The 53,377-nt window shown below is 69.6% G+C and carries 55 protein-coding genes and 1 pseudogene; 28 read left to right on the plus strand and 28 right to left on the minus strand.

Translation table 11 applies throughout. The features are described 5' to 3' along the window. From EIZ45_RS32160 to EIZ45_RS32170, 3 genes and pseudogenes are all read right to left on the minus strand, one after another. Positions 1–188, minus strand: a pseudogene (locus tag EIZ45_RS32160) (DUF3558 domain-containing protein); the annotation flags it as partial. A 5-nt stretch (positions 189–193) separates the two neighbouring features. Continuing rightward, entirely contained in the window at positions 194–685 is a 492-nt protein-coding gene (locus tag EIZ45_RS32165) for a PE domain-containing protein (RefSeq protein WP_037816225.1), read from the minus strand. A gap of 112 nt (positions 686–797) precedes the next feature. After that, positions 798–1,352: a DUF3558 domain-containing protein gene (locus tag EIZ45_RS32170; RefSeq protein WP_240690857.1), complete on the minus strand. Its 555-nt coding sequence runs from the start codon at positions 1,350–1,352 to the stop codon at positions 798–800. Positions 1,353–1,421: 69 nt separating this feature from the next. Here EIZ45_RS32170 and tsaB point away from each other — a divergent pair, with 69 nt between their 5' ends. From tsaB to tsaD, 3 genes are read left to right on the plus strand one after another with little or no spacing between them, the layout of a single operon-like run. Then, complete coding sequence (tsaB, locus tag EIZ45_RS32175; protein ID WP_134667668.1) at positions 1,422–2,087, plus strand: tRNA (adenosine(37)-N6)-threonylcarbamoyltransferase complex dimerization subunit type 1 TsaB; 666 nt, start codon at positions 1,422–1,424, stop codon at positions 2,085–2,087. Then, on the plus strand, positions 2,084–2,566 hold the full coding sequence (gene rimI / locus EIZ45_RS32180) for a ribosomal protein S18-alanine N-acetyltransferase (RefSeq protein WP_037816223.1): 483 nt from the start codon (positions 2,084–2,086) through the stop codon (positions 2,564–2,566). The genes tsaB and rimI overlap by 4 nt, the downstream gene beginning before the upstream one ends. After that, positions 2,566–3,612 (plus strand): tRNA (adenosine(37)-N6)-threonylcarbamoyltransferase complex transferase subunit TsaD, encoded by a 1,047-nt coding sequence (gene tsaD / locus EIZ45_RS32185; protein WP_043835247.1) that lies wholly within the window; start codon positions 2,566–2,568, stop codon positions 3,610–3,612. Before rimI ends, tsaD begins: the two co-directional genes overlap by 1 nt. On the opposite strand, the gene wecB is transcribed toward tsaD, so the two are convergent. The 3 genes from wecB to EIZ45_RS32200 all read right to left on the minus strand — a co-directional run bounded on the left by wecB (position 3,593) and on the right by EIZ45_RS32200 (position 5,793). Continuing rightward, positions 3,593–4,756, minus strand: a complete 1,164-nt coding sequence (gene wecB / locus EIZ45_RS32190; protein ID WP_037816441.1) for a non-hydrolyzing UDP-N-acetylglucosamine 2-epimerase — start codon at positions 4,754–4,756, stop codon at positions 3,593–3,595. The genes tsaD and wecB overlap by 20 nt on opposite strands. 69 nt (positions 4,757–4,825) lie before the next feature. Next, positions 4,826–5,005 carry an LPXTG cell wall anchor domain-containing protein gene (locus EIZ45_RS32195; RefSeq protein ID WP_037816221.1) on the minus strand — a complete coding sequence of 60 codons (180 nt, stop codon included), beginning with the start codon at positions 5,003–5,005 and terminating at the stop codon, positions 4,826–4,828. Positions 5,006–5,025: 20 nt separating this feature from the next. Then, the gene (locus EIZ45_RS32200; protein WP_134667666.1) at positions 5,026–5,793 is read right to left on the minus strand and encodes a choice-of-anchor P family protein; all 768 of its coding nucleotides are present in this window, start codon (positions 5,791–5,793) and stop codon (positions 5,026–5,028) included. A gap of 376 nt (positions 5,794–6,169) precedes the next feature. On the opposite strand from EIZ45_RS32200, the gene xrtP reads away from it, so the two are divergent. Further along, entirely contained in the window at positions 6,170–6,676 is a 507-nt protein-coding gene (gene xrtP, locus EIZ45_RS32205; RefSeq protein ID WP_037816219.1) for an exosortase P, read from the plus strand. 53 nt (positions 6,677–6,729) lie between these two features. Next, complete coding sequence (locus tag EIZ45_RS32210) at positions 6,730–8,058, plus strand: glycosyltransferase (RefSeq protein ID WP_051729209.1); 1,329 nt, start codon at positions 6,730–6,732, stop codon at positions 8,056–8,058. Positions 8,059–8,103: 45 nt separating this feature from the next. Here the strand turns inward: EIZ45_RS32210 and EIZ45_RS32215 are convergent, their stop codons facing one another. Then, the gene (locus EIZ45_RS32215; protein WP_134667664.1) at positions 8,104–10,020 is read right to left on the minus strand and encodes a peptidoglycan recognition family protein; all 1,917 of its coding nucleotides are present in this window, start codon (positions 10,018–10,020) and stop codon (positions 8,104–8,106) included. 311 nt (positions 10,021–10,331) lie between these two features. On the opposite strand from EIZ45_RS32215, the gene groES reads away from it, so the two are divergent. After that, positions 10,332–10,661, plus strand: coding sequence for a co-chaperone GroES (groES, locus tag EIZ45_RS32220; RefSeq protein ID WP_020662728.1), 330 nt, complete (start codon positions 10,332–10,334; stop codon positions 10,659–10,661). A gap of 98 nt (positions 10,662–10,759) precedes the next feature. After that, complete coding sequence (gene groL / locus EIZ45_RS32225) at positions 10,760–12,373, plus strand: chaperonin GroEL (RefSeq protein ID WP_037816216.1); 1,614 nt, start codon at positions 10,760–10,762, stop codon at positions 12,371–12,373. Positions 12,374–12,510: 137 nt separating this feature from the next. Here groL and EIZ45_RS32230 read toward each other — a convergent pair whose 3' ends face one another. Beyond that, positions 12,511–13,251, minus strand: a complete 741-nt coding sequence (locus EIZ45_RS32230; RefSeq protein ID WP_134667662.1) for an SDR family NAD(P)-dependent oxidoreductase — start codon at positions 13,249–13,251, stop codon at positions 12,511–12,513. 93 nt (positions 13,252–13,344) lie between these two features. Here EIZ45_RS32230 and EIZ45_RS32235 point away from each other — a divergent pair, with 93 nt between their 5' ends. Further along, complete coding sequence (locus EIZ45_RS32235; RefSeq protein WP_134667660.1) at positions 13,345–13,986, plus strand: TetR/AcrR family transcriptional regulator; 642 nt, start codon at positions 13,345–13,347, stop codon at positions 13,984–13,986. A gap of 6 nt (positions 13,987–13,992) precedes the next feature. On the opposite strand, the gene EIZ45_RS32240 is transcribed toward EIZ45_RS32235, so the two are convergent. Then, complete coding sequence (locus EIZ45_RS32240) at positions 13,993–14,295, minus strand: WhiB family transcriptional regulator (protein WP_037816439.1); 303 nt, start codon at positions 14,293–14,295, stop codon at positions 13,993–13,995. A gap of 247 nt (positions 14,296–14,542) precedes the next feature. Between EIZ45_RS32240 and EIZ45_RS32245 the strand changes: the two genes are divergently transcribed. The 6 genes from EIZ45_RS32245 to EIZ45_RS32270 all read left to right on the plus strand — a co-directional run bounded on the left by EIZ45_RS32245 (position 14,543) and on the right by EIZ45_RS32270 (position 19,423). Continuing rightward, complete coding sequence (locus tag EIZ45_RS32245; RefSeq protein WP_200864397.1) at positions 14,543–15,448, plus strand: MerR family transcriptional regulator; 906 nt, start codon at positions 14,543–14,545, stop codon at positions 15,446–15,448. A gap of 9 nt (positions 15,449–15,457) precedes the next feature. Next, a complete protein-coding gene (locus tag EIZ45_RS32250) occupies positions 15,458–16,504 on the plus strand; it encodes a hypothetical protein (protein ID WP_370318208.1) in 1,047 nt (348 codons plus the stop codon). Positions 16,505–16,635: 131 nt separating this feature from the next. After that, complete coding sequence (locus EIZ45_RS32255; protein WP_020662719.1) at positions 16,636–17,232, plus strand: response regulator transcription factor; 597 nt, start codon at positions 16,636–16,638, stop codon at positions 17,230–17,232. Between the two features lie 323 nt (positions 17,233–17,555). After that, entirely contained in the window at positions 17,556–18,128 is a 573-nt protein-coding gene (locus EIZ45_RS32260) for a sigma-70 family RNA polymerase sigma factor (RefSeq protein ID WP_037816212.1), read from the plus strand. Next, positions 18,129–19,067: an anti-sigma-D factor RsdA gene (locus tag EIZ45_RS32265; protein WP_134667658.1), complete on the plus strand. Its 939-nt coding sequence runs from the start codon at positions 18,129–18,131 to the stop codon at positions 19,065–19,067. A 62-nt stretch (positions 19,068–19,129) separates the two neighbouring features. Continuing rightward, positions 19,130–19,423, plus strand: a complete 294-nt coding sequence (locus EIZ45_RS32270) for a hypothetical protein (protein WP_134667656.1) — start codon at positions 19,130–19,132, stop codon at positions 19,421–19,423. Positions 19,424–19,644: 221 nt separating this feature from the next. On the opposite strand, the gene EIZ45_RS32275 is transcribed toward EIZ45_RS32270, so the two are convergent. Continuing rightward, positions 19,645–20,040 (minus strand): DUF5319 domain-containing protein, encoded by a 396-nt coding sequence (locus tag EIZ45_RS32275; RefSeq protein ID WP_009072430.1) that lies wholly within the window; start codon positions 20,038–20,040, stop codon positions 19,645–19,647. Positions 20,041–20,179: 139 nt separating this feature from the next. Between EIZ45_RS32275 and guaB the strand changes: the two genes are divergently transcribed. Together guaB and EIZ45_RS32285 are read left to right on the plus strand one after the other, a co-directional pair. Beyond that, positions 20,180–21,691 (plus strand): IMP dehydrogenase, encoded by a 1,512-nt coding sequence (gene guaB, locus EIZ45_RS32280; protein ID WP_134667654.1) that lies wholly within the window; start codon positions 20,180–20,182, stop codon positions 21,689–21,691. Between the two features lie 68 nt (positions 21,692–21,759). After that, positions 21,760–22,179 (plus strand): DUF3574 domain-containing protein, encoded by a 420-nt coding sequence (locus EIZ45_RS32285; RefSeq protein ID WP_134667652.1) that lies wholly within the window; start codon positions 21,760–21,762, stop codon positions 22,177–22,179. On the opposite strand, the gene EIZ45_RS32290 is transcribed toward EIZ45_RS32285, so the two are convergent. Next, positions 22,131–23,366: an MFS transporter gene (locus EIZ45_RS32290; protein WP_134667650.1), complete on the minus strand. Its 1,236-nt coding sequence runs from the start codon at positions 23,364–23,366 to the stop codon at positions 22,131–22,133. The two genes, EIZ45_RS32285 and EIZ45_RS32290, sit on opposite strands and share 49 nt — an antisense overlap. Before the next feature lie 171 nt (positions 23,367–23,537). On the opposite strand from EIZ45_RS32290, the gene EIZ45_RS32295 reads away from it, so the two are divergent. The 4 genes from EIZ45_RS32295 (at position 23,538) to EIZ45_RS32310 (ending at position 27,454) form a co-directional block, all read left to right on the plus strand. Next, positions 23,538–24,677: a GuaB3 family IMP dehydrogenase-related protein gene (locus EIZ45_RS32295; protein ID WP_037816435.1), complete on the plus strand. Its 1,140-nt coding sequence runs from the start codon at positions 23,538–23,540 to the stop codon at positions 24,675–24,677. 123 nt (positions 24,678–24,800) lie between these two features. Then, entirely contained in the window at positions 24,801–24,983 is a 183-nt protein-coding gene (locus tag EIZ45_RS32300; RefSeq protein WP_134667649.1) for a hypothetical protein, read from the plus strand. Between the two features lie 60 nt (positions 24,984–25,043). Next, a complete protein-coding gene (locus EIZ45_RS32305; protein ID WP_134667647.1) occupies positions 25,044–26,750 on the plus strand; it encodes a GMC family oxidoreductase in 1,707 nt (568 codons plus the stop codon). A gap of 14 nt (positions 26,751–26,764) precedes the next feature. Further along, entirely contained in the window at positions 26,765–27,454 is a 690-nt protein-coding gene (locus EIZ45_RS32310) for a maleylpyruvate isomerase family mycothiol-dependent enzyme (protein WP_134667645.1), read from the plus strand. A 1-nt stretch (position 27,455) separates the two neighbouring features. Here EIZ45_RS32310 and EIZ45_RS32315 read toward each other — a convergent pair whose 3' ends face one another. After that, complete coding sequence (locus EIZ45_RS32315) at positions 27,456–27,902, minus strand: ester cyclase (RefSeq protein ID WP_134731470.1); 447 nt, start codon at positions 27,900–27,902, stop codon at positions 27,456–27,458. A 74-nt stretch (positions 27,903–27,976) separates the two neighbouring features. On the opposite strand from EIZ45_RS32315, the gene EIZ45_RS32320 reads away from it, so the two are divergent. Both EIZ45_RS32320 and EIZ45_RS32325 read left to right on the plus strand, forming a co-directional pair. After that, positions 27,977–28,621, plus strand: a complete 645-nt coding sequence (locus EIZ45_RS32320) for a TetR/AcrR family transcriptional regulator C-terminal domain-containing protein (RefSeq protein ID WP_134667642.1) — start codon at positions 27,977–27,979, stop codon at positions 28,619–28,621. Beyond that, positions 28,618–30,081 (plus strand): FAD-binding oxidoreductase, encoded by a 1,464-nt coding sequence (locus EIZ45_RS32325; protein ID WP_134667640.1) that lies wholly within the window; start codon positions 28,618–28,620, stop codon positions 30,079–30,081. The genes EIZ45_RS32320 and EIZ45_RS32325 overlap by 4 nt, the downstream gene beginning before the upstream one ends. On the opposite strand, the gene EIZ45_RS32330 is transcribed toward EIZ45_RS32325, so the two are convergent. Continuing rightward, entirely contained in the window at positions 30,069–30,521 is a 453-nt protein-coding gene (locus tag EIZ45_RS32330; protein ID WP_240690856.1) for a GNAT family N-acetyltransferase, read from the minus strand. The two genes, EIZ45_RS32325 and EIZ45_RS32330, sit on opposite strands and share 13 nt — an antisense overlap. Before the next feature lie 5 nt (positions 30,522–30,526). Continuing rightward, complete coding sequence (locus EIZ45_RS32335) at positions 30,527–31,972, minus strand: aldehyde dehydrogenase family protein (protein WP_134667636.1); 1,446 nt, start codon at positions 31,970–31,972, stop codon at positions 30,527–30,529. A gap of 129 nt (positions 31,973–32,101) precedes the next feature. Here EIZ45_RS32335 and EIZ45_RS32340 point away from each other — a divergent pair, with 129 nt between their 5' ends. Then, the gene (locus EIZ45_RS32340) at positions 32,102–32,749 is read left to right on the plus strand and encodes a rhomboid family intramembrane serine protease (RefSeq protein ID WP_134667634.1); all 648 of its coding nucleotides are present in this window, start codon (positions 32,102–32,104) and stop codon (positions 32,747–32,749) included. Here the strand turns inward: EIZ45_RS32340 and EIZ45_RS32345 are convergent. After that, a complete protein-coding gene (locus EIZ45_RS32345; protein ID WP_043835205.1) occupies positions 32,682–33,227 on the minus strand; it encodes a DinB family protein in 546 nt (181 codons plus the stop codon). The genes EIZ45_RS32340 and EIZ45_RS32345 overlap by 68 nt on opposite strands. Before the next feature lie 117 nt (positions 33,228–33,344). Between EIZ45_RS32345 and guaA the strand changes: the two genes are divergently transcribed. Next, the gene (guaA, locus tag EIZ45_RS32350; protein ID WP_134667632.1) at positions 33,345–34,901 is read left to right on the plus strand and encodes a glutamine-hydrolyzing GMP synthase; all 1,557 of its coding nucleotides are present in this window, start codon (positions 33,345–33,347) and stop codon (positions 34,899–34,901) included. 47 nt (positions 34,902–34,948) lie between these two features. On the opposite strand, the gene EIZ45_RS32355 is transcribed toward guaA, so the two are convergent. The 5 genes from EIZ45_RS32355 to EIZ45_RS32375 form a co-directional block, all read right to left on the minus strand. Next, positions 34,949–35,179, minus strand: a complete 231-nt coding sequence (locus tag EIZ45_RS32355) for a hypothetical protein (RefSeq protein ID WP_037816197.1) — start codon at positions 35,177–35,179, stop codon at positions 34,949–34,951. After that, a complete protein-coding gene (locus tag EIZ45_RS32360; RefSeq protein ID WP_134667630.1) occupies positions 35,172–36,461 on the minus strand; it encodes a PspC domain-containing protein in 1,290 nt (429 codons plus the stop codon). Before EIZ45_RS32360 ends, EIZ45_RS32355 begins: the two co-directional genes overlap by 8 nt. Positions 36,462–36,560: 99 nt before the next feature. Continuing rightward, on the minus strand, positions 36,561–37,115 hold the full coding sequence (locus tag EIZ45_RS32365; protein WP_134667628.1) for a DUF3558 domain-containing protein: 555 nt from the start codon (positions 37,113–37,115) through the stop codon (positions 36,561–36,563). Next, a complete protein-coding gene (locus EIZ45_RS32370; protein ID WP_134667626.1) occupies positions 37,112–37,612 on the minus strand; it encodes a hypothetical protein in 501 nt (166 codons plus the stop codon). The genes EIZ45_RS32365 and EIZ45_RS32370 overlap by 4 nt, the downstream gene beginning before the upstream one ends. 35 nt (positions 37,613–37,647) lie before the next feature. Then, positions 37,648–39,105, minus strand: a complete 1,458-nt coding sequence (locus EIZ45_RS32375; protein ID WP_134667624.1) for a hypothetical protein — start codon at positions 39,103–39,105, stop codon at positions 37,648–37,650. Positions 39,106–39,259: 154 nt separating this feature from the next. On the opposite strand from EIZ45_RS32375, the gene EIZ45_RS32380 reads away from it, so the two are divergent. Beyond that, complete coding sequence (locus EIZ45_RS32380) at positions 39,260–40,618, plus strand: PspC domain-containing protein (RefSeq protein WP_370318209.1); 1,359 nt, start codon at positions 39,260–39,262, stop codon at positions 40,616–40,618. After that, positions 40,615–41,331 (plus strand): response regulator transcription factor, encoded by a 717-nt coding sequence (locus EIZ45_RS32385; protein WP_107051117.1) that lies wholly within the window; start codon positions 40,615–40,617, stop codon positions 41,329–41,331. Before EIZ45_RS32380 ends, EIZ45_RS32385 begins: the two co-directional genes overlap by 4 nt. Here the strand turns inward: EIZ45_RS32385 and EIZ45_RS32390 are convergent. Next, positions 41,328–42,236 carry a DMT family transporter gene (locus EIZ45_RS32390; protein ID WP_043835197.1) on the minus strand — a complete coding sequence of 303 codons (909 nt, stop codon included), beginning with the start codon at positions 42,234–42,236 and terminating at the stop codon, positions 41,328–41,330. The genes EIZ45_RS32385 and EIZ45_RS32390 overlap by 4 nt on opposite strands. 104 nt (positions 42,237–42,340) lie before the next feature. On the opposite strand from EIZ45_RS32390, the gene EIZ45_RS32395 reads away from it, so the two are divergent. After that, positions 42,341–43,243 (plus strand): LysR family transcriptional regulator, encoded by a 903-nt coding sequence (locus EIZ45_RS32395; protein ID WP_037816192.1) that lies wholly within the window; start codon positions 42,341–42,343, stop codon positions 43,241–43,243. A 7-nt stretch (positions 43,244–43,250) separates the two neighbouring features. Here EIZ45_RS32395 and EIZ45_RS32400 read toward each other — a convergent pair whose 3' ends face one another. The 7 genes from EIZ45_RS32400 to EIZ45_RS32430 all read right to left on the minus strand — a co-directional run bounded on the left by EIZ45_RS32400 (position 43,251) and on the right by EIZ45_RS32430 (position 50,671). Further along, positions 43,251–44,384 (minus strand): serine/threonine-protein kinase, encoded by a 1,134-nt coding sequence (locus EIZ45_RS32400; RefSeq protein WP_134667623.1) that lies wholly within the window; start codon positions 44,382–44,384, stop codon positions 43,251–43,253. 16 nt (positions 44,385–44,400) lie between these two features. Continuing rightward, the gene (locus EIZ45_RS32405; protein WP_134667621.1) at positions 44,401–46,041 is read right to left on the minus strand and encodes a serine/threonine-protein kinase; all 1,641 of its coding nucleotides are present in this window, start codon (positions 46,039–46,041) and stop codon (positions 44,401–44,403) included. 212 nt (positions 46,042–46,253) lie between these two features. Further along, positions 46,254–47,153 carry a hypothetical protein gene (locus EIZ45_RS32410; protein WP_134667619.1) on the minus strand — a complete coding sequence of 300 codons (900 nt, stop codon included), beginning with the start codon at positions 47,151–47,153 and terminating at the stop codon, positions 46,254–46,256. A 252-nt stretch (positions 47,154–47,405) separates the two neighbouring features. After that, positions 47,406–49,067 carry a hypothetical protein gene (locus EIZ45_RS32415; RefSeq protein ID WP_240690855.1) on the minus strand — a complete coding sequence of 554 codons (1,662 nt, stop codon included), beginning with the start codon at positions 49,065–49,067 and terminating at the stop codon, positions 47,406–47,408. Positions 49,068–49,414: 347 nt separating this feature from the next. Further along, positions 49,415–49,720 carry a hypothetical protein gene (locus EIZ45_RS32420; protein WP_037816187.1) on the minus strand — a complete coding sequence of 102 codons (306 nt, stop codon included), beginning with the start codon at positions 49,718–49,720 and terminating at the stop codon, positions 49,415–49,417. A 57-nt stretch (positions 49,721–49,777) separates the two neighbouring features. Beyond that, positions 49,778–50,074, minus strand: coding sequence for a chorismate mutase (locus EIZ45_RS32425; RefSeq protein ID WP_009072470.1), 297 nt, complete (start codon positions 50,072–50,074; stop codon positions 49,778–49,780). A 162-nt stretch (positions 50,075–50,236) separates the two neighbouring features. After that, a complete protein-coding gene (locus tag EIZ45_RS32430; protein WP_134667616.1) occupies positions 50,237–50,671 on the minus strand; it encodes a DUF1707 domain-containing protein in 435 nt (144 codons plus the stop codon). 134 nt (positions 50,672–50,805) lie between these two features. On the opposite strand from EIZ45_RS32430, the gene pcrA reads away from it, so the two are divergent. Further along, the gene (pcrA, locus tag EIZ45_RS32435) at positions 50,806–53,220 is read left to right on the plus strand and encodes a DNA helicase PcrA (RefSeq protein ID WP_134667614.1); all 2,415 of its coding nucleotides are present in this window, start codon (positions 50,806–50,808) and stop codon (positions 53,218–53,220) included. Positions 53,221–53,377 lie beyond the last annotated feature (157 nt).

Consider the following 53,377-nt stretch of genomic DNA (forward strand, 5'->3'; position numbering starts at 1 on the left):
CAGGGGTTCTGCTCGTACTTGGTGGCGTCGAGCGGGTTGCTCACCTTGGGCACGCTGCGCGACGTGCTCGTCGGTGCCGAGGACGACGACTCAGGTGTCGCCGGAACCGGTGTGCCCGGGGTCGAGGAGCAGGCAGTGACGGCGAGCAGAACGAGGCCGCTGGTCGCGGCGAGAGCGATGCGCTTCACCCGGTTCATCCTTGCTTGCGCAGGCTGCTCGTGTTGGCGTGGTCTTGTTTCTCGTACTTGGCGATGGCGTCTTGCAGCTTGTCCGCGTACCCCTGTGCGTAGGCCTGTTGCTGCTGAAGGCTGGCCAAGTATGCGTCGGCATGGCCGTCAGCCGCCTTCTTTTGCAGCGTGCTGGCCGGGTCTTCGGCGGGCGGGGGAACGACCTTCAGCTGGTCACCGGTTCGGATCATGTCGTTGAGCTTGTCCGCGATCCCCTGCCACTTTGGCTGCAGCTTCCGCATCGCGTCGACGTCCATGTTGAACCCGCCGCCCGCCGCGGCGGCGTTTACCTTCGCGTCCTCTGCCGCGCGCTGCTGGTAGACGCGTACGCCGTTGGAGTTCATCGCTTCGCCGAACTGCTTGTCCTGGCGGTCGCGCTTGGCCTGCTCTTCCGGGTCGACGTACCCCGCGCGACCGTCCACCGGCTGGCTGTTGCTGGACGACTGCCCATTGCCCACGACGACGCTCCCCCTCGCTCCCGGCGGCACTGTCTGCGACTGCCGATGCTCTGACTGAGCTTAATCGGTCGAGGTTCCCCGTGTGGACAAAATCCCCCAAGCCGGGCAGGCGTCAGGAACCTGTTCGGAGGGTGGCGACGACCGCCGTAGCTGCTTTGAGTGCGACTGCGCAGGGGTCGGCGTAGGAGGGCGACCGCGGGAAGAGGATGACTGAGCTGGTGAACGTCTCGTCGGAGCGGACGCCGACCGCGACTTGGCAACCGCCGTCTGAACGGTTGTCCAGGACGTTGGTGTAGACAGCCGGGTAGCCGTCGATGGAGGGGGCCGGTTCGAAGTAGCCGGTGCTGCTCCGGTTCCCGTAGACGGTGGCGAGGCCGCCCTGCCCGGGGACCAGACCGACGGCCAGCGAGCTGTTCTCGCGGTCGTTCCAGCTGCAGACCGGGGCTACATTGCCGGTGATCTTGCGGTTGCGGACCGCGCCGAAGACCTCCGCTGCCTGCGGGAGCAGGGCGCACGGGTCCTGTTCGTATTTCCGCACGTTGAGCGGATGGGGCACCTGCGGCACCTCGGGTGGCGCGGACGACTCCGAGAGCGGGGCCGGAGCGGCCGAACAACCGGCCAGAACCAGCACGCCGCCGAGCAAGGCCGCGATAGACAGCTTGGTCACGGAACGTATCCTCCCGCACCCCAAACCCGCCCCCTTGTCCCCTTCGGACCAGAGCTATCCTGGGAAATCGTGCTGGTATTGGCGATCGACACGGCTACTCCGGCGGTAACGGCGGGCATCGTTGCCGTCGACGACGCTGAGCTTGTCACCCGGGCGGACCGCGTCACGGTGGATCCTCGGGCGCACGGCGAGCTGATCGCCCCGCATGCGCTGGCTGCCGCGGAGGAGGCTGGGGTCACGCTTCGCGAGTTGGACGCGATCGTGTGCGGCGTCGGGCCGGGCCCGTTCACCGGGTTGCGGGCTGGCATGGCCACGGCGGCTGCGTACGCGCACGCGCTCGGCATCCCGGCGTACCCGGTGTGCAGTCTCGACGCGATCGCGTCTGACGTCGTACGCACGGAGAAGCCGTTTCTCGTCTTCACGGACGCGCGGCGTCGCGAGGTCTACTGGGCTGCGTACGACGCTTCGGGCGCGCGCACCGACGGTCCTCACGTACAGCGGCCTGCGGACATTGAGACTGACATTCGCGTAGCGGCGGGCGACGGTGCGTTGCAGTACGCGGCATCGGTGGGCGTGGTGCCGATCGAGCCGCGGTTTCCGTCGCCGGCTGGGTTGGTGCGCGTGGCGCGTACAGCACTTCTCGAGCGCGAGGAGCCGGAGCCGTTGACGCCGCTGTACCTGCGTCGTCCGGACGCTGTCGAGCCCGCGGCGCGCAAGAGGGTGACTGCGCTGTGAAGCTCGACCAGCTGCGCCGCGCTGACGTCGGGAAGTGCGCGGAGATCGAGAAGATCCTCTTTCCTGGCGACGATCCGTGGAGTGCGCGCGCCTTCCACTCCGAGCTTGACCAGGGGCATTACTACCTCGCAGCGCGGTCGGACGACGGGGAGACGCTGCTTGGGTACGCGGGGCTCGCGGTGGTCGGGCGACGCGGTGACTACGAAGCGAGCGTCCACACAATCGGCGTGGTGCCGGAGGCGCAAGGGCAGGGCATCGGCAAGGCGCTGCTTCGCGCGTTGCTGACGCGCGCGGACGAGCTGCACGCCGCGGTCTTCCTCGAGGTGCGCACGGACAACGACCCCGCCGTGAACCTGTATGAGGCGCACGGCTTCCAAAAACTCGGCATCCGGCGGCGCTACTACCAGCCCTCTGGCGCCGACGCGTTCACCATGGCCCGCCCCGCGCAGGCCCCGGCACGAGACGAGGTGGCCGGCTGATGGCGCGCGTCATCATGGGCATCGAAAGCTCCTGCGACGAGACCGGGGTCGGCCTCGTCCGGCTGCACGACGACGGCACGGTGGAACTGCTCGCCGACGAGGTCGCGTCCAGTGTGGACCAGCACGCTCGCTTCGGCGGGGTCGTGCCGGAGGTCGCCAGTCGTGCGCATCTCGAAGCGATGGTGCCGACGGCGGAGCGTGCGTTCGCCACCGCCGGGCTGAAACTGTCCGATGTGGACGCGATCGCGGTGACGGCCGGGCCCGGTCTCGCTGGCGCGTTGCTGGTGGGCGTTTCGGCGGCCAAGGCGTATGCGACCGCGTTGGATGTGCCGCTGTACGGCGTGAATCACCTTGCCGGGCACATCGCGGTGGACACGTTGCAGCACGGCCCGTTGCCGACGCCGGTGTTGGCGTTGCTCGTTTCCGGCGGCCACACGCAACTGTTGCGAGTGGACGACATCGCGTCGAGCATCACCGAACTCGGGTCCACTGTGGACGACGCGGCGGGCGAGGCGTACGACAAGGTCGCGCGGGTGCTGGAGCTGCCGTACCCGGGCGGGCCGCCGATCGACAAGGCGGCCAAGCAGGGCAACCCGAAGGCGATCGCGTTCCCGCGCGGGATGACCGGCCCGCGCGACGCGAAGTTCGACTTTTCCTTCTCCGGCTTGAAAACGGCGGTGGCCCGCTGGGTGGAGAACGCCGAGCGCGCTGGCGATCAGGTGCCGGTGAACGACGTCGCGGCGTCCTTTCAGGAAGCGGTCGCGGACGTGCTCACCGCGAAGGCGATCCGTGCCGCGCGTGAACAAAACATCGGCACGTTGGTGATTTCCGGTGGCGTGGCAGCGAATTCGCGGCTTTCCGAACTGGCCGCGGAGCGATGCGCGGAGGCTGGCATTGAGCTGCGCGTGCCGCGGCCGCGCTTGTGCACGGACAACGGCGCGATGATCGCGGCGTTGGGTGCGCACGTGGTGGCGGCTGGTCGATCCGTGGCACCGCTGGACTTTTCGGCGAACCCGGGCCTGCCGGTCAATGTTGTGTCCCTTTAGGACTCACCAGGGCAGCGGCATCAAGCGACACCCCCAGCAGCGCCTCGATCGCCAACGCTGACCGTGCGGCCGCGGAACCGTTTCCGTACGGATTCGCTGATGCGGCAGCGCTGATCTCCCCGCGGAGAATGCGCGCGGCGGTGTCGGTGATCAGTTCGGTATCGGTGCCGACCAGCCAAGCGCAACCGGCTTCGACGGCCTCCGGGCGTTCCGTAGTGTCACGCAACACCAGCACCGGCGTACCGAACGTCGGTGCTTCTTCTTGAATACCACCGGAATCCGTCAGCACGAGCGACGCCAACCGCAGTGCGCGCACGAGATCCGGGTACTCCAACGGCTCGGTGACGGTCACCCGCGCAACCCCGCCCAGCACCTCCTCGACCTGTTCCCGCACAGCCGGATTCGGATGCACCGGGAACAGCACCTGCACGCGCGGATGGGCATCGACGATCTGGCGCACGGCAGTCAGCGTGCGCGTCAACGGTTCGCCCCACGACTCGCGGCGGTGCGACGTCACCAGCACCAACTGCTCGCCCGCTTCGGCGATTCCCATCTCCAGCAAGGCAAGCGCCGGATCGCGCGCGGGCAAATCGCGCGCCGCCACCGCGAGCACCGCGTCGACGACTGTGTTGCCCGTACGCGTGATCCGCTCCGAAGGCACGCCCTCGGCCCGCAGCGCCGCGCCCGCGGCCGCCGTCGGGACCAGGTGCAGCGCGGCGATCCGCGAGATCATCTGCCGCGTTCCCTCCTCGGGGAACGGCGACGCCAAGTCGTGCGTACGCAGCCCGGCTTCGAGGTGCACCACCGGAATGCCGAGCCAGAACGCGGCGAGCGCGCCGGCCAGTCCGGTGGTGGTGTCGCCTTGCACGACGACGGCCGACGGCTGGTACCGGCGCAGCGCGGCGTCGAGCGCGGGCAGCAGGCCGGACACCAGTTCCGCCTGCGTGCCGGACACCCGCGGCGGCACGTCGAGCCACGCGTCGATCCCGACCTCGAACGGGGCCAGCGCCTGCTCGACCATGCCCTGATGCTGACCGCTGTGCACGACCAGCGGCCGCAGCCCGGGCCGGGCGTCCAGGGCCAGCGCGAGCGGCGCGAGCTTCACCGCCTCCGGGCGCGTCCCGGCCAGCAGCATCACGTCCAACGTTTTCACCCTTTCGAGTGTCCCGGAAAACCGGGCTGCCGGCGGGATCACGCCGGCAGCCCGGATTCTTCAGCCGTCCAGGCGGGCGAACCGCCGATTCCGGCGGCGGACGGCGATCAGCGCGACGATCCCGAGGATCACCAGCGCCACCCCGACCGCGAGCCACCAGCCGACGTCGGCGCCGGTGGCGGCGAGGGTGCCCACCCCGCCACCGGCGACGCCGACCCCGGCGCCAGGCATCTTGTACATCGATCCATCACCTCACCGGGTCAGGCAGCCGAACGACGCCGGGAGAAACGCAGGCCGACCGGCACCGCGATCGCGGCGACCACGCCGAACCCGATCCACATGCCTGCGCCCGAGGCGAGCGGCATCGGCGGAGCGGCCGGGCCGCAGGTCGCCGACGACAGGATCACGTCGCCCGAGCCGAGCGCGCCCAGTGCGGCGCCGCCGAGCAGCTTCAGGTGCAGCGCGTTGACGGTGAGGCTGCCGTCGTTGTTCTTGATCTGCTCGTTCAGGATCAGCGTCGCCACGTGCAGCGGGCCGACCTGGACCTTCAGCTGGGTGTTCGCCGCCGGGGTGGCGTCGACCTTGCCGAGGGTGCCGAGGTTCGCGCCGACCAGCGTGGTGCTGCCCTTGACGCCTTCCTGCGTCGCGGTGCAGACGGCTTCGACCGCCTTCACGCCGACATCGCCGGCGGCGGCCTTGAGCAGCGGCAGCCCGACGTCGGCGACGGACGCCTTCGCCGTGACCGCGCCGGAGTTGTCGTCGCGCACGGCGGACGTCTTGATCACGCCGGTGGTCAGCACGCCGGGCACGTTCGCGGAGACCGCGGTGCTTTCCGTCGGGCCGTTGGTGTTCGCGGCCGCGAGCGGGCCGAGATGCACCGCGGGCTGGCCGAGCAGCGTCACGTCGACGTTGACGCCGTAGGCCGACCCGTCGCCGGGAGCGGCGCTGGCCGGAACAGCTCCGGCCAGGGCGATGCTCGCCACGACAGCGGCGAGCAGGCCGCCTCGTCGCACGAGGTGTCTCTTCACTGGTCCTCCGATTTTTCTCAGGGCGAGCCGCTGCGCGGACTAAACCCGCTGAGCAAGAGTCGGCACGCGGATCGGTTATCGGCTGAGGTTTCCGAAATGGCACAGTTTTTTGCCCTCAATCACCACATCGGGTGATAAGAATTCGCTTTTCCCCAGGTTGCGTGAAGCATCACTCTAACGGAGTAGCAAGAGTGCGTAAGAATATGCCGAAAGCTGCTCGGGTGTCCCCGGAATGGGGCTGCCCGGCGCAGGGCGGGAGCCGTCGCGGACACGACCGTGGCCGGGTCCGCCCGGTTCCGCTGGGTTTCTTCTCGAGAGGGTCGTCGTGACAGCAGTCAACGCGCCGGTGTCAGGCGCATCCCGGTTTCCGCTGCGTATGGCGGTGGTCGGGGTGCTCGCCGCGGGGGTGGTGCTGGTGCTCGTGGAACGCGGGTACCGGGAGCTGGAGGTGCGACTGGCCGGGGTCATCCTCCGGATTGTCACCTCATCGGGGGTCTATGTGGCCGGAAACCGGGAATCGGTCTACTTCGGGTTGTCTGGCGATACTCCATTCGGGTTGCGGATGACTCCGGAATGCTCGTCGGTATTCCTTCTGCTGCCGTTGCTATTAGTGACCGCCGCACTTCTGTGGTTCCGGCCACAGAATGCCCGCAGGCTCTTTTTCTCGCTGGGAATTTCCGCGATCACGGTGATCTTGGTTAATCAGTTACGCATTCTCACCATCGTCGGGCTGGTCAACGGGCTCGGCACCGACGAGGGCTACTACTGGGGCCACACGCTGCTCGGCTCGCTGGTCAGCGTCATCGGCGGCGCGATCTCGCTGGTGCTGTTCGTGTGGCTGGCGACGCGGAAGACGAAGGCCGAGAAACGGGCCGCGGCGTGAGCGGCTCCGGCCTGAAGATCCTGCTGTCGGTCACGCAGGCGTTCGCGCTGACCATGAGCGTCGCGTTCCTCGTGTACGTCGTGGTGATCGTCGTGCCGTACCTGCGCCGCAAGCCCGCTCCGGTCGGCGATCCGGCCGACTTCGCCTGGCACTTCTTCGTCCCCTGCCGCGACGAGGAGGTGGTGATCCGCGAGACGGTGAAGTACCTGCGCGGCACCTTCCGCCGCGCGCACGTGTGGGTCGTGGACGACGACTCCGACGACCGCACCGCCCGCGTCGTGCGCTCGGTGTGGCGGCGCAACGGCGGCTACGACCCGAATCTGCACCTCGTCGCCCGTCAGCGCCCGGAAGCGCGTACGGGCAAGGGAGACGCGCTCAACGCCGCCTATCGCGAACTGGACGACTGGCTCGGTCCCGACGCGGACCGGGACCGGGTCGTGGTCGTGGTGGTCGACGCGGACGGCCGTCCCGCGCCGAACTGTCTCGAAGTGTGCGCCGCGGACCACCTGTTCGGCGACGAAACCGTTGGCGCCGTTCAACTCGACGTCCGGATGAGCAACTTCCGCAGCCGTCCGCCCGGCCGCACGTGGTTCTCCCGCGCCTTCGGCCTCAAACTCGCCCAGTTGCAGGACCTGGAGTTCCGCACCGCGATCGCGGCGATCCAGACCTCTCGCGGCTTCACCGGCACGATCTCCATGGGCGGCAACGGGCAGTTCACCCGGCTGTCCGCATTGGACTCGATCGCGGGCGACGAGCTGGCCCCGTGGCGCGGTTCGCTGCTGGAGGACTTCGAACTCGGCGTGCACCTGCTCACCGCGGGCTGGCGCACCGGGTTCACGCCGGATTCGCATGTGGCGCAAGAAGGTCTGTACAGCCTCCGCCGGTTCCTGGTGCAGCGCACGCGCTGGGGCCAGGGAACCATGCAGTGCATGCGGTACCTGCGCCGGATCTGGGACTCGCCGCACGTGTCCACTTTGGGCGCCGCGGAGATGATGTACTACCTGGCGCAGCCGTGGATGCAGCTGCTCGGCTCGCTGCTGTACCCGGTGCCGTTCATCCTGCTTCTCGTGAGCACGGCGGGCGATCCCGGTCAGGTGTGGACGTGGTTCACCGGCGGCGCTTGGATCCTGTTCGCGATCTACGGTTCGTTCGGGCTGCTGCCGTTCGTCGTGTGGGGCCCGATCTACCAGATGAAATGCTTGCGCAGCAAGAACATCTTCCGCGGCATCGGCATGGGCCTGTTGTACGCGGCCTACATCTACACCTTCTACATCACGTCCTGGCGCGCGCTGTTCCGCTTGGTGCGCGGACGCAACGGCTGGGCCAAGACCCGGCGCAACACCGAGGCCAGCACGGGTGTGAAAGTGGCGCTGGACGCGTGAATGCCCGGACCGGAAGTTCCGGCCCGGGCATTCAGCGAGCTGCGGTCAGGACGCCGGTTCGAGGTCGACGTCGTCGCGGCTGACGTACGCCACGCGGTGGCCGAGCTGGATTTCCACGTACCTGGACTTGCCCTTCACGACCTTGTTCGTCGCGACGTCGAAGGACGCTGAGTAGTACTCCGAGCCGGTCAGCCCGCCGACTGAGTACTTCTGGCCCGCGCCGAGCTGATACGGCAGTGGCTTGAGCTCCTGCACCGGAATGTCCTTCGGATACGCACTGGCCTCCGGGTACGCGCTCCCGTATACCGGCACGGTTGTCTTGCCCGCCTTGGGAATCGCGACGAATCCGTCCGCCGGATACGCGGTCGGCGCGTCGTCCGGGTTGCGGAACCAGCCCTTCTGACCGAGGTACCAGATCGCGGTCCAGTCGCCGCGAGTGTCCGCGACGGCGTACTTCTGGCCGGTGGCCACGCGGCTGCCGATGTCCGAGACGTCCATTGTGGACGGATCGGGCCCGTGCATGCCCACATCGGACAGCAGCGGCGCGGACTCGCTCGGCTCGGTGTGCAGCACGACCGACCCGGAACTCCGCTCGGGGCACGGGTTTCCGGACCCGATCTTGTCGCAGCCGGTGAACGCCGGACGGTTGGCGGAGAACTCCGGATCGATCATGACCAGACCGGAATCCGGCTCGCCGTAGTGCTCCAGCGGAGCGCCGAGCAGATCGAAGTAGTGCGCCCAGTCCCAGTACGGACCCGGGTCCCAGTGCATGCTCTTGATCTTGTCCGCGTTCGGGCCGGGCACGTTGTCGTGGCCGAGGATGTGCGCCCGGTCCAGCGGAACGCCGAAGCGGTGCGCGAGGTAACGCACGAGCTTCGCGGACTGCCGGTACATCGCCTCGGTGAACCAGGTGCCCTGCGCGGCGAAGCCCTCGTGCTCGACGCCAAGCGATTTCTCGTTCAGGTACCAGTTCCCGGCGTGCCAGCCGACGTCCTTGGTCGGCACGTGCTGGGCGATCTGGCCGTCCGAGGAGCGGACCGTGTAGTGCCACGCGGTCTGACCGGGGGTCTGCGCCTGCTTCATCACCGAGTCCCAGGCGCCCTCGGTGTCGTGGATGACGATGTAGTCGATCTTCTGGTCGCGCGGCCGGTCGGCCTTGTCGTAGTTGCCGTAGCTGTCGCCGATCTTCTGGAACGGCGCGGGCACCGATTCGCAGGACAGCGACCTCGGGCACTCCGTGGCCGGCGGCTTTCCGGCCTGCAGGCCGAGCCGATCCGCCTGGGCACGGTCCGGGGTGACCCCGGACGCCGCGGCGAGTTTGACGGCCTGGCCGTCGTCGGTCGTACGCGCGGTGCCGCTGTTGATGGTGGCGAAGACCTCGTCGGCAAAGGTGCGCGCGCCAGTGATGTCCTCGGAGCCGCTGTATCGCGCGACGGCTCCGTACCAGTCCTTCGCGCTGTCGCTCTTGACGCCCAACTCTCGCTGGTACTCGGCCAGCAGCGCCGCGCCGCCGCGGATGTTCGCTACGGCGTCCGTACGGAGCTTCGCCGCGTCGGTGTGCAGCAGTGCAGCGGCCTGGTCGATGGTCTGGCTGCCGGGCGGGGGAGTCGGGGCTTCCAGCGGCCGCAGACGCAGGGCCGGGCGAGAGTCGTCGCCTCGGGGGTCTTCGTCGGGATTGTCGAATTCGCTGGTCCGCAGGCCGGCGGTGCGGACGTCGGTGAGATGCATCGGGCCGTACCCGGCGGCGGTGCTGGGCGCGCCGGAATGAGTGTCCCAGCGGGACTCCAGGTACGAGACGGCCAGCAGGACGTCCGCCGGGACGCCGAATTCGGAGGCTGCGTCGGCGAAGGCTCGCTGGCGGGCTTCGTTGGCGGGCTGGGCGGAGGCGGGCACGGCGACCGCGGCCACTGCCAACAGCCCGGTGGTGGCAGCGGCCAGGCGCCACGGGAGTGAGCGGGGCATAGAGGGCTCCAGGGGTGAGATGCCTGTCTGTGCGGATCCAACCAGGAGCCCGGGGATTTGGTGAGGTTTATCCGCCGGATGCGGCCGAACGGGCACGCGGCGGCGCCCGGGCCGCCCGCCGCCTGGTGGAGGGCCCTCGCGCGCGGCCCGGAGCAAACGGGCCGGTCAGCGGCCTCCGCCTGGGGTTTCACCAGGTCCGGCGGACCCTCCTTGCGAAGCTGGCACTCACATGGCTAGAGTGCTAATCGAACGGCCCGGACACGCCCCGGCACCCGCGACGGCGGGGGTGGTATGAGCCGTAACCAGTCATCATGCCGACGCTTTCGACGACCGTGGAGGTCAACCCGGTGAGCGTGAACATCAAGCCGCTCGAGGACAAGATCGTTGTCCAGACGAGCGAGGCCGAGGAGACGACCGCTTCCGGCCTCGTCATCCCCGACACCGCCAAGGAGAAGCCCCAGGAGGGCAAGGTTCTGGCCGTGGGCCCGGGCCGCATCGACGACAAGGGCAACCGCGTTCCGCTGGACGTGGCTGTCGGCGACGTCGTCATCTACTCCAAGTACGGCGGCACCGAGGTCAAGTACAACGGCGAGGACTACCTGATCCTCTCCGCCCGCGACGTGCTGGCCGTCATCAACTGACGCGTCACTCGCAGCGCAAGGACGCCCCGGGCCCCGCTCATGCCGGGGTGCGGGGCGTTTTGCGTCGCACGACAACCGAAAGGTAAGCGGAAAGAGTTATGCCCAAGCAGATCAGTTTCGACGAGGACGCTCGTCGCGCGCTCGAGCGCGGGGTGAACAAGCTCGCCGACGCGGTCAAGGTCACCCTCGGCCCGCGCGGTCGCCACGTCGTCCTCGACAAGAAGTTCGGCGGCCCGACGATCACCCTCGACGGCGTCACCGTCGCTCGCGAGATCGAGCTCGACGACCCGTTCGAGAACCTCGGCGCGCAGCTCGCCAAGAGCGTCGCCACCAAGACCAACGACGTCGCGGGCGACGGAACCACCACCGCCACGGTGCTGGCCCAGTCGCTGGTGAAGCACGGCCTGCGCAACGTCGCCGCCGGCGCCAACCCGACCGCGGTCGGCAAGGGCATCGAGGCGGCCGCGGAGAAGGTCGTCGAGGTCCTCAAGGCCAAGGCCACCCCGGTCAAGGGCCGCGACAACATCGCCCAGGTCGGCACCGTCACCTCGCGTGACGCGACGATCGGCGCGCTGCTCGGCGAGGCCGTCGAGCGCGTGGGCGAGGACGGCGTGATCACCATCGAGGAGTCGTCCACGCTGGCGACCGACCTCGTGATCACCGAGGGCGTCCAGTTCGACAAGGGCTTCCTGTCGGCGCACTTCGCGACCAACCCGGAGGACCAGAAGGCCACCCTCGAGGACGCCTACATCCTGCTGCACCGCGAGAAGATCTCGGCGCTGGCCGACCTGCTCCCGGTGCTGGAGAAGGTCGTCGAGGCGAAGAAGCCGCTGCTCATCATCGCCGAGGACGTCGACGGCGAGGCGCTGTCCACCCTCGTGGTGAACTCGCTGCGCAAGACGATCACCGCGGTCGCGGTCAAGGCCCCGTTCTTCGGCGACCGCCGCAAGGCGTTCCTGGACGACCTCGCCGTCGTGACCGGCGGCGAGGTGATCTCCGCGGAGATCGGCCGCAAGCTGTCCGAGGTCGACCTCAGCTCGCTGGGCAAGGCCCGCCGGGTCGTCGTCACCAAGGACGACACGACGATCGTCGACGGCGCGGGCACGAAGGACGACATCGCCGCCCGGACCGCGCAGATCCGCAAGGAGATCGAGACCACCGACTCCGACTGGGACCGCGAAAAGCTGCAGGAGCGGCTCGCGAAGCTCGGCGGCGGCGTGGCCGTGATCAAGGTCGGCGCGGCCACCGAGACCGAGCTGAACGAGCGCAAGCACCGCATCGAGGACGCCGTGGCTTCCACCAAGGCGGCCGTCGAGGAGGGCATCCTGCCCGGCGGCGGTTCGGCGCTGGTGCACGCGGTCAAGGAACTCGAGGGCAACCTCGGCCTGACCGGCGACGAGGCGACGGGTGTCGCCATCGTCCGCGACGCGCTCACCGCCCCGCTGTTCTGGATCGCGACGAACGCGGGCCACGAGGGCGCGGTCATCGTGAACAAGGTCCAGGAGCAGGGCTGGGGCCAGGGCTTCAACGCCGCCACCGGCGAACTGACCGACCTGATCGCGGGCGGCATCGTCGACCCGGTCAAGGTGACCCGCTCGGCCGTCGCGAACGCGGCGTCCATCGCCCGGCTGGTGCTCACCACGGAAAGCTCCGTGGTCGAGAAGCCGGTCGAGGAGGAGCCGGAGGCCGCTGGCCACGGTCACTCGCACTGACGCGGTTCAGCCTTTGCGTTAAAGCGGGGCGGCATTCCCTTCGGGGAGTGCCGCCCCGCTTTTTGTGGTGCGGGGGTTTGGGCGCAGCTGTTTCCGCATGATCGGGTGGTGCCTATTCGACCGGCGTCCAACGCCGATCAAGCAGTAAACCCGCCATCCACCGTGATCGAGGTCCCGGTCAGATACCGCCCATCCGGACCAGCCAGGTAAGCCACCGCGGCCGCGATGTCCGACGGATTTCCATAGTGCCCCAACGCAATATGCGCCAACTGGTCGCCGGAATGCGGGCCGTCCGCCGGGTTCATTTCGGTGTCGGTCGAGCCGGGGTGGACGACCATCGCCGTGATTCCGCGCGGTCCCAGGTCGCGCGCCAGGCCCTTGGTCATCCCCACCAGCGCGGATTTGCTCGCCGAGTACAGGCTCAATCCGACGAACGGCGCGCGCTCCGCCAAATCGCTGCCGATCGACACGATCCGCCCGCCCTGCTTCATGTGCCGGACCGCGGCCCGGGCCGCCACCAGCGGGGCCTTCACGTGGATCGCCAGCGTGCGGTCGATCGTCTCCGTGGTCAGGTCTTCGACCGGTGCCGCCGGGAACACGCCGGCGTTGTTCACCAGCACGTCCAGTCCGCCCAGTTCGGCCGCGGTCTGGTCGACCGCACTGGTCACCGCGTCCGCGTCCGCGGCGTCTGCCTGCAGCGCGAGGCCTCGCCTGCCGAATTTCTCGATGGACGCGACCACTTCCGCCGCCCGGTCCGCGGCGCGTTCGTAGGTGATCGCGACGTCCGCGCCGTCCTCGGCCAGCCGGAGTGCGATCGCCGCGCCGATTCCGCGGCTTCCGCCGGTGACCAGCGCGACCTTGCCGTCCAGGGTTCCCATGTCCCACCTCTTTCTGTATCGATAACTACATAAATAGCCGCGTACGATGGGTCGGGTCAAGACTTCTGTATCGCTCACTAAAGAAGGTGGTCCATGTCACCCCGCGGCCGCCCGCGCGCGTTCGACCGCGAGCACGCGCTCCACCAGGCGATGCTGGTGTTCTGGGAGCGTGGCTACGACGGTGCGTCGCTGTCCGAGCTGACCGAGGCGATGGGCATCAAGCCGCCGAGCCTGTACGCGGCCTTCGGCGACAAGGAAGCACTGTTCCGCGAAGCGATCGAGCATTACCAATCCGCGTACGGACGGCACACGATGCGCGCGCTGACCGAAGAGCCGACGGCGCGCGCGGCGGTTGAAGCGATGCTTCGCGACAACGCTTGCGCGTACGTGGAACCGGGGCATCCCAAAGGCTGCATGGTCGTTCTGGCGGCTACCAACTGCACGCCAGCCAATGCGTCCGTGTGGAAGTTTCTCGCTGCTTCGCGGGACGAAGTGCGACGGCAGCTTCACGAGCGCCTTCGTCGCGGAGTGGAAGAAGGCGACCTCGCGGCCACTGTGGACATTGACGCGCTCAGTGCGTTGTACGCGACTGTCTTTTATGGACTGACCATGCAGGCGCGCGACGGCGTCAGCCTCGACTCGCTGATGACCGTCATCGACCTCGCACTCTCGATGTGGCCCGGAAACGGCGGAGGGGCGGCGTCCACTGTGGACACCGCCCCTTCCGCGCCGTGATGAAAGTCAGATGTGCGCCATGGTCAGCGCGCGTTTGTCCTGTTTGATGATGTGGTCGCGCTCCGATTCGGACAGCCCGCCCCAGATGCCGTAGGGCTCGTGCACGGCGAGCGCGTGCTTGCGGCACATCTCCAGCACCGGGCACGACAGGCAGATCGCCTTGGCCCTGGCCTCGCGCCGCGCCCTCGCCGGTCCCCGCTCTCCGTCCGGGTGGAAGAAGGATCCGCTGTCCATTCCCCGGCACGACCCCTCCAGCTGCCAGTCCCACATGTCTGCGTTGGGGCCGGGGAGCCTGCGCGTGTCTGCCATCCTGACCGCCTCCGTCATCCGGTCGATGCCATTAGCTGCTCTGCTGTGGTGCCGATACTCCATTCGGTGCAACGGCGGTAACGTTAGAAGCGCGCCAATAGTTGTTCAATAGATCGGCGGCGATTCAGCCGTTAGGCATCCCCCAGATGTGTGAGCAGGGCTTTTGGCTCGGGTTGCCGGGACCGCGAGCGGGCTGGATATTGACCGGGTGGGATCCGGATCAGGCGATGGAGAACCCACCCTGCCGGTGGCCTCGGTCGCCCGCCGGCTCGGTGTCGCGCCGTCCACCCTGCGTACTTGGGACCGCCGCTACGGTCTCGGTCCCAGTCGCCACACCGACGGCAGACATCGCCGCTACGGCAGCTCCGACATCGGTCGTCTCGAACTTATGCAGCGCGCGCTCCTTCGCGGTGCTTCGACGGCGGAGGCCGCGCAGTACGCGTTAGAGCAGATGCCGCGCGCGGACTTCGTGCCAGCGCCTGCCGAGCCCGCGGAAGCGACAGAGACGAAAGCGGCGGCTGACGACTTCGAAGTCCCTTCGCGGCTCGCGCGTCGTTTGAGCACTGCTGCGTTGGCGATGGACGTCGGCGCGGTACAGCGCATGCTCGTTGACGCCATTAGCGAGCTAGGCGTGCTTCAGGCGTGGTCGGGCGTTATCGACCCGGTCCTCACTGCACTCGGCGCGCGGTGGCGCGGTGTGCACGCGGGTGCGGAAGTGGAGTACCTGCTCGCTGAGTGCGTGTACGCGGCACTAGTGCGCGCGACGCCGGTCCTCGACGAGCCTCGCAACCAACGGCCGGTCCTTCTCGCGTGCGTGCCCGACGAACGGGACAACATGCCGGTGTACGCGCTCGCGGCGGCTCTCGCGGGGCGAAGGATCGGCGCGCAGCTCTTCGGCATTGCGCTGCCACAAGAAGTGCTGGCGGTAGCAGTGCGGCGAAGCGCGCCCGCTGCGGTCGTGCTGTGGGCGAATCGGGCGAACGCGGACCCTCGGCTCTTCGCGCGCGTGTCTCGCGGACGGCAGCGGACCCGGTTGTTCGCCTGCGGCCCCGGCTGGGATCCCGCGCTGTTGCCGCCGAAAGTCGAGTTGCTGGCGGATCTTTCCGCGGCCGCCGACCGCGTGGAGCACGTTCTTGTCGGTGCTCCGCGATAGAAAGGTCGAGTGGACGAAGAAGCGCTGACGGCCCTCGCGTTCGGCCCGGACGCCAGGTCGGCAGACCCGATACCTCGCGACGGCTCGCCAAGGCAACGCCTCCTGGCGGCGATCGTGCTGGGCGCCCGCGGCCGATATGCGGCAGCCGCGGACTTGCTCGACCCGCTCCGGCGCGGCAGTGATCCGCTGACGGCCTCGCTGGCGGCGAGCACGCTGGCGTCGCATCGGCGGCAGTTGGGCGCACATGTGATGGCGCGGAAGCTGGATGGGGAGGCGCTGCTGGCGGTCGGGCTGCGCGGAGCGGGGGAGCGGAAGACCTCGACAGGCGGCGGCTCGGGAACGGCTGGCGGTGGGCTGGCTGCGGCTGGTTCGGGCTCGCGGGGCGGCGGCCCAGTCCGAGCTGGCACCGGAGCAGCTTCGCCCGCTCTGGGACCAACCTCGGCCACCGATTCCCCGGCCGGCACCGCGAGCCGCAGCGCACCCGCAAGCCAGGGCAGCCTCGTCGAGCCCGCCGAAGACCCCCACGGGCTGGACCTCCAAGGCGCCCGAGCCGACGCCCTCCTTGGCCTGGCCGCCGACAATCTCGCCCTCGGTCGCATCTCCGCCGCCCGTCGCCTGGCCGTCCGCGCCGCCCAAGCTGACCGGCGCTGGCGCGCGACCATCCGCGGCGGCTGGGTGGGCGCCGAGATCGAGCTCGCCGACGGACAGCCCGAAGCGGCCGTCGCCCCGGCTCGCATCGCCTACGAGACCGCCGTCGCCCGGCACGCTCGGCGACACATCGTGAAGTCCGGCATCGTGCTCGGCGTCGCGCTGCTCTCCGCAGGGCAGGACGGGGCTCGGGAACTCGTCGTCGCAGCCGCCGCGGACGCCGAAAAATATGAGCTCGATTCACTTAGCTGGGTGGCGGACCGCGTCGCCGCTGACTTGGACCACGACCGGGCCGAGGAGTATCGATTCAGGAGTCGCCAGGTGTTGCACGCAGTGTTACGGCACGCGGATCCTGGCGTGATGCGTATCGCACACGAATCGCCGTGGGTGCCCGTCGGACCCGGGTAGGCCTGCGGGAACGGGCGTTCCGGCATCCGGGCTAAGAAACTTCAAAAAAAGCCACCGGATCGTGTCAAGGTTCGGGCTAAAGCGTCCGATAGGGGAAGTGGAATGTCACCCGGCTGCAGGAAGGAAACCCCGTGACGACGGTCTTGATCTGCGACGACCGACGCAGTGTCCGCGAAGGGCTCACCCGTGTGATGTCCGCGGTGCCTGGGGTCAGTCGCATCGACTGCGTAGCGCACGGTGACGAGCTGCTGGCCCGGTACACCCGTCAGCCGGTCGATGTCGTGCTGGTCGGAACGCAACGCGCGGTCCCGACGGGCGTCGAGGCCACGCGCCGGCTCGTCTCCGCGAACCCCCAGGCGAACGTCATCGTCTTCGGAGCCCCGGACGACGCGGGCAGCATCGCGGCCGCCATCGCCGGCGGAGCGCGCGGCTACCTGCGCTGGGACGCTTCGCGGCCCGAACTGGTCGCCGCGCTGGCGCACACCCTGGCCAGCACCTCGGTGCCCGCGCCGCGGCAGCCGTCCGACCCGGGCGTGCAGCTCACCGAGCGCGAGCTGCAGGTGCTGCGCGGCATGAGCCAGGGCAAGAGCAACGGCCAGATCGGCCGTGAGCTGTACCTCTCCGAGGACACGGTCAAGACGCACGCGCGGCGGCTGTTCCGCAAGCTCGGCGTCCGCGACCGCGCGCAGGCCGTGGCGCACGGCTTCCGCCGCGGCCTCGTGTCCTGACCGAGGCGGGGCAAGCCAAAACGGGACTTCCGATCCGATTCCCGCGGTGACGAACGGGCCAGGGCAGCCAAGCCCTGGCCCGTACCTGTTGTCCTGGCCCCCGCACTCGTGCCACGCCCGCGTCCCCACCGCGTAACGGCACTGCCCCAGCCCGTCTGCCTGCGACAATCGCCGTCCGGCCGCGCCCGGCGCGCCGGTCACCACCTCTGGCGGTTGTCTGGTAGGACTCCGACGGTACGGTAGCTGTGACCGGCGCTGGACGGGGACGACCACGCGCCGGATTCTTTGCACGCCTACACGTAACGCTGGGACTGTTGTCTGCGATGGCCACTGTGGGGGATGGACTGGACGAGCCGGTCGCCGCCGCTGTCGAGGGAGACCCTCAGGCAGTGGAGCGGTTGCTGGCCGCCATTCGTCCCCTTGTGGTGCGGTATTGCCGTGCCAGGGTTGGCAGGCAGGAGCGTTCGTTCGCTTCGGCAGACGACGTTGCGCAGGAGGTGTGTCTCGCGGTGCTTACGGCCTTGCCTTCGTACCGTGACCAGGGCCGCCCCTTTCTGGCGTTCGTCTACGGCATCGCCCAGCACAAGGTCGCCGACGCGCACCGCGCCGCGGCGCGCAACCGGGCGGAGCCGGTCGCCGAGATCCCCGACGAGATCGAGGTCGGCGTCGGCCCGGAGCAACGTGCCCTCCAGGGTGAGCTGAACGAGCGGATGGCGCAGTTGCTGCAGGTGCTGCCGGACAAACAACGGGAAATCGTCGTTTTGCGGGTCGTGGTCGGGCTGTCGGCGGAGGAGACGGCGGACGCCGTCGGTTCCACGCCGGGCGCCGTCCGCGTCGCCCAGCACCGGGCGCTCGCCCGGCTGCGCAAGGTGCTTGCCGCCGAGGAGGTGATCTGAGTGACCGATCGCGAAGACCGGGACAGAGACCTGTCACCTTCCGCGCAGGCCAGCGGCCTGACCGGGTACGAAGCGGAAACCGACGGCGACCTCACGGCCATCCAGGCCGACGACGCGCTCCTCGACGCGCTCGGCGGGACCGATCCGGCTGTCGCCGACGGGCTCGGAGACCAGGAACTGAACGCGCTGCTGCTCGCTTGGCGCCGCGACATCGACAGCGAACCGCTCGCCGAGCTGGTCGACGTCGACACCGCGGTCACCACGGTGAAGACCGCCACGCTGGCGCGCAAATACCAAAGCCGCGGCCGGCGCCGCCGCTATCTCGTGCCGGTGGCCGCCGCGTGCGCCGCCGCCGCGATCGCCTTCACCGGCACCGGGCTCGCCGCCCGGGACGCCCAGCCCGGCGACACGCTGTGGGGCCTCACGAAGGTGCTGTACGCCGACCACGCCCGCTCCGTCGAGGCCGCCGCCGCGGCGAAGCTCGACCTGGAGAAGGCGAACCTGGCGCTGGCCGACAACCGGCTCGCGGACGCCCGGCGCGCGCTCGCCGACGCGCAGGCCGCGCTCACCCAGGTCACCGACGCGGACAACCGCAACCAGCTGATGCAGCAGCACCGCGAACTCGCCGCGCAGCTCGGTCAGCCGACGGCCCCGCCCACGGGTCAGACGACGTCGTCGTCGCCCGCTGTTCCGCCGGGACACGATCCGGTCAGCAGCGCGGCGCCGCCGCCCGGACAGTCGACCTCGCTGCCGGGCACCGGCCACACCGACAACCCGCCGCCGGTCACCTCGGTGACGCCGCTGCCGCCGGTGACGTCGACGCCGAGTTCGCCGCCGCCGTCGCCGAGCGCCACCCCGAACGATCCGGGCACGGGCAGCAGTCCGCGCAACGAGTCGTCGCAAGGGGCGCAGGCCCCGAACAGCACCAGCGGCTCCTAGGTTTTCCGAAGGTCCCGGCACGAGCAGTGCCGGGACCTTTTTCGTATCGGCGGGGAGGCGTGATGCTGGTTTTCGGAGAGCCCTACGAGACCGCGAGCGGAACGGTGCTGGTCACCGTCACGCGGGAGGGCCGGCGAGGCGGGCCGGGGCGTGCGGTCGGGCTGTACACGATCAACGCGGACGGCGTGACGTGGACGCCCGCGACGGATCAGGGCCGGATCGCGCTGATCGGCGCGTGCACGGGTTTCGTGGCGGCGGCGTTCGCGACGTTGGCCGTGGTGCGCCGTCCGCCGTGGCCGAACCTGACCGAGCGGGCGATGATCGCCCAGGCGGAAAGCATGAAGCGCCGACGCTGACCCTGGGTTGTCCACAAGTCGACACAGCTGTGGACAACCCCTGTGGACAACTTGTCCGCGCACACGAAGAAGGCCCTGGTGGCCAAGCTCACCAGGACCTTTTCGGACGATCTACTGTGCCGATCATTACTAATCCGACCACAGCCACGGCCGAATGGCTTTCGTAGCACGGTTACGTGCCGCGGGCGGGGTCGGCCTACTTTTGGTCGGATTAGTAAAACTCAGTACGCGCTCTCGTTCGCGGTGACGCCGTCCGCGAAACCGCGGCAGTAGTCCCAGCTCACGTAGTCGGTCGGGTTCGGGTCGAACGCCGGCTCGTGCGGGCGCATCCGGCCGTCGGACAGCAGCTGCTCCAGGCTCGCGCGCAGCAGCGTCCAGTCGTGGTAGTGGGGTTCGTCGCACTCGCCGCAGTCGACCACGATGCCGCGAACCCCGCGAGGCTCCAGCAGAGCCTGGTACACGGCGAGGTCGGACAGGTCGGCCAGCAGCTCGGTGCGCTCGTCCGCGCTGATCGGCTCTTCGAGGTGGTCGTCGGGGTCGGGGATGGCCCGGGCCGGATCGTCCGGGTCGTCCGCGAACGGATCGGGGGGCAACACATCGTGCGGCACGGCCTGCACGCTACCCGCCGGGCCACCCGCCCGGGCCAGGGCCCCGGCCCGGATATCATGAGGGGAAGGCCCGACCACCCTCGGCCCACGCCAGGCACCGCTGCCCGCGACTCCAGCCCACTCCCGCCAGGAAGGCCCTTCGCCCCTCATGACCAGCGAAAGCATCACCCCCGCAGTGCCCAGCAAGTTCGCGATGCTCGGCTTGACCTTCGACGACGTGCTGCTGCTGCCCGCGGAATCGGACGTGGTGCCCAGCGCGGTGGACACGAGCACGCAGCTCACCCGCAACATCAAGCTCAACGTTCCGCTGGTCTCCGCCGCGATGGACACGGTCACCGAGGCGCGGATGGCGATCGCCATGGCGCGGCAGGGCGGCATCGGCGTGCTGCAGCGCAACCTGCCGATCGAGGAGCAGGCGGCGGCGGTCGAGGTCGTGAAGCGGTCCGAGGCGGGCATGGTCACCGACCCGGTCACCTGTTCCCCGGACGACACCCTCGCCGAGGTCGACGCGCTGTGCGCCCGGTTCCGGATCTCCGGCGTCCCGGTCACCGACGCCTCCGGCGCGCTCGTGGGCATCATCACCAACCGCGACATGCGGTTCGAGGTCGACCACACCCGCCTGGTGCGCGAGGTCATGACCCGGACGCCGCTGGTGACGGCGCAGGTCGGCGTCACCGCGGAGGCCGCGCTGGGGCTGCTGCGCAGGCACAAGATCGAGAAGCTGCCGATCGTCGACGGCGCGGGCAAGCTGCGCGGCCTGATCACGGTCAAGGACTTCGTGAAGACCGACCAGTACCCGAAGGCCTCGAAGGACCCGGACGGTCGTCTCATCGTCGGTGCCGCGGTCGGTGTGGGTGCCGATGGCCACAAGCGCGCGATGGCGCTGGCCGAAGCGGGCGTCGATGTCCTGATGGTCGACACGGCACACGGGCACTCGCGGGCGGTCATCGACGCGGTGCGGCTGCTGAAGAAGGAGCTGGGCGAGACCGTCGACATCGTCGGCGGAAACGTCGCGACGCGGGCTGGTGCGCAGGCGCTGGTCGATGCCGGTGCGGACGGGGTGAAGGTCGGCGTCGGACCCGGCTCGATCTGCACCACGCGCGTCGTCGCGGGGGTCGGTGTGCCGCAGATCTCCGCGATCTACGAAGCCGATCTGGCGTGCCGTCCGGCGGGCGTCCCGGTGATCGGCGACGGCGGCATCCAGTACTCGGGCGACATCGCGAAGGCCATCGCGGCCGGTGCGTCCACCGTGATGCTGGGCAGCCTGCTCGCGGGCACCGCGGAATCGCCGGGCGACCTGATCCTGGTCAACGGCAAGCAGTTCAAGGTCTACCGCGGCATGGGCTCGCTCGGAGCCATGCAGTCGCGCGGCGAGGCGAAGTCCTACTCCAAGGACCGCTACGCCCAGGACGACGTGCTCTCCGACGATAAGCTGGTGCCGGAAGGCATCGAGGGCCGGATCCCGTTCCGCGGGCCGCTGTCGAACGTGGTCCACCAGCTGATCGGCGGCCTGCGCTCGGGCATGGGCTTCACCGGATCGACCACGATCGCGGCACTGCAGGAGCGGCAGCTGGTCCGGATCACCGCGGCCGGGCTGAAGGAAAGCCACCCGCACGACATCACGATGACGGTCGAGGCCCCGAACTACACGACCCGCTGATCGCGCTGTTCGCCCGCTCCGCCGCCCGGCACACTGGATCTCCAGGTGACGGCGAGGGGAGCGGGCGAATGCGGTTTTCCCGGAGGTTCGTGCTGACGGCGGCGGCCGCGATGGTGCTCGGGGGAGGGGCGGCTTCGGCGGCCGCGGCGGATTCGCCGGACAGTTCGTTGTGGAAGCGCACCGAGCTGTACTTCGGCACCTCGAAGCCCGGCGGCGGCGAGGTCAGCGAGAAGGAGTTCGCGGACTTCTCGGCCAAGGACATCACGCCGCGTTTCCCGGACGGCTTCACCCAGCTCGAGGGCGCCGGTCAGTGGCGGTCCGGCGGCGGCGCGGTCGTCCGGGAGCATTCGATCGTGCTCGTCGTGCTGTATCCGCCGACGAATCAGCACGCGAACGGCGACCTCGAACAGATCCGCACCGACTACAAGCACCTGTTCGATCAGGAATCCGTGCTGCGGACCGATTCCACCGCGCGCGTCTCGTTCTGAGCGCGGTTCCACCCGAGCAGCAGCAACGGCGTCGCCAGCATCAACGCGCCCGCCAGCCCGAGTGCGCCGCGCGTGCCCATCCACGTCGCGACCAAGCCCCACAGCAGCGTCAGGCCAGCGGTGCTGGCGCTGCCGCTGATCCGCCACGCGGACAACATCCGGCTCACGTACCCGTCTTCGGTTTCCTCGAGCCGGTACGTCGCGAGGACCGTGTTGTACGCCGCCGCGCAGATGATCAGGCCGAACTCCACCGCCATCACCCAGAACAGCCCGCCGGTCCCGGGCGGCACGAACGCCAGCAGCACGACCCAGCACGTCCGGACCGTGGCGAGGATCGGCAGCAGCCGCACCCGGCCGTAGCGGGGGACCAGGCGGCGGGCGAGCCGGGAACCGACCAGGCCGCCGAGGCACGGGACGCCGAACGCGAGTCCGTACTGCCAGGTCGGCAGGCCGAGTTCGCCGAGCAGCAGCACCGCCAGGACTGGCGAGGTGGCCATGATCAGACCGTTGACCAGGCAGGAGTTGAGGAACAGCATCCGCAGCCGGGCGTGCCGGAAGAGGTAGCGCCAGCCTTCGACGAGGTCCGCGGCGCGGAAGGGGGCGGGGCGGGCTGGTTTGGGCTCGCGGGTGCGGATCGTCGAGAGGGAGAACGCGGACAGCAGGTAGCTGAACGCGTCGAGAAGCACAGTGGCCAGCGGGCCGAAGAACCCGATCGCCGCACCGCCGGCGGGCGGGCCGAGAGCGGTCGCGGTCCAGAGCGTGGTCTCGAACCGGCCGTTCGCGGCGAGCAGGTCTGGACCACGCGCGAGTGATTTCAGATACGCCCCGCTCGCCGACGTGAACGCGATGTTCGCCGCGGCCACGAGCACCGATACCGCCACGAGCTGGGCGAACGTCAGCAGGTCCAGCAGGTACGCGGGCAGCAGCGTGAGCAGGGCGGCGAACCGGACGAGGTCCATCGCGATCAGCACGGGTCGTTTTCGCCGGAATTCGACCCACGGACCGAGCGGGAGCGCGGCCAGCGAACCCGCCGCGAGCCCGGCTCCGGCCAGCAGCGACACCTGTCCGGCACTGCTGTGCAGCACCCGGACCGCGATGATCGAGAAGGCGTCGAGGGCGAAGTAGGTGCCCGCGACGCTGACCGCGTACGCGAGCCACAGCCGGTGAAAGTCCTTGCCCAGCGCCAAATCCGTCCCCCTCGTTCAGCCGGGCAGCCAACCATCCGCCCGCGCCGGTGGCAAACAACCGCGCGCACAACCGGTGGTTGTCGCCACCGCAACGGTCCCCCGCGCGCAGGTCACCCGTGCCGACTCGCGACAATGGACCGCGAAGGCGTCAGGCGCGAGAAGGGACATCACGTGCGGGATCTGGTCGAGATCGGCATGGGCCGCACGGCGCGGCGGGCGTATGACCTCGATGACGTGGAGATCGTGCCGTCGCGGCGGACGCGGTCGTCGTCGGTGGTGTCCACCGCGTGGCAAATCGACGCGTACCGGTTCGACCTGCCGCTGGTCACCCACCCGACGGACGCGATCGTGTCGCCGGGGACCGCGGTGGCGATCGGCGAACTGGGCGGCCTCGGCGTGCTCAACGCCGAAGGGCTGTGGGCCCGGCACGCGAACGTCGAGGAGGCGATCTTCCGCCTCGTCCGCGCCGCCGAGGACAGCGAAGACCCGGCCGCGGTCGTGCGCGAGCTGCAGGAGCTGCACTCCGCGCCGATCCGGCTCGACCTGCTGACCGAGGCGATCAAGACGGTCCGCGAATCCGGTGTGACGGTCGCCGCGCGGGTGAGCCCGCAGCACGCCGCCGAGCTGACCCCGGATCTGATCGCGGCGGGCGTCGAGATCCTGGTCGTGCAGGGCACGATCATCTCCGCCGAGCACGTGCAGCGCGACGCGGAACCGCTCAACCTCAAGGAGTTCATCGGCCGCCTCGACGTGCCGGTGATCGCGGGCGGCGTGAGCGACTACCGCACCGCCATGCACCTGATGCGCACCGGCGCGGCGGGCGTCATCGTCGGCCACGGCTACACCGACGGCGTCACCAGCACCGACCGCGTGCTCGGCATCGGCACCCCGATGGCGACGGCGATCGTGGACGCGGCCGCCGCGCGCCGCGACTACCTGGACGAGACCGGCGGCCGCTACGTGCACGTCCTCGCCGACGGCGGCATCACGACGTCCGGCGACATCGCGAAGGCGATCGCCTGCGGCGCGGACGCGGTCATGCTCGGCGCCCCGCTGGCGACCGCGTCGGACGCCCCGGGCCAGGGCCTGTACTGGACCGCCGCGGCGGCGCACCCGTCGCTGCCGCGCTCCCGCGTGGTGGCCGGCCCGGACTCGGACTACGCGGTGGACCTGAAGACGCTGCTGTTCGGCCCGTCCTCGGACGCGGAGGGCGTGGTGAACCTGTTCGGCGCGCTGCGTCGCGCGATGGCCAAGACGGGGTATTCGGACCTGAAGGAGTTCCAGCGCGTCGGGCTGACCGTGCGCGGCTGAGGCACTCGCGGAAAAGGCCCCCTTCGCGGGGGCCTTTTTTGTGCCCGCAGGTCCGAAGCGCGCCAGCCTCCGTTATGCTTTCGTTATCTTTGGAGTTCGGTGTCGCGCCTGAAGGGTGAGCGGATGGCACTGCTGGGGGAGTCCGCGCCGACCTGGTGGCTCGGCGGCATCGTGGTGGGCAGCCTGCTGATCCGGCTGCTCGCGCTGGTCGTGGCGTTGCGCGGCACGACTCCGGCGGAGCGGCCCGCCATCATCCGGGCGCTCGGGGAGCTGTTCCGGTTCGCGCCGCGGCGCAAGACCCGATGAGGTAACTCGTCAGTAACTTAACTCTGGCCTGGCGGCTCCCCGGGGGTTACCCTCTTTCCTGTGACTGCCAGTAACACCACCACCGCGCGGCAAGAACCCGACTACGACGTCCTCGTGGTCGGTTCCGGGTTCGGCGGCAGCGTCGCGGCGTTGCGGCTGACCGAGAAGGGCTACCGCGTCGCGGTGGTCGAGGCGGGCCGGCGCTTCGCCGACGACGAGTTCGCCAAGACGTCCTGGGATCTCAAGCGCTACCTCTGGGCCCCGCAGCTCGGCTGTTACGGCATCCAGCGCATCCACATGCTCAACGACGTGATGGTGCTGGCCGGCGCTGGTGTCGGCGGCGGTTCGCTGGTCTACGCGAACACGCTGTACCGCCCGCTCAAGCCGTTCTACCAAGACCGGCAATGGGCGCACATCACCGACTGGGAAAGCGAACTCGCGCCGCACTACGACCAGGCCAGCCGCATGCTCGGCGTTGTCACGAACCCGACGATCACGCCGTCCGACGTGGTGATGCGGGACGTCGCGAAGAAGATGGGCGTCGAGGATTCGTTCCACGCCACGCCGGTCGGGGTGTATTTCGGCAAGCCGGGCGAGACGGTGAAGGATCCGTTCTTCGGCGGTGCCGGGCCGGACCGGGTCGGGTGCACCGAATGCGGTTCGTGCATGACCGGCTGCCGGGTCGGCGCGAAGAACACGCTGGTGAAGAACTACCTGTACCTCGCGGAAAAGGACGGCGCACAGGTCATCCCGCTGACCACGGTGACGTCGGTGCGCCCGCGCGGCGACGGTTACGAGATCACGCTGCAGAAGACCGGCACGCGTTCGCGGCGGTTCCGGACCACGGTCACCGCGGCGCAGGTGGTGTTCGCCGCGGGCACCTGGGGAACGCAGAACCTGTTGCACCGCATGAAGGACACGGCCGCGCTGCCGAAGCTGTCCGCCAAGCTAGGCGAGCTGACCCGGACGAACTCCGAGGCGATCATCGGCGCGGCGCGGACCACTGTGGACCCCGAACGGGACTTCAGCCGCGGCGTCGCGATCACGTCGTCGATCCATCCGGACGAGAACACGCACATCGAGCCGGTGCGGTACGGCAAGGGCAGCAACGCGATGAGCCTGCTGCAAACCGTTGCCACCGACGGGTCTTCCAGCGTTCCGCGCTGGCGGCAGGCGGTCACGTTCCTCGTCAAGCACCCGGTGCAGTCGGCGAAACTGCTGAACGCGTACCGGTGGAGCGAGCGCACGGTGATCCTGCTGGTGATGCAGAGCCTCGACAATTCCATCACCACCTACACCCGGCGCGGTCTGTTCGGACGGCGGAAGTACACGTCGAAACAGGGCCACGGCGAGCCGAACCCGAGCTTCATCCCGGCCGGGCACGAGGCGAACGTCCTTACCGCGGAACGGATCGGCGGCATGCCGGGCGGCACCTGGGGCGAGGTTTTCGACATCCCGCTCACCGCGCACTTCATCGGCGGCGTGCCGATCGGCGACAGCGCCGACACCGGGGTCATCGACCCGTACCACCGGGTCTACGGCTATCCCGGACTGTCCGTTGTGGACGGTTCGGCGATCACCGCGAACCTCGGGGTGAACCCGTCGCTTACCATCGCCGCGCAGGCCGAGCGGGCGTTCTCGTTCTGGCCCAACAAGGGCGAGGCCGACGAGCGGCCGGAGCAGAGCAGCGGGTACGCCCGGGTGGAGCCGGTCGCGCCGAAGAACCCGGCGGTTCCGGCGAACGCGCCCGCGGCACTGCGCCGCTGACCTAAGATCGTCCGGTGACCACTGCGGCGCTGGACCGGATCCGGGAACTGCACGACGAATGGGCACGAGTCGCCGAGGCGATGCCTGCCTCGGCGTTCGGCGAGCCGAGCGCGCTGCCGGGCTGGACGCGCGCGCATCTGCTCACCCACCTCGCGCGTAATGCCGATGCCCTCGGCAACCTGCTGACCTGGGCGGAAACCGGGGTCGAGCGGTCGATGTACGGCCCGGGCAACGCGCGGGACGACGACATCGAGGCCGGTGCTGGCCGTGCTCCGGCGGAAATCGTGGCCGACCTGGTGGCGGCCGGGAAGCGCCTGACCGACCACGCCGCACGGCTGTCGGACGAGGTGTGGGCAGCGCCGGTCCGGCACCGGCACGGCGGCGAGCTGACCGGCGCGGACGTGCTCACGTTGCGGCTTTCCGAGACCACGATCCACCTCGCCGACCTCGACGCCGGCCACGATTTCGACAGTGCCACCGCGTTGCTCGGCGAGCATCTCGAAGCGGTGATCGGGACGCTGATCCGGATGTGCCCGCGCCCGCTGCCCTCGTTCCGCATCACCGACGGCGTCCGCACCTGGACCCTCGGCGAAGGCGGCGACCTCGTCACCGGAACGCCGGGCGCGGTGCTGGCTTGGCTGACCGGTCGCGGCGACAGTTCCGCGCTTTCCGGGCCGGTGCCGGAGATGGCCCCGCTGATCTGACTCAGCTGGCCTGGCGGGCGGCGGCGAGTTCGTCGTCGCCGCCGACGATGCCCAGTTGTTGCAGGATGGCGAGCCGGTCGGTCTGGATGTCGAGTTCGGCGATCCGCCCGTCAGTCACCCGCGCCAGGACGAAACCGCGCCACGTTCCGCTTTTGCCGGTCGCGAAGCCTCTGCGGTAGTAGCCGGTGTTGGTCGCGGTGAGCGTCACCGTGGCCGCGACCTGGTCGTCTTCGGCGAGCAGTGAATCGACGTCGACGCACAGGTCCGGGAACGCGGTCAGCATCTGCGTCCAGCCGGTGCGGAAGGCGGCGAGCCCGCCGGTCGGCGCGTCGACCACGACCGGACCGGATTCGGTGACGTCCTCGGCCACGACGGTGTCCAGTTCGGCGAGGTCGTGGCTGTTGACGATGGCGAGAAAACGGCGCAGGACGGTCTTGGGGTCGGTCATGGCTCCTCGATTCTTACACTGTAAGAGACGAGGACAGTGGTACCTTACGGCGTAAGAAACGTCAAGGGGGACCAGTGTCCGATCGGAGGGCTCGGCCGCGCGCCGGGCTGACCAGGGAGCGGGTCGTGGACGCCGCGCTCGCGTTCGTGGACGAGCACGGCATCGCCGCGCTGTCGATGCGCAAGCTCGGCGCGGAACTCGGCGTGGAGGCGATGACCCTCTACCACTACGTGCCGAACAAGGAAGCGCTGTTCGACGCGCTGGTCGACCGGCTCGTCTCGGCGCTGGCCGGGGTCGAGCCGGAGCCGGGGGAGCCCGGCCAGCAGTGGCTGGGCCGGGTCGCCCGCGCGTACCGGGAGCAGTTGCTCGCGCATCCGGGCGTGCTGCCGCTCGCCGCGACCCGTCCCGCGGTCAGCCCGGAGTCGTTGCAGGTGATCGAAACCGCATTGCGGCTGCTGGAGTTGCCGCCGGCGCGCGGACTCGACATGGTGAACGCCGTGATGACCTTCGTCCTCGGCCACACGCTCGCCGAGGCAGGCCGTACGCCCGGCGCGAAGTCCGATGTGGACAGTCTCGCGCACCTTGACGAGGACCGCTTTCCGCTGCTCGCGCAAGCCCTGCGGGACGGGGCTCGGCATGCCGAGCGGTTCGAATTCGCCCTTCGGGCATTACTCGCTGGACTTTTCGCAACCCATTCACGGTCTGAGGCGTCTGAATGAACATGACACTGGGGAGAAGGACGTTCCTGCGCGCCGCCGGGTTGACGGCGGTGGGCGCGGTGGCCGCGGCCTGCACGGCGAAACCGGGACCGTCGGTGCCGCAGACCAGCCCGACGACGAGAACGTCCGTACCGCCGAGCACCAGCTCGAAGCCGTCCGGGCCGCCGGACTGGAACGCGTTGCGCGGCAAACTCTCCGGCGACCTCGTGCTTCCTTCCGACGGCGGATTCGCCACCGCGAAGCATGCGTTCAATCCGCTTTTCGATGGACACAATCCCGCTGCGGTAGCGAAATGCGCGAAGCCGGAGGACGTGCAGGCGTGCGTCGAAGCTGCCGGCGGACGGGTTCCGCTCGCCGCGCGCAGCGGCGGGCACAGTTATGCCGGGTATTCCGCGCCGGACGGCGGGCTGGTGCTCGACGTCGGCGGGATGTCCGGTGTCGACGTGCAGGGTGATCAGGTGGTCATCGGCGCGGGCGCGAAACTCGGCGACGTCTACTCGGCGCTGGCGAAGGCCGGCCGTTGCCTGCCCGCGGGTTCGTGTCCGACTGTCGGCATCGCCGGGCTCGCGCTCGGCGGCGGAATCGGCGTGTTGACCCGTAAATACGGCCTGACCTGCGACCGGCTGCAGTCCGCGCAGATCGTCACGCCGGACGGCAAACTGCGCACGGTCAGCGCACAAGCCGACGACGACCTCTTCTGGGCACTGCGCGGCGGCGGGGGCGGAAACTTCGGCGTGGTCACGTCGTTCACCTTCGCCACCGTGGAAGCGCCGACCGTCACGGTGTTTTCGCTGAAGTTCCCCTCCGGTTCGGCGAGCGACGTGGTCGACGCGTGGCAACGCTGGCTGCCGAGCGCCCCGCCCGAACTGTGGTCGAACTGCGTGGTTTCCGGCGGCCCGAGCGGAGCATGCCGGGTCGGCGGGGCGTTCGTGGGCAGTTCGGCGGGCCTGACGTCGGCGCTCAGCGGATTCTCGGTCACACCGTCCAGCCGCACGATGAAAACCCTCAGCTACGGCGCGGCGATGAACTATTTCTCCGGCAGTTCCGAACGGCAGACCTTCGTGGCGTCGTCGCGCATCATCACCGATCCGGTCGACGGCGGGAAAATCGCCGATCTCGCTTCCGGGCACAAGGGAATGGACCTGCTCATCGACGGCCTCGGCGGCGCGGTCGGCGACATCGCGCCCACCGCAACGGCATTCCCGCACCGGAAAGCGCTGGCCAGCATTCAGGTCTACGCCCCGGCCACGGCGAGCAGCCAGGACACCGCACGCAAGTCTGTGTCCACTGTGGTCGCTGGACTGGCGGACGCGGGCGCGCGCGGCGGCTACGTGAATTACATCGACCCAGACCTGCCGGACTGGAAGTCGGCCTACTACGGCGACAACGCGGCCCGGCTGGACCAGGTGGCGAAGAAGTACGACCCCAACGGGGTTTTCAAGTTCGCTCAGTCTGCTTGAGGCGGGGGCCAGACGTAACGCACGTCTGGCTCACCCTCTTCATTTCGCTGCCCGTCGGTGTATTCGACGGCGACGAAACCGTGGCGGCGGTAAAACCGTTGTGCTGGCTCGTTGACCTGGAATGTCCACAGGGTCAGCCCGCCGGGGCGGAGCTGTTTGGCCAAGTCGACCAACTGGTCGCCGATTCCGCGGCCGCGCCACGGAGGGTCGAGATAAAGCTGTGCCAGTTCCGCGCCGTCGAGCACGAGCAGTCCGACCACAGTGGACTCGGCGACCGCGACCCAGGTTTCCTGCTGCGGCACCACGACATTCGCGAACCACCAGCGCACGGCGTCGTCATCGTGGGCGCGGCGAACTGTTGGCAACGCGGCGGAGAACGACCGCAGCCACACGCCGGCGATGTCGCGTGCGTCCGCGGCCGTTGCGTGCCGCAGGTCCACTGTGGTCAGAGGTCGACCCCGGTGAAAACCGTGACCCGTTCCTCGGTTAGGTCGTTCATCGCCGACAGCACTCCCTCGCGGCCGACGCCCGATCCCTTCACGCCGCCGTACGGCATCTGGTCCGCGCGGTACGACGGCACGTCACCGATGATCACGCCGCCGACCTCCAATTCCGCCGACGCGTGGAAGGCCAGCTGCACGTCACTGGTGAACACCCCGGCCTGCAGTCCGTATGCGGACGCGTTCACCGAAGCGAAAGCCTCGTCCACACCATCCACAATGGACACCGCGAGCACGGGCCCGAAGATTTCCTCCGACCAGGCCTTGGCATCCGCGGGCACGTCGGTCAGCAGAGTCGGCGCAACCGTTGCGCCCGAACGGGTTCCGCCGGTCAGCACCCGGGCACCACCGGCCACGGCTTCCTCGACCCACTCGATAATCCGTTCCGCGGCCGCCTCGTCGACGACCGGGCCGACGTCGGTGTTGCGGTCGTACGGATCGCCGGTCTGCTGCGCCTCGACGGCCTCGGTCAGCGCGGGCACGAACTCCTCCGCGATCGCCGCGTCCACGATCACTCGCTGCACCGCGATGCACGACTGACCCGCCTGGTAGTTCCCGAATGTCGCGATCCGTTGCGCGGCACCCTCGACGTCCGGCCAGTCGCGAAGCACAACCGCCGCGGCGTTGCCGCCCAGTTCGAGCACCACGTGCTTGCGCGCCGCCGCGTCCGCGATCGACCAGCCGACCGGGCCCGAACCGGTGAACGAAACCACCGGCAGCCGCGGGTCGGCGACAAGCGCTTGCGTCTCCTCGTTTCCCAGCGGCAGCACGGAAAACGCGCCTTCCGGCAGATCAGTCTCGGCAAGCAGTTCGCCAAGCACCAGCGAGGACAACGGCGTACGCGGGGCAGGCTTGATGATGATCGGCGCGCCGACTGCGAGCGCGGGCGCGACCTTGTGTGCCACCAGGTTCAGCGGGAAGTTGAACGGCGCGATCCCGAGCACCGGCCCGCGCGGCACCCGGCGGGTCAGCGCGAGCCGGGCGTCCCCGGACGGATCGGCGTCGAGCCGTTGCATTTCGCCGCTGAACCGGCGTGCCTCCTCGGCCGCGATCCGGAACACCGACACCGCGCGCTTCACCTCGGCCTCGGCCCACTTCAGCGGCTTGCCGTTCTCGGCCGTGATCACCTCGGCGAGTTCGTCGGCCCGCATCGCGATCCCGCGCGAAACCTGCTCCAGCGCGGCCGCGCGCTGATGCGCGGGAGTGCGCCGGAACTCCTTCGCGACCGAGGCCGCCGCGGCCACCGCCCGTTCCACCTGGTCAGCGCCAGGCACCGCGACCGTCGCCACTTCGCTGCCGTCGAACGGGTGGTGCACCACGAGGGTGCTCGCGCCCTGCTCAGCCTGACCGGCGATCCACGCGGCCCGCGGCTGTGGGGTGATCGTGTCCATGGGCTCAAGGTATTAGGGAGCGCCAGGCCCGGCACGCCGGACTCGGTCCTTCGATTGTGGCTTCTGTCCTGGCGTCGAGATGACATTTGTCGGGGGTCTCAGGCACCCGCCCGGCATATCGTTCGGCCCATGACGAACTCCGTGGCCTCTCGTTGGACCGAAAGCCCGTCGCGGGCCTTCTTCGCGCGGGTCGGAACACCGCGCCGTCCGGTGCTGACCGGCGCGGTGTTCCTTGTGACCGCAGTAGTGCTCGTTGCCCAGCTGGCGGATCCGGCGCTCTTCGACCGCTTCAAGCGCGACGCCACCGCGATCGACGCCGGAGAGTGGTGGCGGCTGCTGACCGGCATGTTCTTCCAAGACGGCAAGATTTTCGGCGGGATCTTCAACCTGCTCGCCCTCGCCGCGGTCGGCACCTTCGCGGAATGGTGCCTCGGCCGAATGTCCTGGTTCGTCCTGTACTTCGGCTGCGGACTGTTCGGCCAGTACCTCAGCTACGTCTGGCTGAACCCGGTCGGGGCGGGCAACTCGATGTGCGTCGCCGGGCTGCTCGGCGCGCTCGCGGTGGTGGTGTGGCGGGCGCGCGAGGCCGAGCCGCCGCAAGCGCTCTACCGCGCCGCGCTGCTGATCGTGCCGCTGGCTGTGCTCGACACGGTGCTGCACGACAACCACGGCATGCCCGCGCTGCTCGGCATCGCGCTGGGGCTGCTGGTCACCGGTTTCGGTAAAGGTCGCGCAGCAGCAGGATCTCCGCGCAGTGGTGGATCATCTCTCGGTTGATGTGCAGGACGAGCGCAGCCATCGACAGCTCCGCGTACGGACCTTCAGCGGGACCACACGGGCGCGCCAGCGCTTCGGCGTCGAGGCTGCGTACGCCGGCGATCCAGGTCGCGTACGCGTCGTCGAGCTGCTTCAGCGCTTCGTCGGCGGTGCCCGCGTACGGGAAGTCCTGATAGGACATCGGCGGTCCGCCGAAGTGCGACGCGGAGCGCATGCCCAGCACGCCGGGGATGATGTGGGCGAGCCGCCACGCGATGGTGGTCACCGGCGGCGGAGTCGGCTCCGGGAACGAGAAATCGACCGTGAAGTCGCCGGTGCCCGGTTCGTTCTCGCTCGTGCGGGGGTGCACCGTCCAGCAGTCCGCGACCGGCTGCCAGAAGTACTCGTCGTCGGTCAGCCCCTCCAGCTTCGGGCGCACGTGGTGCTGCCAGTGCCAGTCGAGTTGCTCGGTCAGTTCGTTGGTCCAGTCGTTGGTCATGCGGGAACGGTAAGCCGGTTCGCGGACAGCGGCTGTCCTCATTGCGGGGCCATTGCCGACGTGACGGGGCCCACCTGGGACGATGGTGGCAAAAGCGCTGATACCTGGAGGTCTTGGGTGGCCACTCCCACCGGTCCGGTACTCGTCATGGACTTCGGGGCGCAGTACGCGCAGCTGATCGCCCGTCGCGTGCGCGAGGCGCAGATCTTCTCCGAGGTCGTGCCGTCCAGCTCGACCGCCGAGGAACTGCTGGCCAAGAACCCGTCCGCGATCATCCTGTCCGGCGGCCCGTCGAGCGTGTACGCCGAGGGCGCCCCGGCGATGGACCCGAAGCTGGTCGAGGCCGGCGTGCCGATCCTCGGCATCTGCTACGGCCACCAGCTGCTCGCCCGCGCGCTCGGAGGCGTCGTCGAGCCGACCGGCGTGCGCGAGTTCGGCCGCACCGACGTGCGGATCGTCGGCGAGGGCGGCGTCCTGCACACCGGGCTGCCCGATCACCAGACGGCGTGGATGAGCCACAACGACAGCGTCACCAAGGCCCCCGAGGGCTCGGTCGTCACGGCCAGCTCCGACGGTGCCGAGGTCGCCGGGTTCGAGGACGTCGAGCGGCGCTTCGCGGGCGTGCAGTACCACCCGGAGGTGGCGCACTCGCCGCACGGCCAGGAGGTGCTGCGCCGGTTCCTGTACGAGATCGCCGGCGTGCGGCCCGGCTGGACCACTTCGTCCATTGTGGACGAGCAGGTCGCCGCGGTCGCCGCGCAGATCGGCGAGGGACGGGCCATCTGCGGCCTGTCCGGCGGCGTTGACTCCGCGGTCGCCGCGGCGCTCGTGCAGCGCGCCATCGGCGACCGGCTGACCTGCGTGTTCGTCGACCACGGCCTGCTGCGCGCGGGGGAGCGCACCCAGGTCGAGCGCGATTTCGTGGCCGCGACCGGGGTCAACCTGGTCACCGTGGACGCGCGCGAGCGGTTCCTGAACGCGCTGGCCGGCGTCACCGACCCGGAGCAGAAGCGCAAGATCATCGGCCGCGAGTTCATCCGCGTGTTCGAGCAGGCCGAGCGCGACCTCAAGGCGCAGGGCGACTACCGGTTCCTCGTGCAGGGCACGCTGTACCCGGACGTCGTCGAATCCGGCGGCGGCGAGGGCACCGCGAACATCAAGAGCCACCACAACGTCGGCGGCCTGCCCGACGACCTGCAGTTCGAGCTGGTCGAACCGCTGCGGCTGCTGTTCAAGGACGAGGTCCGCCGGGTCGGGCTCGAACTGGGGCTGCCGGAGACGATCGTGCAGCGCCAGCCGTTCCCCGGGCCGGGCCTTGGCATCCGGATCATCGGCGAGGTGACCGCGGACCGGCTGGAGACCCTGCGCGAGGCGGACGCGATCGCTCGCGAGGAACTCACCGCGGCCGGGCTGGACCAGGAGATCTGGCAGTGCCCGGTGGTGCTGCTCGCGGACGTCCGCAGCGTCGGCGTCCAGGGCGACGGCCGGACCTACGGCCACCCGATCGTGCTGCGCCCGGTGTCGTCGGAAGACGCGATGACCGCCGACTGGACGCGGCTGCCGTACGAGGTGCTGGAGCGGATCTCGACCCGGATCACGAACGAGGTGTCCGAGGTCAACCGCGTGGTGCTGGACGTGACGAGCAAGCCGCCGGGCACCATCGAGTGGGAATGACGTGAAAAAACGGGGCCCGGAAATGTCCGGGCCCCGTTTTTTGTGTCTCAGGGCCGTCGTTTGCGGAACGACGCGCCGAGCATCAGGATCCCGCAGAACACCGCGCCGCCCGCGATGATCCAGCGGAAGTCGAAGGTCGGCAGCCAGCTCGAGCCGTCGGTGAGGACGTAGCCGGACACGAGCAGCGTCGCGACCCCGACGACCAGCGTGATCCAGTCGACCCCGCGGCGGCGAGCCGGTGCTTCGGGCTCGTCGTAGGAGTACGGGTTCTCAGCCACGGCGCACCTCCACCTGGCCCACGCCGTTGGTGACGTGGAGCGTGATCTTCTGTCCGCCGACGTTGTCGTCGCCGTTGTCGGTCCCGGTGACGGCCGGCTGGCCGACCCCGTTGGACGTGCGGTTCAGGCAGTCGACCTCACCGGCGCTGTTCTCGCAGGTGAACGTCACGTCTGCGGTGCGGGGCACGATGACCTCGGTGTTTCCGGCGCCGTTGGAGACCGTGGTGGCGATCGGCTCGCTCGCGGTCAGCTGGGTCAGGTCGATCTTCATGTTGCCCGCGGTGTGCCGGTAGACCGGCTGCAGTTCGGCCACTGTACGCGGAGTGGCGGACAGGTCGCCGACGCCGCCGCGCACGTCGAGGTTGTCGAACGTGCTGGTCGTGAGCACCATTCCGGCGACCGACAGCGGAATCGCGAGCCCGATCAGACCGCGTGCGCCGCGAGCGAACGCCCCGGCCACGAGCCCGACCCCCAGCACGGCGAGCGTCATGCCGATGATGTGCCGCAGCGAGAACCAGTCGAACCCGTTCAGCGCGAGCGCGACGCCGACGCCGGCCACGATCACCGCGACCCCGAACGTGGCAGCCCCGATCTTGGACCGTCGCACGCAGGGCTTAGGGGAGTCGTTGTAGTCGCCGGTCGGAGGCGGCGGGGGCGCCGGCGCCGCCGGATCGGGCAAATCCCAGCCCGCCGGGTCGGCGGCCAGCGGATCCCAGCCCGGTGCCGCCGCCGCGGGAGTCGGGGTGTCGCTGTTCATCGTGAAAGCTCCGGTTCCGGAAGCGGTTCCGTCCGCCGCGAACGCGACGACCGGCGCCGGTCGGTTGTCCTGCCCGCGGGTGCGATGCAGGAGATAAAGGCACGTGGCGAGCAACGCGAACCCGATCAGGCCGCCGCCGTCGAACCAGCCGCCGCCGAACGTCCACCCGACAACCGGAATCACCGCGACCGTGAGCACAGCCGCGAAGGCCTTCGTCATGCTCGACTGCCCGCGCCCGATCAACGCCTCGAAGCCGGAAACCTCGTCGCCCTCGGAGGGGAAGAACAGCCAGCCGAGCAGGTAGAGCACCAGCCCGAACCCCCCGAAAACGGTCGCCGCCGCCAACGCGACCCGAATCACCACCGGATCAATCCCGTAGCGATCCCCCAGCCCAGCCGCGACCCCAGCAACCTTCCGACCCGAGTGCGGCCGCCGAGGCCTGCTGGCCCAGAAGTCCTTGACGGTCTCCTCGAACCCGTTCAGGGGGTTCGTACGGGGAGGCCGCACGTCGTTCGCACCACTCATGCTTCACAGCATGGTCGATGGAGTGGGGCGGCACATCGGGGAAGGTCCCTGAGGTTATCCCCGAGATGCGGCCCTGGTGGATGGTGCGCGCTGGCCGGGTCACCCCTTGGGGAGGAGGGGGTCCAACTTGGTGGCCAGCTTTTCGGCCATGCCGCAGGAGGCAGAGGTATCGACGCCGCCGGTCACGATGATGAGCGCGCGCGAACTGCTCTCGACCGACATGGAGATCGAGCATTGACCGCTTGACCCCATCGGTTCGGGTTCTTCGATGAAGGGCCGTCCGCTTATTTTTCCGCTGCGCGCCTTGTCGGGGCTGCCGATACCGTCGGCGTAACGTTGTCCTTCTTGCAGGGCGAGCGCTACGGCAGTGGCGTTTGCTCCGCCGCTGGCCTTGTCGGCAGCGCAGGCTTTTCGGCCCTGTGCGAGCGAGGGGGCTGCTTTAGGGAATCCCTCGCCGTTGAGGATCTGGTCCAGGAGGGCGCACTGCTTTCTTTCGGAAAAAGGATTTCCGGACGAGGCAGAGGAGGAGGGGGGTGCGGCCGATGTTGTCCCGTTGGTTTGGGCCGCGCCGTTGACGGTGTTGTCGCATGCGGTCAGCACCAGCGCTGCCGCGCCGATAAGAAGTGCGGCTTTAACGGCCCGAATTTCTTTCACTTGTGGTCAATCTTCTTGTTGAGCTCCGCGAAGGACACTGAATGCGCGCTTTCGGTTTCACGGTAGTTTTTTCGTGCGATGGCGAGAGCTTCTTGGGCGGCGTAGACAGCGTCCCGCATGAGGATGAGGTTGGGGATCATCGCATCGTGGCCGCCGTTCGCTACTTGGACATTGAACCCCGCGACGGATTTGCCGTACGCGAAATTGCCCATTTTTGCATCGGAGGCAAGCAGGCCCACCTCGCTGAGCATCCGGTTGTACCCGCTCAAGAAGAAGTCGCACGCCTTCATGTACGCGTTGAACCCCTCCTCATTCACCGCGAACGACCCGTTCTGCGCCAACGTCTTCAGCGTGTTCCCCGCGGTCTTCATCTTCTCCGCGGCCGCATGGCTCCCCGGGCCCTCGGTCAGCCCGGCCAGGAAGTCGTTGCCCGCAGTGCCCGCTGAGGGAGAACTGCCGGTCGAAGGCTTTTTGTCGTCCCAGACGATTTCTGTCATCTGCTGCTCCTAGGCCTGCTCGAAGTAAGAACGGGTCAGCCGCCGAGAACCGGGGGAGTGATCTTCTCCCCGTCCGGCCCACGTTCCGGCTTGACCTCGAAGACCTCGTCCGGATCGACCTGTGTCGGGATCTTGTTCTTGTGTTCCTTGTCCTCTTCCTTCTTCTTCCCGGCACCCGCCGCACCGGCGCCAGCACCCCCGGCACCCGGCTTTCCGCCCTTTCCAGCGTTCGCAGCAGCAGTAGCGCCGCGCTCAAGCCGCTCAGCAGCGCCCTTGCCGCCGGACTCGCCTGGCTTCCCGGAGCCGCCCGAACCAGCACCGCCGGTCACGCGGCCACCGGCGCCACCTCGACCAGCGCCGCCTGACCGGCTGCGCGGCGTGTCCTCGCCGGAGCCGGAGTTCCCGCCGCCGCCACCGCCCAAAGCGAGCCCTTCCGGAGAAAACCGGCCGCCGATGTTCGGCGTGGTCCGCAGGCTGTTCCCGCCCCCTGACACCGCGGGGTTGCTGAGCGGCCCGGTGCCGGTGTTGATTCCCGGTCCGGGGCTGTAAGGAATGCCCGGGGAATTGCCTCCGCCTGGCGGGAAGGAGTTGACCGGAGGGGGACCGCTCAGCGGCGGGTTTGTTCCCGTGAACCCGGTCCCGGGTCCACCGGTCACCGGTCCACCCGAACCCGGCCCGGTGTAAGGACCGCTCGAAGTCCCGCCGGACACAGTCACCGGCGCGGCACTGCTCGCGTGCGTGCTGTCGTTGTTCATCTGCGGCGGCGGCGAATAAACCGGCTGCGTAGTCGACGTCTCGTGGTACGTCGAGTCCAACCCATGCATCACCTGGACCGCCTGCTGGTGCGCGGCGTCGGCCTGCTGCTGCTTGGCCGCCACGTCGCCCATCGCGATCACGCCCTGCAGCGGGTTGCCGTTCTGGAACTGCTCGGTCGCCTTGGCCATCTCGGCCTTCTGGTCGAACCCCGTCGGCTCCGGCATGTTCTTGTGCGCGTAATCGGCCGCCGCGGACTGCTGGGAGTACCGGTTCGACACCAGCTGCATCGCGCTGCCGGTTTTTTCCGTGTGGTCCGCCGTGCTCTGGAAGAACGAATGCGCCTGCGCAGCGGCGGTTCCCTGCCACTCCGCACCCGCCGTGTTGGCCGCGTCGCGGAACTGATTGGACGCGTCCGCGAGCCAGTTGCCGTAGACGTTCGTCACGCGGCTGCGGTCGTTGATTCCCTCGAAGTCCAGGCCCTCGTTGACCATTTTGTGCAGGTCTTCGTGGCTGTACGACGCATAATTCGCGTCCGGCGCCGGCGCGTCCCCGCGGGTTTGCTGGCCTTGAAGCAGCTGCTGGCCTTGCTGGACCGAGTACTGCGAGGCATTCCGTTCAGTCGCGCTGCGCGTCTCCGGCGAGTCCTCGCCGGCTGCGAAGATCTGGTTCACGTTCTGCGTCCGGGCGTAGTAATCGCCTGCGGACTCGACGTGTTCCGCGCGATGCTGCTCGGTCATCCGGCCTCCCGCCCCGTGTACGCACTGTGATCGCTCGCCCCCTGCATCGTACCGAGTCCCGGGAGGCGGCAGGGAGGTTCGCGGAATTTCCTCACCGGCGGCCATCTGGGGGAGTGGATCAGGGCCTTCCCCGATGTCCGGGCCGCTCCCGCGTGTGACGATGGGACTCGTGCAGGACTTTCTCGACATCAGTGCCCCGGGGCGGGTTTCCTCGACCGCCGAGGAGCCCTCGGCACTCGTGTCCGCCCAGGCGATGGAGGTCGCCGAACCCGAATCGCGGCCCAAGATGTACCGGCGGCGCTCCGGGCGGGCCGTCGCGGGCGTCGCGAGCGGGCTCGCCGATCACCTCGGGGTTCCGGTCGTCTGGGTCCGCGTCGTGTTCGCGTTGCTGGCCGCGCTCAACGGGGCCGGCCTGCTCGCCTACGGCCTGCTCTGGGTGTTCGTCCCGCAGAGCGCCGAGGAAACCGAAACCGCGCCCAAGGCCCGCGACCGCCAGCAGGCATACGGGCTGATCGCGCTCGGCATCGGGCTCGCGATCGCCAGCAGCACGCTGACCGGCGCCATCCGCGGCTGGGTCGCGGTGCCGCTCGCGCTCGCCGCGCTCGGTGCGGCGGTCGTCTGGCGGGAGGCGGACGAGTCGCAGCGGCGGCGCTGGCGCGTCGGGGCCCGCGACGGGCTGGTCGGCGAGGGCGGCAGGCTCGCGGCGTTCGTCCGGATCCTCGCCGGGGTCGCGCTGGTCGCCACCGGCATCGGCTTCGTCGTGTTCGCCAGCGGCGACTTCGACCAGGTCAAGTTCGCCCTGATCGCGGTGCTCGCGACGCTGATCGGCGTCGCCGTGCTCACCGTCCCGTTCTGGCTGCGGCTGGTCCGCGACCTCGGGGAGGAACGCCAGGCCCGCATCCGCACCGACGAACGCGCCGAAATCGCCGCGCACCTGCACGACTCCGTCCTGCAGACCCTCGCGCTGATCCAGCGCCAGGCCGACCAGCCAGCCGAGGTCGCGCGCCTCGCCCGCGGCCAGGAACGCGAGCTGCGCGGCTGGCTGTACGGCCCCGGCGGCTACGGCAAACCCAGCGAAAAGCGGACCAAGGAAGAGGAAGAAGGCACCCGCCAGCAGCTGTCCGAGGCGCTGGCCGCGGCGTGCGGCGAGGTCGAGGACCAGTTCGCGATCTCGGTCGGCCAGGTCGTGGTCGGCGACGCCGAGCTGAACCCGCCGCTCACTGCGCTGGTGCAGGCCGCGCGCGAGGCGATCGTCAACGCGGCCAAGCACGCGGGCGTCGCCGAGGTCAGCGTGTTCGCCGAGGTCGAACCCACCGAGGTCACCGTGTTCGTGCGCGACCGAGGCAAGGGCTTCGACCCGGACGTCGTGCCCGCCGACCGGCACGGCCTCGCCGACTCGATCCGCGGTCGGATGGAACGCCACGGCGGCACCTGCAAGCTGCGCACCGCACCCGGCGAAGGCACCGAAGTCCAGCTCGCCATGCCGGTGAAGGCGGCCAAAGGGGTGGCATGACCTCGCTATGCTCGGGGGCAGGCGAAGCGAGGGAGTGGGCAGTCGTGACGGAAAGCCAGCGGGAACCGGTCAAGGTCTTCCTCGTGGACGACCACGCGTTGTTCCGCGCGGGAGTGCGCACGGAACTCGATTCGATCACCGACGAGGTGCAGGTGGTCGGCGAGGCCGGGTCGGTCGCGGAAGCGGTCGCCGGCATCGCGCGCACGCGTCCGCAGGTCGTGCTGCTCGACGTCCACATGCCCGACGGCGGCGGCGCCGAGGTGCTCCGCCGCGTGCGCCCGGAGCTGCCGGACGTCGTCTTCCTCGCGCTGTCGGTCTCCGACGCCGCCGAGGACGTCATCGCGGTGATCCGCGCCGGCGCGCGCGGGTACGTCACCAAGACGATCTCGTCGAAGGAGCTCGTCCGCGCGGTGGTCCGGGTGGCCGACGGCGACGCGGTGTTTTCCCCGCGCCTGGCCGGTTTCGTCCTCGACGCCTTCGCCGACCGTCCCGGGTCCGCGCCGATCAACGACCCCGAGCTGGACCTGCTCACCCCGCGCGAGCGCGACGTCCTGCGCCTGCTCGCCCGCGGTTACGCGTACAAGGAAATCGCGTCCGAGCTGTTCATCTCGGTGAAGACGGTCGAGACGCACGTGTCGAGCGTCCTGCGCAAGACCCAGCTGTCGAACCGCTACGAGCTTTCCCGCTGGGCCTCGGACCGCCGTCTCGTCTAGGCCGGAGTCAGTTCTTCTTCCGGGGCCACGGCCGGTTTGCGCTGCAACCGCGTCAACGCGACGCCGAGCAGCACCACGACCATGCCCGCGATCACGCGCAGGTTCAGCTGCTCGTGCAGGAAAACCGCGCCCAGCAGCACCGACACCACTGGCAGCAGATAGCCGACCACCGACGCGGCCACCGCGCCTTCGCTCGCCAGCAACTGGTAGTTGAGCGCGAACGCGATCCCGGTCGAACCGAGGCCGAGGACCACCACCGCGATCAGCGCGACCGGGCTCAGGTGCACCGGCGTCAGCCCGCCGAACGGCATGGCCAGCACCAGGAAACCCGTGGCCAGCAGCATCTGCCCGGCCGCGATCGCGTACGGCGAGGAGCCGGTGTTCGACAGGTACCGGCCTTCGTAGACGAAGGCGAACCCGTAGCTCGCCGCCGCGGCGAGGCACGCCAGCGCACCCCAGCTGAGCAGCCCGGACGCCTGCCACGGCGCGAAGATCAGCAGAATCCCGCCGAGCCCGATCACCAGACCGGCGATCCGCGTCGCGGTCATCCGGTTCGACACTCCGAGGAACGGGGCCGCCACGAGCACCCAGAGCGGAGTGGTCGAGTTCAGCACGCCGGTGATGCCGGAGTCCACGGTGGTCTCGCCGACCGCGAAAAGCAGGAACGGCAACGCATTGTGGAAGAACGCCGCGACGAGCAGATGCCCCCACGTGCTCCGTCGCGACGGCAGGCTCCGCCGCCCGATCAGGCACAGCGCCAGCAGCACCACGGCGCCCAGCACGAGCCGCGCGAGCACCAGCTGCACCGGGGAAAGCGCTTCAAGCCCGAGCTTGATCCAGAAAAAACTCGATCCCCACATCAACGCGAGCGCCGCGATCCTCAGCAGCGTCTTCGACTCGCCCACCCCAGGTTCCTCCTTTGCCTCGCTAGCCAGCTTCGCCGCGGCAAGGTGTAAGGACAAGCGAAAATAACTGCAGGGACAATTAAGCAAAGCTGTAGGATCGAGCCATGCTCGATGTACGGCGCATGCAGGTGCTGCGCGCGGTGATCACGAGCGGTTCGATCACTGCCGCGGCGAGGAATCTCGGCTACACGCCGTCGGCGATCAGCCAGCAGCTGGCGGTGCTCGAACGCGAAGCGGGCACGCCGTTGCTGGAACGCGTCGGCCGCGGTGTCCAGCCGACCCCGGCCGGGACGTTGTTGTCCGAACACGCCGAGACGCTCAGCGCGGAGCTAGCCCGAGCCGAGGCCGCGCTCACCGAGCTGAAGGAAGGCCGCACCGGCAAGCTCGCCATCCGCTACTTCGCCACCGCGGGCGCGACGATGGTGCCGTACGCGGTGGCCGCGCTGCGCCGCGAACACCCCGGCGTGTGGCTCGATCTCAAGCTCATCGACCCAGGCGATCCGCTCACCGAGGTCGAGGAAGGTCGCGCTGACCTGGCGATCATCGTGTACCCGCGGCCGTCGGAGCCGGGCCGGGGCATCGAGCTGGTGCCGCTGCTGGACGACCCGTACCGCGCGGTCCTGCCGCGGGCGCACCGGCTGGCTCGCAAACGCGTCCTCGACCTCACCGACCTCGCCGAGGAACCGTGGGTCGGCGTCGACCCGATTCCCGGCGCCTGCCGCGCGATCCTGGAAGGCGCCTGCGCGTCGGCCGGGTTCCATCCGAACGTCGTGGTCGAGTCCGAGGACTATCCGTCGGCGCAAGGGTTCATCGCCGCCGGGCTCGGCGTCGGGCTGGTGCCGGAGCTGGGGCTAGGCACTCCGCATCCGGGAGTGGTCGTGCGCCGGGTCCGCAATCCGCAGCCGAGCAGGCACATTCACGCGGCGGTGGCCGCACGGGTCGCGGGCAGCCCGGCCGTACAGACGTTCCTCGAAGCCATGCAAGAGGCGACCGAGAACGTCGCCTGATATCGGCTCAGACGAACAGCAGCTGCGAGACGCCGATCCCGATCAGGATCGCGCACAGGATCGCCGCGACGGTGAGGATGATCCGTCGCCGCGCCGCCGCCTTCTCCCGAACAGCCTGCGCGGACGCGGCCTGCTGCGCCGGGGTGGGCGTGTACCGGGCGGTCGGCTGCTGCATCGTCTGCTGCTGCATTGGCTGCGCCGGAGCGGGAGCCTGCGGCACCTGCTGGACCGGAAGCTGCATTAGCGGAGCCGGTTGCTGCGGCTGTTGTTGCGGCAGGATCTGCTGGGTCGGCTCTGGGACATTGGGCGGCTGCGCGGGCAGCGGCCGCGACGCCGGAAGCGTCGGCAACGCAGGCGCGGTCGGCGGGATGAACGCGGTCTGCTCGCGTCCGACGGTGATCGCCTTCAACGCGTGCACGGTGTCGTCCATGGTCGGCCGGGCTGCCGGGTCGGCGCGCAGCATCTTCTGCAACGCCCCGGCGAGCGGGCCGGCGTTCTCCGGCGGTCGTTCCGGGGACTGGCCGTCGTCACCGAACGGCGGCACACCCTCGACCGCCGTGTACAGCGTCGCGCCCAGCGAGAACACGTCTGCAGCTGCAGACGGAGGCGCGCCGCGCGTGACCTCAGGCGCTCGGTAAGCGGCGTGCGGACCGCCGCCGGTGATGCCGATGTCGGTCAGCTTGACGCTGCCGTCGTCCGCGAGCAGCACCGTGTTCGGTTCGAGCGTGCGGTGGACGATGCCCGCCGAGTGAATCGACGCCATCGCGTCGCCGAGCTGGATGCCCAGGAACGCGGCCTGCTCCGGAGTGAGCCGGCCGTGCTCGGCGAGGAAAACCGACATCCCGCGCGACGGGATGTACTCCATGACCAGCCACACGTCCTGGCCGTCGGGCAGCACGTCGTACACCGTGATCGCGCACGGATGATCGATCCGCGCCGCGGCCTTGCCCTCTTCCATCGCCATCGCGCGCGCCTGTTCGGCACGGTCCGGCGGCAGGCCGACGGGCAGGTACATGCGTTTGACGGCGACGGTCCGGAACAGCCGCGTGTCGAACGCGAGCCACACGATGCCCGCGCGTCCGCGCCCGATCGGCTGGTCGAGCCGGTACCGCTCGCCGACGATGCTGCCTTCTGAACTCAATGCTGTCCCTGGATCGCTAGCTGGTCGCAGTCGGCGGCGCTGTCGCCGAGCTTTCCGGCGGCTTCGGCTTAGACGGCGACGACGTCTGCGACTCTCGCGTCTTCGACGGCTGTTCCTGCGTCGGAGTGTCCTCCGCAGAAGTGGTCCGCCGCGAGTGCCGCGTCGACTGGGTCTCGCGGGTCGCGCTTTCCCGGGAAGACGTAGGCGGGGACGTAGTGGTTGCTTCCGAAGGCGGCTGTGTGACGGACGTCGGCGCGACCGCGGACGACGAAACGGGCGGCGCGGGCTGCGAAGCGTCCGGCGGATTGCCCGGAGTCAGCAGCCACACGCCGAGCGCGACCAGGCCGACGACCACGACGCCGCCGATGATCGCGGGCTTCTTCCACGCGCCGGGCTTCTCGTCCTCGTCGTCCTCGGGCGCGGTCTGCACGCGGGTCCGCGGCGCGGGCTCCTCGTCGTACGGGTCGTCCTCGTAGTGGTCCGGCACCGGCACCGCGCGGGTGGCGGCGAGGCCGTTGCGGCTCGGGTCGCCGTAGAGCGGCGGCTCCTGGTGGTAGCCGTCCTGCTGGTAGCTGCGGTCGTCGTAGTCGTCTTCCGGATAGCCGGAGCCCGGCGGGTACGGGTCCTCGTCGTAGTACTGCTGCGCGCTCGGGTCGTACTGCTGGGTGACGCCCGGGTCGTCGAGCAGCGTGCCGGAGTGGCCGGCCTGTTCGTCGTCGGGATGCAGCAGACCAGCGGCCGCCGCGCCGCCCGCCGCACCGAGCGCGGCCGCGCCGAGAGTGCCCGAGGACGAGGCCATCATCGTGTCGGCGTCCGGACCGCCGAGCGGGGTCTCGCCGCGCGCGACCGCGGCCAGCAGCTCCTCGCATTCGTCGGCGGTGGGCCGGTGCTGGGTCTCCGGGTGCAGCAGCACCGCGAGCACGCTTGCCAGCGGACCGGACTGCCGCGGCGGGTTGATCTGCCCCGCGGCGACCGCGTGCAGCAGGCTCAGCGTGTTCTCGGACAGACCGAACGGCGGCTGTCCCTCGCAGGCGGCGTACAGCGTCGAGCCGAGCGAGAAGACGTCCGACTCGGGGCCGGGGTCGCCGCCGATCGCGACCTCGGGGGCCAGGTAGGCGGGGGTGCCCGCGATCATCCCGGTCTTGGTGACCGTGACGTCGTCCTTGGCCCGCGAGATGCCGAAGTCGGTGATCTTCACCGTGCCGTTGCCCGCGAGCAGGATGTTGCCCGGCTTGATGTCGCGGTGCACGATGCCGACCGCGTGCGCCTCGCGCAGGGCGGCGGCGATCTGCGCGCCGATCCGGGCGACCTCCATCGGCGGCAGGGTGCCCTTTTCCTGCAGCACCTGCGCCAGGCTGGTGGACGCCAGGTATTCCATGATCAGGCAGGGCTGGCCGTTGTCGTCGGTGACGACGTCGAACACGGTGATCGCGTTCGGGTGGTGCAGCCGGGCGGCGATCCGGCCCTCGCGCATGGTGCGCTGCCGGGCGTCCTCCGCCTCGTGGTTCTCCAGCCCGGGCTGGAGAAGAAGTTGCTTGATGGCGACCGTACGGCCCAGCACCTCGTCGTGGGCGCGCCAGACGGCCCCCATCGCGCCGGAACCGATTTTCCCGACGATCCGGTACCGGTCGGCGACCAGACGACCCTCGTCGCTCACGCGACCTCCCTTTGGGGCTCCGACTTCCCGGGGCGGGACTGTTCTACCCCAAAGGGGTGAGTTCGAACCCGCCGCAGCACCGGAGCGTAGGCACCTGCTGTGGACCGTGTGCCGGTTTTGCCGAGACCGACCCGTGACAAGGCTAGGCGCTCACTCTGCGCACACGCACGCGGCACACTTCGGCCGACCCGGCACAACCACGTTCGCGCAGGTCAGGAGTAGACCGCGGACAGGACGCGGGCCTGCGAGATCACATCCTGCTCGACGACGTCGAACAATTGGGTCACGCGCAAGAGGGTTCCGTCGGCCTGGTGGACCAGCGCCACGGCGAAGACCGAACCGTCGTCCTGGACGTGCAGTTCCTGGACGTCGATCGAGTCGGCACCGCTCCACGCGCGGACCAGATCGCCCGTTTCGCCGCGCGCGGCGCTCGGGCTGAGCAGCGAAAGCGCGTTCTCCGGCTGGTGGTCGATCGAGGCGTAGAACTTGCGCACCGCTTCGAGCTTCACCGGATCCGGCGCGGCCGCGGACGAGGTGGCGGACTTCTTGTGCGATTCCGCCGAGGGCGCGGTGCTCGAGGAGACGGACGACGAAGTGCCGGAAGTGGTTTCCGGGGTCGTGGCGCCCGAGTTCGACGGCGTGGTGGCCGTGGAGCCGGTGTGCTGGGACTGCGTCGTGCTTTCGCTCTGCCCCGACGTCGTGCCGCCGGACGAGTGGACCTTGCGCTGCTGCGGCACGGCCTGTCCGCCGAGCGCTGCCGCGCCGCTGAACCCGGCGGGCATCGCGGCTCCTCCGGCGACCGGCACGGTGGGTCGCGGGCCGCCGCTGAGCAGCGAGGCGGTGACGACGGCGCCGGCGACGAGCGCGCCCGCTCCGACGAGCCCGGCCAGCTTCGCGCGGCGGGCGAGCTTGCTTTCGGGCTCTTCGACGGGTTCCGCGGCCTGGGCGACCGGGCGGCGGGTGCGCGGCGGCAGGTACTTCTGCGGTTCGCGGAACACCTGCTCGAGATATTCGCGGTCGGCCTCGGCCACGTCCTCGAGCAGTTCCGGCGGGATCACGTCCTCGACGCGCACGGCGTCGGGTTCTCGCCGGGTTCGCTGCCGTTCAAGCACGAAAGTCCTCGCTCTGGGGGTTCGGGGCGGGACACGACACGGTGGCGGTGTCCCCGGGGCGGTCCGAGGCGATTCGTGGTCGGCCCGGACCTCGTAGTCGCCAGGTAACCCTGTGCCGACCGGCTGCCGCCAGACTCCGTCGCCGGAATGCCGCCGTCGTACGACGAACGGCAGCTTATGTCACCCAACCGGACGAGGGAACAACCGCTCACCGCACCGCACGTGCATCGGCATTTGCAGACAGTGTGCTGGTCAGCGCCCGTCGTCGGTGATCTTGCCGTTGTCGTCGAAGGTGAGCGTCTGCTGCTCGGTGCTCTTGCTGCCGTCCTGGTGCGTGACCTCGACCGTGTTCACCGTGGTGCCGTGCTGCGGGTCGATGGTGACCTTCTTGACCTCGAAATACGCGACGTCGGCGTAGCGCTTGCGCAGCCCCTGCGGGCCCTGCTGCTTGAGGTCGCCGGACGTGACCGACGAGGCCTCCGACGGGTCGGTCGTGACGTTGTTGAAGAACTTCTCCGAGTTGTTCCCCATCGTGTCCGCGTCGCCGGCGGTGAAGACCGGCGGTCCTTTCGTTTCCCGCTCAGCGGGAGTGACCGGCGGCTTCTGCGGCGGCTCGCTGGACGAGGGCGAGTCCGTGGTGGTCGGCGCGGACGTGCTGCTGCCGGTGCCGGGGACCGCCGACGTGGTCACGCCTGCCGAACTGCTGCTCGCGGAACTGTCGGGTCCGGAGCCCTGCTGCGGATGCGTGCCGTTGTCCGAGGTGACGCCGTCCGGGCTGGTGCTGGAGTCGCTGCGCGGGACGCTGCCGCCGACCCCGCCGTGCTGCCCGTTCGGGATGAGCGCGCTGAGGTTCGGGTTGCCGCCGTTCTGCCTGCCGGGCCAGCCACCGCCGCCGACCGCGTCGGTCGTCGTGGTGGTGGGCCCGCCGACCAGGAACGTCCCGGCGAACAGCAGTCCGACGACCACCGCGCCGGACGCGCCGGTGGCGAACCACGCGGCCTTGCGCCAGGTCTTCGGCGGGGTGACCGACGCGGGCACCGAGCCGAGATCGAACGTGCCGAGGCCGTCCAGCAGCGGCGCGGCGTACACGCGCACCTCGTCGTCCTGCTGCTCTTGGTTTTCCCGCGCCGATACGGCCGGTTCGCCGAGCGTGACGCGCTGGCGCCGGGGCGGTTCCTCCGCGACCGGGTTCAGCTCGACCCGCTCGCGGGGGCTTTCCGGCCGGTTGGCCAGCGCGGCGGACGTGGTGGCGACGCGTTCCTGCCGGGTGCGCCGGGTCGGCTGGGGGAGTGCGCTTTCCGGCGGGGCGAAGGCGCGGTGCTCCTCGGGGATCCGGTCCTGCGGGGGAGCGAAGGCGGCGCGGGATTCGGGCTGACGGGCCAGCGGGGCCGCGACCTGCTGGTCTTGGGGAGCGGCTGGCTGGGCGGCGGTCTGGCGGCCGCGGGATTCGGACGGCTGTCCGGGGAAAGCAGCAGTCTGGCGAGGCTCGGCCAGCCGGTCCGGGGCGGAGGCCCGGCGGCGCGGGGGTTCGGCGGGGGCGCGGCGATCGCTCGTCGCCCGGCGGCGCTGCGGCTGCGGCAACGGCGGTTCGCCGATCGGCAACGTGCCGCTCGCGGTGGGGAAAACCGGCGGGTTGGGGGCCGGGCGGTTCCCGTCGTCGGGCACGCGGTTCGCGCGCGGGGCCGGTGCGCCGCGCAGCCGCGGGTTCTCGCTGCCTCGCTGCACCGGGGCACCGTCGACGGCAGGCGCGGCACCGGTGCGGTGCCGGTGATGTCCGGCGGTGCGGGGCGGCACCACCGGGGTCCAGGTGCCGTCGGCGCGGACGCGGTGCCGTCCGGGAACGGTGACCTCGGCGTCCGACACCGCGCCGGGACGGTCCGCGTGCCGCCGACCGCCCATCGTGTTTCCCGTCATGCCGGTCCGACCCCTCCGCGAGGGGGGCGTGACGGCGCCGGAGCGGCCGTCAACCCGAACGGAGCAGGGACGAGGAGAACGACGCTTGCGTCCACACTTGCGAACTCCCGCGCAAATGCACGCGCACGCGGAGAACGGCGCGCGGAGCCGCAGCTCCCGCGCGTCCTCCGGGCATAGCCCGGCATAGACGCCAGGGTCCTCACGGACTTCACAGTAGGAAACCGGCAGGCGAATGTCTTCACCCATCCTGCAACTTGCACCGGTTTCACTCGACCGGGCGCGCCCGAACGGGCGGCACGTCACGCAGCGCAGCGTCCCGCCCGGCGTTTGCCCAGTTCGGGGGCTGGTCAGCCGCCGCTGCGGTACTTCGCCTGCGTGGACTGGAGGGCCTTCATCGACGTCGCGCCGCTACCGACCGCGATGACGATGGCGAGAACGTCCAGCACGACGTTGCCGGAAGTGAGCAGCCACGCGAACAGCGAGGCCGCCGTGGCGCCGCCGGCCAGAGCCCAGCGGCTGCGCACGTACTGCGCCACCGGGGCCCCGCCCGCCCGCTTGCCCGCCGCGTTGTTCAGCAGCGCCAGGTAGCCGACGTGGCCGAGGGCCGCCAGCACGCTCGCGATCGCGATGATGACGGCGATGAGGTTAATCATGTGTCCAGTCTGCCCGGTTTCCCTGCCGCGCGAATCGGGGATGCCCCGGATACCGGGTCAGCGGCCCAGCCTGCCGCGCCCGAGGTTCAGCAGCAGCATCGCCAGCTGACGGCCCTCCGGACCCAGTTCGCGGTAGCGCGCCAGCACGTCCATCTCGCGGTTGTAGACGATTTTCGTGCCGCCCGCGGCCATCCGGGCCGCGCCGATGGTCTTCGACACCTCGACCCGGCGCTTCACGAGCCGGAGGATTTCGGAGTCGAGCCAGTCGATCTCCTCGCGAAGCGACGAGATGTCCTCGCCCGCCGGGGTGTGCTCGGCGGGCTGTCCGTCGGCGTTCTGCGTCTGCGCGTTCATCGGGACCTCTCTGAAGTCCGGACTCCCTGTCCCAGGGACGGCGAAAGCCCCGGGTCCAGTGGACTCCGGGGCTGCGGGTGATGGCGGGTGGGGCACTACGCGATCACGGGAGCCGGAGTCCGGGTCCCGTAAAAAAATCGCTCGCTGCTGTGCCGCACGGATTCAGTATGGCACAGGCGCGCCCGGCCGCCCGCGGAACGCCCGCACCCGCGCGTGCAGCACCAGGCTGATGAACAGCCAGAACAACGGCATCGCCGGCCAGAAGAAGAACGCGCCGCCGATCGCCCAGCGAACGATCAGCAAGGTCGCGAGCACGGCGACGATGCCGAGGTGGACGCGCAGCGCCGGATGTTCGCGCAGCGCGGCCCGGGTCAGCGGCCAGCCGCCGCCGCGCGGCCGGGCAGGCGCCGTCCGGGGGAGATCGGCGGTGAGTTCGCCGAGTTCGTCGGTGTAGCGGGTGGCGTAGACCGTGCGCAGCCGCTCTTCCACCTCTTCGAGAGTGAGCCGTCCGTCGGAACCGGCGGCCTGGATGGTCTCGGCGACGCGCTCGCGATCGCCGTCGGAAGCCCTCAGCCGGGCGGGAATCTTGTCGTCCATGCCATTCGATGCTCCGCGCCGCGGCGGCGTCGCGCGTCGGACGCGAGGCGACACTGCGGCGTACGTCCGGAAGCGCAGGCCGACCCCGTGGCTGTTCCGGGACTGTCGTACCCCCGGGGTAGCGTTGACAGACGATGGACACCCTCTTCGATCTCCCCGCAGACCCGCCCGCCCGCGCTGCCCGGCCGGGAACCGCAGACCTGCTCGAGGACCTCAACCCCGCCCAGCGCGAGGCGGTGACGCACGCCGGAGGTCCGCTGCTGGTCGTCGCGGGAGCCGGATCGGGCAAGACGCGCGTGCTCACGCGCCGGATCGCCTACCTGCTCGGCCAGCGCGGCGTGCATCCGGGCGAGATCATGGCGATCACGTTCACCAACAAGGCCGCCGCCGAGATGCGCGAACGCGTCGCGGCGCTCGTCGGCAAACGCGCGAACGCGATGTGGGTGTCCACGTTCCACTCGATGTGCGTGCGGATCCTGCGCCGCGAGGCGAAAACGCTCGGCATGTCGTCGAGTTTCTCCATCTACGACTCGGACGACACGAAGCGGCTCATCACGCTCGTGGCGCGCGATCTCGACATCGACCCGAAGAAGTACGCCGCGCGCACGCTCGCGGTGCACATCTCGAACCTGAAGAACGAACTGGTCGATCCGGACGACGCGGCCTCGAAGGCGGCGAACGACCTGGAGCGGCGGGTCGCCGAGGTCTACACCGAGTACCAGCGCAGGCTGGCGAGCGCGAACGCGTTCGACTTCGACGACCTGATCATGCGGACAGTGTCGTTGCTGCAAGCGTTCCCGGACGTCGCGGAGTACTACCGGCGGCGCTTCCGGCACGTCCTGGTCGACGAGTACCAGGACACCAACCACGCGCAGTACACCCTGGTGCGCGCGCTCGCCGGCACCGAAGCCACGGACACCGGGATCGAGCCCGCCGAACTGTGCGTGGTGGGTGACGCGGACCAGTCCATCTACGCCTTCCGCGGCGCCACCATCCGCAACATCGAGGAATTCGAACGCGACTTCCCGAACGCGCACACGATTCTGCTGGAGCAGAACTACCGTTCCACGCAAACGATCCTGTCCGCGGCCAACGCGGTGATCGCCCGCAACCCCAACCGGCGAGCCAAGCGGCTGTGGACCGATTCGGGCGACGGCGAGAAGATCGTCGGCTACGTGTCGGACAACGACCACGACGAGGCCGCGTTCGTCGCGGGGGAGATCGACTCGCTGGCGGAGAAGGGCGAGGCGGACTACTCGGACGTCGCGGTGTTCTACCGCACCAACAACCAGTCGCGAGTGTTCGAGGAAATCTTCATCCGGCTCGGCCTGCCGTACAAGGTCGTCGGCGGCGTGCGGTTCTATGAACGGCGCGAAGTGCGCGACATGATCGCGTACCTGCGGGTCCTCGCGAATCCCGATGACACGGTCAGCCTGCGCCGGATTCTCAACGTCCCCAAGCGCGGCATCGGCGACCGAGCCGAAGCAGTCGTGGCGACGCACGCGGAGCGGGAGCGCATCTCGTTCTGGGCCGCATTGCGCGACGCGGTGGACGACAAGGTGGCGCTGCTGAACCCGCGCTCGGCCAAGGCGATCACCGGCTTCGTGACGCTGCTGGACGAACTGCAGGAGATGGCGTCGTCCGGCACCGAGGTCCACGACCTGCTCGAAGCGGTCCTGGAGCGCACCGGCTACCGCGCGGAGCTCGAGGAATCGGACGACCCGCAGGACGCGTCGCGCGTCGAAAACCTCACCGAACTGGTGACGGTGGCACGCGAATTCGCCGAGTTCACCGCCGAGGTCACCAACGACGAAAACGCGGAACTGGTCCTGGACGACGGCGTCCCCGCCCCAGGTTCTCTGCCTGCCTTCCTGGAACGAGTCTCGCTCGTCGCAGACGCCGACTCGATCCCGTCCCCAGACGGCGGCGAAGAAGGCGACGGCGGCGCGGGCGTGGTCACCCTGATGACCGTGCACACCGCCAAGGGCCTGGAATACCCAGTCGTCTTCTGCACCGGCTGGGAAGACGGAGTCTTCCCGCACATGCGCGCCCTGGGCGACCCGGCTGAACTGGCCGAGGAACGCCGCCTGGCCTACGTGGCGATCACCCGTGCGCGGCAACGACTTTACGTATCCCGCGCCCTCACCCGGTCCGCGTGGGGACAGCCGCAGATGAACCCCGCGTCCCGCTTCCTGGACGAGCTGCCGCCGGACCTGGTCGACTGGCGCCGCCTGGAACCGTCATCCCCAGGCTTCGGCAACTTCGGCTCCTCGTCCGGTTCCTCGTCAGGCCCCCGAGCCGCGACGACGTGGGGCCGCCGGTCCTCCTCGTCGTCGACGTCCTCGAGCTCGCCGTTCGGCAAGGCGTGGAAGGACACGGTGGCGCTGAAACTGGACGTCGGAGACCGCGTAAGCCACGACAAGTACGGCCTGGGCACCGTTATTTCTTGCGACGGCATCGGCCCCCGCGCGACGGCGACGATCGACTTCGGAGCTTCCGGGAAGGTCCGGCTGATGCTGATCGGCAGTGTGCCGATGGTCAAACTCTGAGGTCTGCTGAGCTTTCGGCTACGACACTTTCGGCTGCTGCAGTTTCGACCCGCCAGCGGCTGTGGCTACGGCTGCGGTGACCGTTACGGCTGACGCGGCTTCGGTGGTTTGATCCTCCGTGCCGTGCCGTGCCGTGCCGTGCCGTGCCGTGCCGTGC

The sequence above is a fragment of the Amycolatopsis sp. CFH S0740 genome (assembly GCF_004522315.1).
In the GTDB taxonomy this organism is placed as follows: domain Bacteria; phylum Actinomycetota; class Actinomycetes; order Mycobacteriales; family Pseudonocardiaceae; genus Amycolatopsis; species Amycolatopsis nivea.

What these genes read in the sequence shown, in the direction of transcription:
- EIZ45_RS32430 (WP_134667616.1), bottom strand. Translation starts at nt 50,671, where the DNA reads ATGGACGACAAGATTCCCGCCCGGCTGAGGGCTTCCGACGGCGATCGC.
- EIZ45_RS32285 (WP_134667652.1), top strand. Translation starts at nt 21,760, where the DNA reads ATGCGGTTTTCCCGGAGGTTCGTGCTGACGGCGGCGGCCGCGATGGTG.
- EIZ45_RS32325 (WP_134667640.1), top strand. Translation starts at nt 28,618, where the DNA reads ATGAACATGACACTGGGGAGAAGGACGTTCCTGCGCGCCGCCGGGTTG.
- EIZ45_RS32230 (WP_134667662.1), bottom strand. Translation starts at nt 13,251, where the DNA reads ATGGGAACCCTGGACGGCAAGGTCGCGCTGGTCACCGGCGGAAGCCGC.
- EIZ45_RS32240 (WP_037816439.1), bottom strand. Translation starts at nt 14,295, where the DNA reads ATGGCAGACACGCGCAGGCTCCCCGGCCCCAACGCAGACATGTGGGAC.
- groES (WP_020662728.1), top strand. Translation starts at nt 10,332, where the DNA reads ATGCCGACGCTTTCGACGACCGTGGAGGTCAACCCGGTGAGCGTGAAC.
- EIZ45_RS32195 (WP_037816221.1), bottom strand. Translation starts at nt 5,005, where the DNA reads ATGTACAAGATGCCTGGCGCCGGGGTCGGCGTCGCCGGTGGCGGGGTG.
- EIZ45_RS32235 (WP_134667660.1), top strand. Translation starts at nt 13,345, where the DNA reads ATGTCACCCCGCGGCCGCCCGCGCGCGTTCGACCGCGAGCACGCGCTC.
- EIZ45_RS32260 (WP_037816212.1), top strand. Translation starts at nt 17,556, where the DNA reads ATGGCCACTGTGGGGGATGGACTGGACGAGCCGGTCGCCGCCGCTGTC.
- EIZ45_RS32395 (WP_037816192.1), top strand. Translation starts at nt 42,341, where the DNA reads ATGCTCGATGTACGGCGCATGCAGGTGCTGCGCGCGGTGATCACGAGC.
- EIZ45_RS32300 (WP_134667649.1), top strand. Translation starts at nt 24,801, where the DNA reads ATGGCACTGCTGGGGGAGTCCGCGCCGACCTGGTGGCTCGGCGGCATC.
- pcrA (WP_134667614.1), top strand. Translation starts at nt 50,806, where the DNA reads ATGGACACCCTCTTCGATCTCCCCGCAGACCCGCCCGCCCGCGCTGCC.
- EIZ45_RS32345 (WP_043835205.1), bottom strand. Translation starts at nt 33,227, where the DNA reads ATGACCAACGACTGGACCAACGAACTGACCGAGCAACTCGACTGGCAC.
- EIZ45_RS32385 (WP_107051117.1), top strand. Translation starts at nt 40,615, where the DNA reads ATGACCTCGCTATGCTCGGGGGCAGGCGAAGCGAGGGAGTGGGCAGTC.
- EIZ45_RS32415 (WP_240690855.1), bottom strand. Translation starts at nt 49,067, where the DNA reads ATGACGGGAAACACGATGGGCGGTCGGCGGCACGCGGACCGTCCCGGC.
- EIZ45_RS32315 (WP_134731470.1), bottom strand. Translation starts at nt 27,902, where the DNA reads ATGACCGACCCCAAGACCGTCCTGCGCCGTTTTCTCGCCATCGTCAAC.
- EIZ45_RS32210 (WP_051729209.1), top strand. Translation starts at nt 6,730, where the DNA reads ATGAGCGTCGCGTTCCTCGTGTACGTCGTGGTGATCGTCGTGCCGTAC.
- EIZ45_RS32375 (WP_134667624.1), bottom strand. Translation starts at nt 39,105, where the DNA reads ATGACCGAGCAGCATCGCGCGGAACACGTCGAGTCCGCAGGCGATTAC.
- tsaD (WP_043835247.1), top strand. Translation starts at nt 2,566, where the DNA reads ATGGCGCGCGTCATCATGGGCATCGAAAGCTCCTGCGACGAGACCGGG.
- EIZ45_RS32335 (WP_134667636.1), bottom strand. Translation starts at nt 31,972, where the DNA reads ATGGACACGATCACCCCACAGCCGCGGGCCGCGTGGATCGCCGGTCAG.
- EIZ45_RS32360 (WP_134667630.1), bottom strand. Translation starts at nt 36,461, where the DNA reads ATGAGTGGTGCGAACGACGTGCGGCCTCCCCGTACGAACCCCCTGAAC.
- groL (WP_037816216.1), top strand. Translation starts at nt 10,760, where the DNA reads ATGCCCAAGCAGATCAGTTTCGACGAGGACGCTCGTCGCGCGCTCGAG.
- guaB (WP_134667654.1), top strand. Translation starts at nt 20,180, where the DNA reads ATGACCAGCGAAAGCATCACCCCCGCAGTGCCCAGCAAGTTCGCGATG.
- EIZ45_RS32425 (WP_009072470.1), bottom strand. Translation starts at nt 50,074, where the DNA reads ATGAACGCGCAGACGCAGAACGCCGACGGACAGCCCGCCGAGCACACC.
- EIZ45_RS32420 (WP_037816187.1), bottom strand. Translation starts at nt 49,720, where the DNA reads ATGATTAACCTCATCGCCGTCATCATCGCGATCGCGAGCGTGCTGGCG.
- EIZ45_RS32270 (WP_134667656.1), top strand. Translation starts at nt 19,130, where the DNA reads ATGCTGGTTTTCGGAGAGCCCTACGAGACCGCGAGCGGAACGGTGCTG.
- EIZ45_RS32215 (WP_134667664.1), bottom strand. Translation starts at nt 10,020, where the DNA reads ATGCCCCGCTCACTCCCGTGGCGCCTGGCCGCTGCCACCACCGGGCTG.
- EIZ45_RS32370 (WP_134667626.1), bottom strand. Translation starts at nt 37,612, where the DNA reads ATGACAGAAATCGTCTGGGACGACAAAAAGCCTTCGACCGGCAGTTCT.
- EIZ45_RS32340 (WP_134667634.1), top strand. Translation starts at nt 32,102, where the DNA reads ATGACGAACTCCGTGGCCTCTCGTTGGACCGAAAGCCCGTCGCGGGCC.
- xrtP (WP_037816219.1), top strand. Translation starts at nt 6,170, where the DNA reads ATGGCGGTGGTCGGGGTGCTCGCCGCGGGGGTGGTGCTGGTGCTCGTG.